The organism is Sediminicola luteus, assembly GCF_040566555.1.
Lineage (GTDB): Bacteria > Bacteroidota > Bacteroidia > Flavobacteriales > Flavobacteriaceae > Sediminicola.
The window spans coordinates 1-57,671 of the sequence record NZ_JBEWYP010000001.1; the positions used below are offsets into that span (position 1 = coordinate 1).

Annotated in this window: 57 protein-coding genes and 1 riboswitch (1 of these 58 running past the window's edge); of the genes, 24 read left to right on the plus strand and 33 right to left on the minus strand. The window is 38.7% G+C overall.

Translation table 11 applies throughout. From position 1 onward, the window contains the following. Positions 1-171 precede the first annotated feature (171 nt). Positions 172-846, minus strand: a complete 675-nt coding sequence (locus tag ABXZ32_RS00005; protein WP_354616645.1) for a DUF4294 domain-containing protein — start codon at positions 844-846, stop codon at positions 172-174. Positions 847-948: 102 nt separating this feature from the next. Between ABXZ32_RS00005 and ABXZ32_RS00010 the strand changes: the two genes are divergently transcribed. Together ABXZ32_RS00010 and ABXZ32_RS00015 are read left to right on the plus strand one after the other, a co-directional pair. After that, the gene (locus tag ABXZ32_RS00010; RefSeq protein ID WP_354616646.1) at positions 949-2,037 is read left to right on the plus strand and encodes a M42 family metallopeptidase; all 1,089 of its coding nucleotides are present in this window, start codon (positions 949-951) and stop codon (positions 2,035-2,037) included. 47 nt (positions 2,038-2,084) lie between these two features. After that, positions 2,085-2,633: an NUDIX hydrolase gene (locus ABXZ32_RS00015; protein WP_354616647.1), complete on the plus strand. Its 549-nt coding sequence runs from the start codon at positions 2,085-2,087 to the stop codon at positions 2,631-2,633. Here the strand turns inward: ABXZ32_RS00015 and hisS are convergent. The 6 genes from hisS to rpsF form a co-directional block, all read right to left on the minus strand. After that, positions 2,628-4,004: a histidine--tRNA ligase gene (hisS, locus tag ABXZ32_RS00020; protein WP_354616648.1), complete on the minus strand. Its 1,377-nt coding sequence runs from the start codon at positions 4,002-4,004 to the stop codon at positions 2,628-2,630. The genes ABXZ32_RS00015 and hisS overlap by 6 nt on opposite strands. 65 nt (positions 4,005-4,069) lie before the next feature. Beyond that, positions 4,070-4,540 carry a DUF6495 family protein gene (locus ABXZ32_RS00025; protein WP_354616649.1) on the minus strand — a complete coding sequence of 157 codons (471 nt, stop codon included), beginning with the start codon at positions 4,538-4,540 and terminating at the stop codon, positions 4,070-4,072. 131 nt (positions 4,541-4,671) lie between these two features. Further along, positions 4,672-7,782 carry a TonB-dependent receptor gene (locus ABXZ32_RS00030; RefSeq protein WP_354616650.1) on the minus strand — a complete coding sequence of 1,037 codons (3,111 nt, stop codon included), beginning with the start codon at positions 7,780-7,782 and terminating at the stop codon, positions 4,672-4,674. A gap of 99 nt (positions 7,783-7,881) precedes the next feature. Further along, positions 7,882-8,337 (minus strand): 50S ribosomal protein L9, encoded by a 456-nt coding sequence (rplI, locus tag ABXZ32_RS00035; RefSeq protein WP_062054633.1) that lies wholly within the window; start codon positions 8,335-8,337, stop codon positions 7,882-7,884. 13 nt (positions 8,338-8,350) lie between these two features. Further along, on the minus strand, positions 8,351-8,647 hold the full coding sequence (gene rpsR / locus ABXZ32_RS00040; RefSeq protein ID WP_062054635.1) for a 30S ribosomal protein S18: 297 nt from the start codon (positions 8,645-8,647) through the stop codon (positions 8,351-8,353). A 4-nt stretch (positions 8,648-8,651) separates the two neighbouring features. Beyond that, the gene (gene rpsF / locus ABXZ32_RS00045) at positions 8,652-8,990 is read right to left on the minus strand and encodes a 30S ribosomal protein S6 (RefSeq protein ID WP_062054637.1); all 339 of its coding nucleotides are present in this window, start codon (positions 8,988-8,990) and stop codon (positions 8,652-8,654) included. Positions 8,991-9,224: 234 nt separating this feature from the next. Here rpsF and ABXZ32_RS00050 point away from each other — a divergent pair, with 234 nt between their 5' ends. Further along, positions 9,225-9,917, plus strand: coding sequence for a LytR/AlgR family response regulator transcription factor (locus tag ABXZ32_RS00050; RefSeq protein WP_062054639.1), 693 nt, complete (start codon positions 9,225-9,227; stop codon positions 9,915-9,917). 139 nt (positions 9,918-10,056) lie between these two features. After that, a complete protein-coding gene (locus tag ABXZ32_RS00055; RefSeq protein WP_354616651.1) occupies positions 10,057-10,749 on the plus strand; it encodes a LytR/AlgR family response regulator transcription factor in 693 nt (230 codons plus the stop codon). Here the strand turns inward: ABXZ32_RS00055 and priA are convergent, their stop codons facing one another. From priA to nadC, 4 genes are read right to left on the minus strand one after another with little or no spacing between them, the layout of a single operon-like run. Further along, positions 10,750-13,206 carry a replication restart helicase PriA gene (gene priA, locus ABXZ32_RS00060; RefSeq protein ID WP_354616652.1) on the minus strand — a complete coding sequence of 819 codons (2,457 nt, stop codon included), beginning with the start codon at positions 13,204-13,206 and terminating at the stop codon, positions 10,750-10,752. It lies immediately after the preceding gene. A 14-nt stretch (positions 13,207-13,220) separates the two neighbouring features. Continuing rightward, positions 13,221-13,661, minus strand: a complete 441-nt coding sequence (locus tag ABXZ32_RS00065; protein WP_354616653.1) for a DUF2147 domain-containing protein — start codon at positions 13,659-13,661, stop codon at positions 13,221-13,223. Continuing rightward, positions 13,645-14,625, minus strand: coding sequence for a YihY/virulence factor BrkB family protein (locus tag ABXZ32_RS00070; RefSeq protein ID WP_354616654.1), 981 nt, complete (start codon positions 14,623-14,625; stop codon positions 13,645-13,647). The genes ABXZ32_RS00065 and ABXZ32_RS00070 overlap by 17 nt, the downstream gene beginning before the upstream one ends. Further along, positions 14,626-15,483, minus strand: a complete 858-nt coding sequence (nadC, locus tag ABXZ32_RS00075; RefSeq protein ID WP_354616655.1) for a carboxylating nicotinate-nucleotide diphosphorylase — start codon at positions 15,481-15,483, stop codon at positions 14,626-14,628. Between the two features lie 96 nt (positions 15,484-15,579). Between nadC and rlmH the strand changes: the two genes are divergently transcribed. Beyond that, positions 15,580-16,053 (plus strand): 23S rRNA (pseudouridine(1915)-N(3))-methyltransferase RlmH, encoded by a 474-nt coding sequence (gene rlmH / locus ABXZ32_RS00080; RefSeq protein ID WP_354616656.1) that lies wholly within the window; start codon positions 15,580-15,582, stop codon positions 16,051-16,053. Positions 16,054-16,110: 57 nt separating this feature from the next. Here rlmH and serA read toward each other — a convergent pair whose 3' ends face one another. The 4 genes from serA to ABXZ32_RS00100 form a co-directional block, all read right to left on the minus strand. Then, positions 16,111-18,003: a phosphoglycerate dehydrogenase gene (gene serA, locus ABXZ32_RS00085; RefSeq protein ID WP_354616657.1), complete on the minus strand. Its 1,893-nt coding sequence runs from the start codon at positions 18,001-18,003 to the stop codon at positions 16,111-16,113. A 222-nt stretch (positions 18,004-18,225) separates the two neighbouring features. Beyond that, positions 18,226-18,936, minus strand: a complete 711-nt coding sequence (locus ABXZ32_RS00090) for a DUF3307 domain-containing protein (protein WP_354616658.1) — start codon at positions 18,934-18,936, stop codon at positions 18,226-18,228. After that, positions 18,933-19,544 carry a SatD family protein gene (locus ABXZ32_RS00095; RefSeq protein WP_354616659.1) on the minus strand — a complete coding sequence of 204 codons (612 nt, stop codon included), beginning with the start codon at positions 19,542-19,544 and terminating at the stop codon, positions 18,933-18,935. The genes ABXZ32_RS00090 and ABXZ32_RS00095 overlap by 4 nt, the downstream gene beginning before the upstream one ends. 81 nt (positions 19,545-19,625) lie before the next feature. Further along, positions 19,626-20,078 carry a methyltransferase family protein gene (locus ABXZ32_RS00100; protein WP_354616660.1) on the minus strand — a complete coding sequence of 151 codons (453 nt, stop codon included), beginning with the start codon at positions 20,076-20,078 and terminating at the stop codon, positions 19,626-19,628. Positions 20,079-20,173: 95 nt separating this feature from the next. Here ABXZ32_RS00100 and ABXZ32_RS00105 point away from each other — a divergent pair, with 95 nt between their 5' ends. The 5 genes from ABXZ32_RS00105 (at position 20,174) to ABXZ32_RS00125 (ending at position 26,401) form a co-directional block, all read left to right on the plus strand. After that, on the plus strand, positions 20,174-20,752 hold the full coding sequence (locus ABXZ32_RS00105) for a non-canonical purine NTP diphosphatase (protein WP_354616661.1): 579 nt from the start codon (positions 20,174-20,176) through the stop codon (positions 20,750-20,752). 255 nt (positions 20,753-21,007) lie between these two features. Then, positions 21,008-22,831, plus strand: a complete 1,824-nt coding sequence (locus tag ABXZ32_RS00110; protein WP_354616662.1) for a DEAD/DEAH box helicase — start codon at positions 21,008-21,010, stop codon at positions 22,829-22,831. Positions 22,832-22,907: 76 nt separating this feature from the next. After that, complete coding sequence (locus tag ABXZ32_RS00115) at positions 22,908-23,687, plus strand: carboxypeptidase-like regulatory domain-containing protein (RefSeq protein WP_354616663.1); 780 nt, start codon at positions 22,908-22,910, stop codon at positions 23,685-23,687. A gap of 130 nt (positions 23,688-23,817) precedes the next feature. Further along, the gene (locus ABXZ32_RS00120) at positions 23,818-25,512 is read left to right on the plus strand and encodes an alpha-amylase family glycosyl hydrolase (RefSeq protein WP_354616664.1); all 1,695 of its coding nucleotides are present in this window, start codon (positions 23,818-23,820) and stop codon (positions 25,510-25,512) included. Between the two features lie 64 nt (positions 25,513-25,576). Continuing rightward, the gene (locus ABXZ32_RS00125) at positions 25,577-26,401 is read left to right on the plus strand and encodes a metallophosphoesterase (protein ID WP_354616665.1); all 825 of its coding nucleotides are present in this window, start codon (positions 25,577-25,579) and stop codon (positions 26,399-26,401) included. 1 nt (position 26,402) lies between these two features. On the opposite strand, the gene ABXZ32_RS00130 is transcribed toward ABXZ32_RS00125, so the two are convergent. The 3 genes from ABXZ32_RS00130 to ABXZ32_RS00140 are packed head-to-tail and all read right to left on the minus strand — an operon-like array spanning position 26,403 to position 28,010. Further along, positions 26,403-26,780 carry a VOC family protein gene (locus ABXZ32_RS00130; RefSeq protein ID WP_354616666.1) on the minus strand — a complete coding sequence of 126 codons (378 nt, stop codon included), beginning with the start codon at positions 26,778-26,780 and terminating at the stop codon, positions 26,403-26,405. A 2-nt stretch (positions 26,781-26,782) separates the two neighbouring features. Next, positions 26,783-27,310 carry an SRPBCC family protein gene (locus ABXZ32_RS00135; RefSeq protein ID WP_354616667.1) on the minus strand — a complete coding sequence of 176 codons (528 nt, stop codon included), beginning with the start codon at positions 27,308-27,310 and terminating at the stop codon, positions 26,783-26,785. 43 nt (positions 27,311-27,353) lie between these two features. Beyond that, positions 27,354-28,010: a TrmH family RNA methyltransferase gene (locus ABXZ32_RS00140; protein ID WP_354616668.1), complete on the minus strand. Its 657-nt coding sequence runs from the start codon at positions 28,008-28,010 to the stop codon at positions 27,354-27,356. A gap of 59 nt (positions 28,011-28,069) precedes the next feature. Between ABXZ32_RS00140 and ABXZ32_RS00145 the strand changes: the two genes are divergently transcribed. Continuing rightward, entirely contained in the window at positions 28,070-28,765 is a 696-nt protein-coding gene (locus ABXZ32_RS00145; protein WP_354616669.1) for an SIR2 family NAD-dependent protein deacylase, read from the plus strand. Here ABXZ32_RS00145 and ABXZ32_RS00150 read toward each other — a convergent pair. Continuing rightward, positions 28,728-29,201 (minus strand): heme-binding domain-containing protein, encoded by a 474-nt coding sequence (locus ABXZ32_RS00150; protein WP_354616670.1) that lies wholly within the window; start codon positions 29,199-29,201, stop codon positions 28,728-28,730. The genes ABXZ32_RS00145 and ABXZ32_RS00150 overlap by 38 nt on opposite strands. Positions 29,202-29,460: 259 nt before the next feature. On the opposite strand from ABXZ32_RS00150, the gene purB reads away from it, so the two are divergent. Together purB and ABXZ32_RS00160 are read left to right on the plus strand one after the other, a co-directional pair. Continuing rightward, entirely contained in the window at positions 29,461-30,804 is a 1,344-nt protein-coding gene (gene purB / locus ABXZ32_RS00155; protein WP_354616671.1) for an adenylosuccinate lyase, read from the plus strand. Positions 30,805-31,070: 266 nt separating this feature from the next. Continuing rightward, complete coding sequence (locus ABXZ32_RS00160; RefSeq protein ID WP_354616672.1) at positions 31,071-31,970, plus strand: mechanosensitive ion channel family protein; 900 nt, start codon at positions 31,071-31,073, stop codon at positions 31,968-31,970. Between the two features lie 100 nt (positions 31,971-32,070). Here the strand turns inward: ABXZ32_RS00160 and ABXZ32_RS00165 are convergent, their stop codons facing one another. Genes ABXZ32_RS00165 through ABXZ32_RS00180 form a run of 4 tightly spaced genes read right to left on the minus strand, consistent with a single transcriptional unit; the run spans position 32,071 to position 34,099 of the window. Next, positions 32,071-32,616, minus strand: coding sequence for a DUF4252 domain-containing protein (locus ABXZ32_RS00165; protein WP_354616673.1), 546 nt, complete (start codon positions 32,614-32,616; stop codon positions 32,071-32,073). A gap of 4 nt (positions 32,617-32,620) precedes the next feature. Beyond that, complete coding sequence (locus tag ABXZ32_RS00170) at positions 32,621-33,172, minus strand: DUF4252 domain-containing protein (RefSeq protein ID WP_354616674.1); 552 nt, start codon at positions 33,170-33,172, stop codon at positions 32,621-32,623. Between the two features lie 11 nt (positions 33,173-33,183). Then, a complete protein-coding gene (locus ABXZ32_RS00175; protein WP_354616675.1) occupies positions 33,184-33,603 on the minus strand; it encodes a hypothetical protein in 420 nt (139 codons plus the stop codon). Then, complete coding sequence (locus ABXZ32_RS00180) at positions 33,590-34,099, minus strand: RNA polymerase sigma factor (RefSeq protein ID WP_354616676.1); 510 nt, start codon at positions 34,097-34,099, stop codon at positions 33,590-33,592. The genes ABXZ32_RS00175 and ABXZ32_RS00180 overlap by 14 nt, the downstream gene beginning before the upstream one ends. Positions 34,100-34,321: 222 nt before the next feature. Here ABXZ32_RS00180 and ABXZ32_RS00185 point away from each other — a divergent pair, with 222 nt between their 5' ends. Then, positions 34,322-35,794, plus strand: coding sequence for a S41 family peptidase (locus ABXZ32_RS00185; RefSeq protein ID WP_354616677.1), 1,473 nt, complete (start codon positions 34,322-34,324; stop codon positions 35,792-35,794). A 73-nt stretch (positions 35,795-35,867) separates the two neighbouring features. On the opposite strand, the gene ABXZ32_RS00190 is transcribed toward ABXZ32_RS00185, so the two are convergent. Further along, positions 35,868-36,929, minus strand: coding sequence for a DUF5074 domain-containing protein (locus ABXZ32_RS00190; RefSeq protein ID WP_354616678.1), 1,062 nt, complete (start codon positions 36,927-36,929; stop codon positions 35,868-35,870). A gap of 13 nt (positions 36,930-36,942) precedes the next feature. Then, the gene (locus ABXZ32_RS00195) at positions 36,943-38,784 is read right to left on the minus strand and encodes a TonB-dependent receptor plug domain-containing protein (RefSeq protein ID WP_354616679.1); all 1,842 of its coding nucleotides are present in this window, start codon (positions 38,782-38,784) and stop codon (positions 36,943-36,945) included. A gap of 33 nt (positions 38,785-38,817) precedes the next feature. Further along, positions 38,818-39,057, minus strand: a riboswitch (cobalamin riboswitch). Between the two features lie 189 nt (positions 39,058-39,246). Here ABXZ32_RS00195 and ABXZ32_RS00200 point away from each other — a divergent pair. From ABXZ32_RS00200 to ABXZ32_RS00225, 6 genes are all read left to right on the plus strand, one after another. Next, a complete protein-coding gene (locus tag ABXZ32_RS00200) occupies positions 39,247-40,392 on the plus strand; it encodes an ABC transporter substrate-binding protein (protein WP_354616680.1) in 1,146 nt (381 codons plus the stop codon). Next, entirely contained in the window at positions 40,393-41,424 is a 1,032-nt protein-coding gene (locus ABXZ32_RS00205) for a FecCD family ABC transporter permease (RefSeq protein ID WP_354616681.1), read from the plus strand. A 33-nt stretch (positions 41,425-41,457) separates the two neighbouring features. Next, complete coding sequence (locus ABXZ32_RS00210; protein WP_354617296.1) at positions 41,458-42,252, plus strand: ABC transporter ATP-binding protein; 795 nt, start codon at positions 41,458-41,460, stop codon at positions 42,250-42,252. A gap of 63 nt (positions 42,253-42,315) precedes the next feature. Further along, positions 42,316-43,674, plus strand: coding sequence for a DNA recombination protein RmuC (rmuC, locus tag ABXZ32_RS00215; RefSeq protein ID WP_354616682.1), 1,359 nt, complete (start codon positions 42,316-42,318; stop codon positions 43,672-43,674). Continuing rightward, positions 43,671-44,036 (plus strand): hypothetical protein, encoded by a 366-nt coding sequence (locus ABXZ32_RS00220; RefSeq protein ID WP_062054703.1) that lies wholly within the window; start codon positions 43,671-43,673, stop codon positions 44,034-44,036. The genes rmuC and ABXZ32_RS00220 overlap by 4 nt, the downstream gene beginning before the upstream one ends. 6 nt (positions 44,037-44,042) lie before the next feature. Beyond that, a complete protein-coding gene (locus ABXZ32_RS00225) occupies positions 44,043-44,588 on the plus strand; it encodes an acyl-CoA thioesterase (protein ID WP_354616683.1) in 546 nt (181 codons plus the stop codon). Here the strand turns inward: ABXZ32_RS00225 and pgl are convergent. Continuing rightward, positions 44,569-45,294: a 6-phosphogluconolactonase gene (gene pgl, locus ABXZ32_RS00230; RefSeq protein WP_354616684.1), complete on the minus strand. Its 726-nt coding sequence runs from the start codon at positions 45,292-45,294 to the stop codon at positions 44,569-44,571. The genes ABXZ32_RS00225 and pgl overlap by 20 nt on opposite strands. A 9-nt stretch (positions 45,295-45,303) precedes the next feature. Further along, positions 45,304-46,836, minus strand: coding sequence for a glucose-6-phosphate dehydrogenase (gene zwf, locus ABXZ32_RS00235; protein ID WP_354616685.1), 1,533 nt, complete (start codon positions 46,834-46,836; stop codon positions 45,304-45,306). A gap of 231 nt (positions 46,837-47,067) precedes the next feature. Between zwf and gndA the strand changes: the two genes are divergently transcribed. Beyond that, positions 47,068-48,480 (plus strand): NADP-dependent phosphogluconate dehydrogenase, encoded by a 1,413-nt coding sequence (gndA, locus tag ABXZ32_RS00240; protein WP_354616686.1) that lies wholly within the window; start codon positions 47,068-47,070, stop codon positions 48,478-48,480. A gap of 98 nt (positions 48,481-48,578) precedes the next feature. Here gndA and carB read toward each other — a convergent pair whose 3' ends face one another. After that, positions 48,579-51,431, minus strand: a complete 2,853-nt coding sequence (carB, locus tag ABXZ32_RS00245) for a carbamoyl-phosphate synthase large subunit (RefSeq protein ID WP_354616687.1) — start codon at positions 51,429-51,431, stop codon at positions 48,579-48,581. Between the two features lie 93 nt (positions 51,432-51,524). Continuing rightward, on the minus strand, positions 51,525-51,692 hold the full coding sequence (rpmH, locus tag ABXZ32_RS00250) for a 50S ribosomal protein L34 (protein WP_062054716.1): 168 nt from the start codon (positions 51,690-51,692) through the stop codon (positions 51,525-51,527). Between the two features lie 157 nt (positions 51,693-51,849). Here rpmH and ABXZ32_RS00255 point away from each other — a divergent pair, with 157 nt between their 5' ends. After that, the gene (locus ABXZ32_RS00255; RefSeq protein WP_354616688.1) at positions 51,850-52,734 is read left to right on the plus strand and encodes a DUF6263 family protein; all 885 of its coding nucleotides are present in this window, start codon (positions 51,850-51,852) and stop codon (positions 52,732-52,734) included. A gap of 3 nt (positions 52,735-52,737) precedes the next feature. Then, on the plus strand, positions 52,738-53,253 hold the full coding sequence (locus ABXZ32_RS00260; RefSeq protein ID WP_354616689.1) for a DUF2892 domain-containing protein: 516 nt from the start codon (positions 52,738-52,740) through the stop codon (positions 53,251-53,253). On the opposite strand, the gene cls is transcribed toward ABXZ32_RS00260, so the two are convergent. The 3 genes from cls to ABXZ32_RS00275 are packed head-to-tail and all read right to left on the minus strand — an operon-like array spanning position 53,250 to position 56,373. Beyond that, entirely contained in the window at positions 53,250-54,710 is a 1,461-nt protein-coding gene (gene cls / locus ABXZ32_RS00265; protein ID WP_354616690.1) for a cardiolipin synthase, read from the minus strand. The two genes, ABXZ32_RS00260 and cls, sit on opposite strands and share 4 nt — an antisense overlap. Beyond that, entirely contained in the window at positions 54,710-55,669 is a 960-nt protein-coding gene (locus ABXZ32_RS00270) for a lytic transglycosylase domain-containing protein (RefSeq protein ID WP_354616691.1), read from the minus strand. Before ABXZ32_RS00270 ends, cls begins: the two co-directional genes overlap by 1 nt. Before the next feature lie 38 nt (positions 55,670-55,707). After that, positions 55,708-56,373 carry an alpha/beta fold hydrolase gene (locus ABXZ32_RS00275; protein WP_354616692.1) on the minus strand — a complete coding sequence of 222 codons (666 nt, stop codon included), beginning with the start codon at positions 56,371-56,373 and terminating at the stop codon, positions 55,708-55,710. Between the two features lie 175 nt (positions 56,374-56,548). Here ABXZ32_RS00275 and ABXZ32_RS00280 point away from each other — a divergent pair, with 175 nt between their 5' ends. After that, on the plus strand, positions 56,549-56,842 hold the full coding sequence (locus ABXZ32_RS00280; protein WP_354616693.1) for a GNAT family N-acetyltransferase: 294 nt from the start codon (positions 56,549-56,551) through the stop codon (positions 56,840-56,842). Positions 56,843-56,877: 35 nt separating this feature from the next. Here the strand turns inward: ABXZ32_RS00280 and mtaB are convergent, their stop codons facing one another. Then, positions 56,878-57,671, minus strand: partial view of a tRNA (N(6)-L-threonylcarbamoyladenosine(37)-C(2))-methylthiotransferase MtaB gene (gene mtaB, locus ABXZ32_RS00285; RefSeq protein WP_354616694.1) — the 3' portion only. It continues 535 nt past the right edge of the window; 794 of the gene's 1,329 nt are visible here — the last part of the coding sequence; its start codon lies beyond the right edge, outside the window; its stop codon occupies positions 56,878-56,880.

A 57,671-nucleotide genomic window follows, 5' to 3' on the forward strand; every position in this document is an offset into this window, starting at 1 on the left:
GCTGCAAACCTACAACCTTTCCACAATACCACAACACTTTTTTTTGCCTTTTTTTAAAGGAAATTTAAAGTTGTTTTTAAATCGCTTATAATTAGATTATTGCAGGAACAATTATTTTTAAAAAGGGTATTAAATTTAATAGATTAAATTGAATTACACAAGTATTTTTTTTCAATTCCCATTCTTCTTCCACTTGTTGGATAGGGATGCATAATCATAATCCAATACCGACTCCTGTCTTTCCAGCTTTCTCTCCGCGAAAGCCCTTTGTAAAATATCTTCTATGAGATAATCCTCCAGCACATTTTCTGGATGAAATTCCTCCTTTATACTTATATTAAAAAACTTGGCAGTAGTGTTGTACCAGAATGCGCGCCATCCACTACGTAATTCCTTTACCAGGTCAAAAGCCGTTGTGCCCGTTTGTCTGTGAATAAGCTTTACCAGAATCTGCCCCTCGGTTCGGGTCAACTTCTTTAATTCCTCCGAAAACTCATCCTCTATATATTTTTGAACCTTCTTGGTGTATTTTCTTTGTTTAGATTTTGATTTGATAATTTCCAAGCTATCCGTTAAACCCACCAGCCGTTCCGAAGCCAACTTTGCATACGGGTACACCTTCAATGTTTTTCTCTTTAATATATAGTACCGAAGCTTATCCTTATATGAAGGGAATTTCAACTGTCCAAAAACAAATACCTCCCTCAGCGGAATGGAGCTCACAAAAACAGAATCCCCATACATCTTTACATATTGTGTGGCCAGGGAATCTACCTCCTCTTCCCCTTGGGCAAAAGCAAAGAAGCCCATCAATCCTAAAACAAAAACCAACAATTCCTTTTTCATGCTTCTATCAAACTCAAAAATCGTGCTAAAATTAAGCATTATCCCACAATGTTATTATTAAATAAAAGTGAATATCGTTAAGTTTGTACAAAACAAAATTACATGAGTTCAAAAAAGATACTTACTAAAAAGTCGATTGATTTTTTTGAGAAATATTTAAATAACCCTTCCCCGACCGGATATGAGTGGGAAGGCCAAAAAATATGGATGGATTACCTGAAACCTTATGTGGATACCTTTATAACGGACACCTATGGATCGGCAGTTGGCGTAATCAATCCAGATGCCAAATTCAAGGTAGTAATAGAAGGACATTCTGACGAAATTTCATGGTATGTAAATTACATTACTGACGAAGGTCTTATCTATGTGATCCGAAATGGGGGGAGTGATCATCAAATAGCCCCATCCAAGTGGGTTAATATCCATACCAAAAAAGGTATTGTTAAAGGTATTTTTGGTTGGCCAGCTATACATACAAGGGAAAGTTCAAAAGAAGAACCACCGAAATTGGATAATATCTTTGTGGATATAGGAGCCAAAGACAAAAAAGAAGTTGAAAAAATGGGCGTTCATGTAGGTTGTGTGATCACCTATCCAGATACTTTCCAGATTTTGAACGGCAATAAATTTGTTTGTCGTGCTATTGACAATCGCGCAGGAGGTTTTATGATTGCAGAAGTGGCCCGTCTTTTACACGAGAACGAAGTGAAACTACCGTTTGGATTGTATATAACAAATTCCGTACAGGAGGAGATTGGTCTGCGTGGTGCCGAAATGATCACCCAAACTATTAAACCAAATATTGCCATTGTCACAGATGTGTGTCATGACACTACAACACCAATGATAGAAAAGAAAAAGCAAGGCCATACCGAGATAGGTGCCGGTCCTGTTATTTCTTATGCGCCTGCAGTACAGAACAAATTACGTGAACGTATCCTGGAAACTGCCGAAGCCCAAAAAATACCATTTCAGCGTATGGCTTCATCAAGATATACAGGTACTGATACAGACGCCTTTGCCTATAGCAACGGTGGTGTAGCCTCGGCCCTTATTTCCCTCCCCCTAAGATATATGCACACCACAGTAGAAACCGTGCATAGGGATGATGTGGAAAATGTGATCCGATTAATTTACGAAACCCTCCTTACCATTAAAGACGGGGAATCATTCAGTTATTTTGATTAAACCATTTAAACCCTCCCCAACAGGAGGGTTTTTTAATACTTGACCTCATGGATGAACTTATCGACATTTTGGATGACGAAGGCAATTACACCGGAAAGCGCCTGATGAAATCCGAAGCACATAAAAATGGGCTCTTCCACCCGACTGTCCATATCTGGTTTTACAACAAAAAAGGGGAAATCCTTATACAACAAAGAGCTGCTTCCAAAGAGACCTATCCCCTATTGTGGGATGTATCTGTTGCCGGGCATATTGGAGCAGGAGAAGAAATTATACCATCTGCCATTCGAGAAATATCAGAGGAGATAGGATTGGAGGTTTCTGAAACAGACTTGATCAAAGTAGGCATTTTTAAATCGATCAAAAAACATAGGGATGAATTGACCGATTGTGAGTTCCATCATACGTATATATGTGAACTTAAAATTTCAATAGACCACCTTAAAAAACAGGAAAGCGAGGTAAAGGCTTTGGCCCTACTCCCGCTTTCTCTATATATTACGGAACTACAGAAAAACGGTAGCTCCAAAAAGTATGTTCCACACGATCAATTATATCTCAAGACCATTGTCAGCGCCATAGAGAATCAATTATAGTTCTTTTACAAAATTTTCGGGAGCATCCAAGCTATAGGTCTGCTGTTCCCCTTTGGCCATATCTTTAACCACAAAGATATTGTCTGCCAGTTCTTGCTCTCCGATCAATACCACATAAGGTACATTTCTATTATTGGCGTATTTCATTTGCTTTTGCATTTTGGCCGTAGAAGGATAAAAATCGGCCTTTACGCCCATTTTACGCAATTTGCCTACTAATTTTAAGGCAGCCAAGGCTTCTTTATCCCCAAAATTAACACATAGCACATCCAAAGACTGATCTATGGCCTTTGGAAAAAGATTCAATTCTTCCAATACCAAGTAAATGCGGTCCAACCCAAAAGAGATACCTACGCCGCTAACATCCTTAAGTCCGAAAATACCTGTAAGGTCATCATATCTACCACCTCCGCCAATGGAACCAAGTTTAACTTTTTCCGGGGCAGCAACCTCAAAAATTGCTCCTGTATAATAGTTAAGACCCCTTGCCAGGGTAACGTCCAATTTCAAGCTCGCAGATTGAAGGCCCAAATCTTCCAGGGTTTCCACAATAAAGGATAACTCCTCCGCACCTTTTGACCCCTCTACGGAATCCTTTAATAATTCTTTCAATGCCAAAAGCTGATCTGCATTGGAGCCCGACATGGTAAAAAGTGGAGCGGCCTTAACAATGGCTTCTTCTGATATGCCTTTTTCCAACATTTCTTTCTTGACGCCTTCCTCCCCTATTTTATCCAACTTATCCAAGGCTACCGTAAAATCGATCAGGTGTTCTTTGGCTCCGATAACTTCTGCGATTCCTGCCAAGACCTTCCTATTGTTCAATTTAATGGAAACTCCAGTTAAACCAAGATCAGTAAAAACGGCGTCATACAATTGCACCAATTCCACCTCTTGAAGCAGGGAGTTGGCTCCTACAACATCGGCATCACACTGAAAAAATTCCCTAAACCTACCCTTTTGGGGCCTATCGGCCCGCCAAACAGGCTGAATTTGGTATCTTTTAAAAGGGAAGTCCAACTCATTCTGGTGCATCACCACATATCTTGCAAAGGGAACGGTAAGATCATAACGCAATGCTTTTTCTGAAATCTTAGGAGTCAGTTTATTGGAATCCCTATCTGCATAGGTGGGATCATCCACTTTACTCAGGTAATCCCCGGAGTTTAATATTTTAAAGATCAGCCTATCCCCTTCATCACCGTACTTTCCCATTAAGGTTTCTGAATTCTCAAAAGATGGGGTTTCTATGGGTTGAAAACCAAATGCCGTGAAATGCTTTTTAACAATATCAAATATATAATTACGCTTTACGACCTCTGAAGGAGTAAAATCCCTAGTTCCCTTTGGTAATGTTGGTTTTTGTGCCATTATTTTATCAGTAACTTAACTATAGTGATGTGTTTATGTGTTTTGAAATCCAATCCTAAGAAAAATTATTCAATCATTTTATCGAACCAGTTGTACAGGTCCCCTTTGGTAATTACGGCACCCTGTTTTATTAGGTCAAACTTATCCAAGTTCTTGTCGTCCGTATAAGCTTTGGAAGCGGTAAGATACTCCACAAAATCTGATTGCCAATTTTTCTTGAACCACTCAAAGCCCTCGGAGGTTGACAAATCTATATTTGGATTCATAACTTTCACTGAAATCAGTTTCATTTCCTTATCGGTCAAGTGAAACAGGTGCATATTTTGAGCGGAAATATTTTCCAAGTATTCAACTTTGGTCAAAACCCCTTCCCAAACCAAATCACTGAATACATCTATTTCTTCCTCCGCCACTTCAGGTTTATTGGTTTTAATGCCTTCCCATTCTTCTGCGGTAATAGATTGTGTGGCCAGGAAATTTATAAATTCCTGATGCAATTCCTCCAACTGTTGTTTGGTAAGTCTTGTATATTTCATTTTCAAATTTAAATTATATCCCTAATTCAGGATGATTCTTAGGTTTTCACCCAAGTTCTGTGTTTTCAGCTGCAAAAATAAAAAGGCTGTGCAAACTGCACAGCCTTTTAATCTTTAAATAACAAAATGTTTTAAAAAATATACCTTAAACCAAATTGTGCTTGCCATCTAGACAACAAACTTGTGTCGAATCCGTAAGTGTCACTTAAAGTTTCATCAAAACTATAAGTTGGTACATTTGTATCAGGATCAACAGATACCCCAATAGGACTTATGTTATTTGGTTGTTGAACAACTCCCCAGTTAGAATTGATCAGGTTTCCTACATTCAGGATATCAACACTGAACTGAATGGTATTGGTTTTATCACCGGCAACCTTAAAGTTGTAATCCTGCAAGAATTTCATATCCCATTTTCCTCTCCAAGGAGCCAAAGCAGCATAACGCTCCATATAATCTCCCCTGTTATCCTTTAAATAATCATCTTGTTGGATAAAAGCTTCTAAAGCTTGGGCATCTCCTGCACCACTAAAGTTCATTTGTCCAATTTCACTGGCAGTTGGAATATAAATAAGGTCGTTTATTTGTGACCCGTCTCCATTGATGTCACCACCATAAACATAATTATAGCGAGCGCCCTGTGCATATTCAAAGAAAGTTGACAAGGTAGTGGCCCATTTACCATTACCGTACGTCCAGTTTTTACTGGCCACCCCAATAAACCTATGAGTGTCTCCGTATTTGGAATATGAAAGTACATCTGTATTTACATTACTGACAATTGGGTTACCCGCAAATGCATCACTTGTAATCTCAGCTTCAATAGAGTTTACATCCTTTGCATTTAAATAGCTATAGGCAGCCATTGCATAGAGTCCATTAGTAAATGTTTTTTGCGCTTTAAAAGACGCATTCCAGATTCTACCCTTGTCAGAATTGGTAAATACAAAAGGTCCTGCACCAAGGCCAAATCCATTCAATTGGTTATCTGAAGTATAAATTGGCCTGTTATCAACACCAGCCAAAGTACCTGAAGGATCTGTTAAACCCCAATGTTGAACATGTGCTCCATTGATATCTTTGGTATAAGATAAATCTCCGGTCAAAATCAATCCACCTTCCAATCTCTTATCAACACCTAAGTTTGTTCTCCAAACCTGTGGGAATTTATAATCAGGGTCAACTGCTTGCAAGAAAAATACGTCAGGAGATCCAATTTGATTTCCTAACCATACAAAAGGAAAGCGACCAGTGAATAATCCGGAACCTCCTCTTACTTGTAGGGATCTATCACCCTCAACATCCCAGTTAAAGCCTACCCTAGGTGAAATCAACCAGTCATTATTAGGCATCTGTGTGTTGTCAATAAAAACTGTTTCACCGTTATTAGGGTTTACATAGGGCTGATCTGCAATTACGAAACCTCTATCAATAACGTCTTGTGCTTTTTCTGCTGAGTCAAAGAATAAGGGCTTATCAAAACGAACACCATAGGTAAGTTTAAAATCGTCCGACACATTCCATTCATCTTGAACATAGAACGCCAATTGTCCAACGTTGGTTTCTGCCAAATTCCATCCTTGTCCGTCTGGCACTTGATTGTTTGCCTCAAACGTAGCTCGCGGGCCGTCGAAATCATAGCTAGTTGCATCAAAGTCAGCAATATCAACACCTCCAAATAAATCGAACCCATAAGCTGTTAGGTTGAAAGAGTTGTCAAATTCAAATTTTTCGAAAGAAAAACCAACTGTATAAGTATGATTACCTTTAAAGATATTCAAGTTGTTAGTCAACTGATACACCTTTTGATCCAATCTATTATTTACAGAAAATGGTTCGTGACCTGCTATAATATAGTTTGTCCCCCCTTTGGTAATGTTTATTGAAGGAGCAGGTGTAGATAGCGGGTTTCTGAAGTCATCGAAGTGGGTATAACCAACTTGCAATTTATTGGTCACTTCATCAGACAAGGTTGAGTTAAGTTCCAACTGAATGGAATTTAATTTGTTATTGATTTCATAACCGCTATTTTCAAATTGCAAGGTTGTGAAATTCGGACCCCTTTTTTGAATTGCGGTTGGATGCGCTGGTTTTTCACTGGAAGCATCCAAGAAATTGTATATAAAGGCCAATCTGTTTTTGTCATTGATGTTCCAATCCAATTTGAAGATTCCTTTGGTTGAGCTGGAGCCATATGTAAATCCTTCATATCGTCCAGTGTCATAACCTACACCTGCCAAAGCAGACTGAACAGCAATTAAATCAGATTCCAAAACCCTTGATTCATTGATAGCACCAGATCCCGTATTTGGAACCCAGCCATTAGAACCCAAATCATCTCTTTCATCTTTTTCGAAGTTGGCGAAAAAGAATAATTTATTTTTCACAATAGGACCTCCTATACTGAATCCGTATTGGTTTTGGCTTAGTTTAGGTTTAACAACATCCTCGCCCTTGATCTTACCTCCGGTTAAATCTTCATTTCTGAAAAATCCATAAACCGTTCCGTGAACTTCATTGGTACCACTTTTAGTAACCGCATTAACGGAAGCACCGGTAAATCCAGATTGGGTAACATCGTAAGGAGCAGTAGACACTTGAATTTGATCAATAGCATCCAATGAAATGGGCTGGGCACCTGTTTGACCACCTGGAGTTGGCGAATCCAATCCAAATGGATTGTTGAAGATGGCCCCATCCAAAGAGAAGTTATTAAACTGGTCATTTCGGCCACCAAACGAGTTACCACTTGAAGTTGGCTCCAATCTAGTAAAATCTTGGGCCGAACGTGAAATAGTAGGCAACCTTGTCAGTTCCCTTTTGCCCACGCTTGTCTCAGCACCGGTACGGTCACTACCAAATGTTCCAGTTCCCCTATCGGATACCACAACAACTTCTTCCAGTGCTTGACTGTCAGATTCCAGCTTTAGATCCAAATTCAGGGTAGCACCCAAAGTTAGGTAAAGATCCGAGCTTGTTTCAGTTTTAAAACCAATATAAGAAATGGTCACCTCGTAAGGTCCCCCAACTCTAAGGTTCAAAAGGTTGAACCTTCCTTCCTCATTGGTGATCGCCCCATACTTTGTTCCGGTCGGGGTGTGCAATGCTACGATGTTGGCCCCCAATAAAGGCAAGTTTTCATCGTCCATTACCGTACCTCTAATATTAGAAGTAGTTACTTGGGCCATAACCATTCCACTAAAGAACAGAAAGGAAATCGCCAATAGAAATTTTGTTTTCATTTGAATGTAGTTGAATTAGTAAATTTAGTCAGCGCAAAAATAGCATAAAAAAAAGGCTACCGCAAGGTAGCCTTTCATATTACTTTTTAACTAAAATTGTTAACTATTTGCCTCAGCAACAACTTCGAAAGGGAAATCTATGATTACTTCCCTGTGTAAACGAATCTGTGCGTTGTATGGTCCAGTTCTTTTAATAGAACCTCCAAGTATGCTAATGTACTTCTTGTCGATAGAATGACCAGCCTTTTCCAAAGATTCAGCTAAATTCATATTGGTGATAGATCCAAATAACTTATCTCCAGCACCTGCTTTAGCTAAAATTTTAATTTCCAACTGTTTGATTGCCTCAGCCATCTTCGTAGCCTCATCAACAACTTTTTTCTCTTTATGAGCCTTCTGCTTCAAGTTTTCAGCCAATACTTTCTTAGCTGATGGTGTAGCCATTGCAGCCAACCCTTGAGGTATAAGGTAGTTTCTTCCGAAACCATTCTTCACATTTACTAAATCGTCTTTAAAACCTAAGTTCTGTACGTCTTCCTTTAATATAAGTTCCATGATCAGCTTCTTTTTATTTTAATAAATCACCTACATAAGGCATTAACGCTAAATGACGTGCTCTTTTCACAGCAGTAGCCACTTTTCTTTGGTACTTTAAAGAAGTTCCTGTAAGTCTTCTTGGAAGAAGTTTACCTTGCTCATTTACCAATTTGATCAAGAAATCTGGATCTTTGTAATCCACATATTTGATACCGGATTTTTTGAAACGGCAATATTTCTTTTGCTTATTGGTCTCAATATTCAATGGGGTTAAATACCTGATTTCCCCATCTTTCTTACCTTTTGCTTGTTGTTCTATAGATGACATAACGTTACGCTTTTGTTTTTAACTTTGTTCTTCTTCTTTCTGCCCAAGAGATTGCGTGCTTATCTAACTTAACAGTTAAAAAACGCATAATACGCTCGTCTCTTCTGAATTCCAATTCATAGCTGGCAATTGCCTCACCTGGAGCAGCGAATTCGAACAAATGGTAAAAACCACTCTTCTTGTGTTGTATTGGATAGGCCAATTTCTTAAGCCCCCAATTTTCTTTAGATACCATAGTGGCACCTTTGTTAATTAAGAAATCCTCGAATTTCTTAACTGTTTCCTCTATCTGAGTATCAGATAGAACGGGATTTAAAATGAAAACAGTTTCGTAATGATTCATATAATTAGATTTTTTTAAGTGCGCAAAAGTAAGAATAAATATTTCTATCCACAAGAAAATAGAAAAATCTTCGTTATAGATTAACCAAGTTATTAACAATTAAACTTAACTGAAACCTTAACCATGCATTATACTGATTACACAACAACTTACACCGTGTTCACATCTTTTGTTGTAGTTGACCGTGTTTTTTCGGTACTTTGCCGATGATTTAACCCCACAAATCAACCATTTATGAAATTAAGAAGCATAATCGTAGACGATTCGTCCATGCAGCGTATGGCAGTGGCCAAATTGGTCAACAACCATCCAAACCTAGCTTTAATTGCGGAATACAGCAATGCTATAGAAGCAAAGAACGGAATTAAGAACAATGAAGTAGATTTAATTTTCCTAGATGTGGAGATGCCAATAATCAACGGATTTGACCTTCTTGAATCCTTAGAAAACAGACCACAGGTTATTTTGATTACAGGAAAACCTGATTATGCCCTTAAGGCATTTGATTATGATGTAACGGATTACTTGCACAAACCTATTACAATGTCGCGTTTCGATGCTTCAGTAAAAAGGGCTGTAGCCAAGTATGAACAAATGAATAGAGTCAATGAGGACGAAGAGCACATCTTCGTAAAAAGCAACCTCAAAAAAAGGAAAGTTATCCTTAATGATATAAAATGGATAGAAGCCTTGGGAGATTATATCAAATTGGTGACCGATGAAGCCAATATAGTGATCCTATCTACCATGAAATCCTTTGAAAACGAATTGCCCCAAGATAAATTCTTGAGAATTCATAAGTCCTATATTGTCAATTTAGAGAAAGTTGAAAAATTCAACAGTAAAAATGTTGAAGTGGGGGGAAGACAAATACCTCTAAGTAGGAACAAAAAGGCAGAATTGGCGGAAGCATTAAGCAATGTTTAGCCCCAACTTATTACCTAAGTAGTACAATCGTCTACCTTATAAATTATTCAATTGCATTAAAAGATTATTCAATTCTTTTAATGCAATTTTTTTTTTTGCCATAATTTTGATCCTGATTTTGACCCCTAAATCGATCAATATGAAATTGACATGTATTATTGTGGACGATTCGCCCATGCAACGCTTAGCAGTAAGCAAATTAGTAGCCACCCATAAAAACCTTTCCCTTGTTGGGGAATACGGTAATGCCATTGAGGCCAAACAAGGAATAAAAAAAGAAGAAGTAGATCTGATTTTTCTTGATGTGGAAATGCCCATCATCAACGGTTTTGATTTTCTAGAATCTTTAACCAAAAGACCACAGATCATCCTCATCACGGGCAAACCAGATTATGCCTTAAAGGCTTTTGAGTATGATATTACGGACTATCTTCAAAAACCTATATCCCCTACCCGATTTGATTTCTCCATAAAAAGGGCAGTAGAGCGATATGAGCAAAAACATGGGATCCATAATGATGAGGAACATATTTTTGTGAAGAGCAATCTCAAGAAGCGAAAGGTTATTCTCAACAAAATTAAGTGGATAGAGGCTTTGGGAGATTACATTAAGTTGGTGTCCGACGAGGCCAATATTATAGTTTTATCTACATTGACTGCCTTTGAAAGCGAACTGCCCAAGGATAAATTCTTAAGAATCCATAAGTCCTATATCGTCAACTTGGATAAAATTGAAAAATTTAGTGGAAAAAGTGTGGAGGTGGAAGGCAAACAGCTCCCATTGAGCAGGCATAAAAGACAAAATTTGGAAAAAGCCCTAGAGGAACTTTAGCTATACGTAATCCACATTATAAATAATTCGAACTCCTTTATACTGCCCAATGGCATTAAAGGAGTTTTCTATTTTTTTAATGGCACTTTTTGTTTTTGCCAAGGATTGTTCCGTAGGTATCTTAATCATTATATTTTTCAGATACTGATTTCTAATCCTTGCCACAGGAGGATACTCTGGCCCTAAAATATTTTCCTTAAAAATATTTTGCAGGGATTTTGCAAACCAGGCTGCAGCATCATTAAGCTTGTTGTAGTCTTTATGCTTAAAGGTCACCTTGATCAATCTATTGATTGGGGGATATTTGTATTGTTCCCGTTCGTACAATTGCTCTTGGAACATGCCATGGTAATCCTGGGTTGAAACCTGCTTTAATATTTGATGGTAGGGGTTATAGGTCTGCACTATTACCTTCCCCCTTTTCTTGGTACGCCCTGCCCTACCTGCCACTTGGGTCAACAATTGATAACTACGTTCATGCGCCCTGAAATCAGGAAAATTCAGAAGGCTATCCGCATTCATGATTCCTACAAGGTTAACATTTCTAAAATCCAACCCCTTGGTCAACATCTGCGTTCCCACCAAAATATCCAATTCCTGTTCCTCAAAGGCAGTTATGATTTTTTCATAACCGTGTTTGCCCCTGGTTGTATCAAGATCCATTCTTCCTACCTTAGATTTAGGGAACAGCTCGTTCAATTCCTGTTCCACCTGTTCGGTACCAAATCCTTTGGTGTCCAGGGTAGCGCTGCCACATGCCAAACAACTTTGTTGCAAGGCCATATGGTATCCACAATAGTGACAACGCATTTGCTTTCTGTGTTGATGGTAGGTTAGACTCACATCACAATTGGGGCATTCCGGTGCATGGCCACAGGTGGTGCACTCAACAATTGGCGCATATCCCCTGCGGTTTTGAAATAAGATTACTTGTTCTCCTGCTTCAAGCGTCTCTGTGATTTCTTCCAATAAACGCTCGGAGAAGTGCCCTTTCATCCTTTTTTTTCGGGTCTGCTCTTTGATATCGACCAGTTCTATCTCTGGCATAAGTACATTCCCAAAACGCCTTGTTATACTAGCATATCCATATTTTCCTTTAGAAACATTATAAAAACTTTCTACACTGGGAGTTGCCGATCCCAGAAGGATATTGCCTTTATGAAGATTTCCAAGAACTATGGCACTATCCCTTGCGTGATACCTGGGAGCAGGGTCATATTGTTTAAAGGAAGCTTCATGCTCCTCATCTACGATAATAAGTCCTAATTTAGAAAAGGGCAAAAACAGAGCAGACCTTGCTCCAATTACGATTTGCGCTTTAGGCTGCTGTTGAAGAACGTTATTCCACACTTCAACTCTTTCCTGTACACTATACTTAGAATGATACACGGCAACCTTTTCCCCGAAATAGTTCTGCAAACGGGTTATCAACTGCGTGGTAAGGGCAATTTCAGGCAACAAATACAAGGCCTGCCGACCCGTTGAAATACATTCTTCAATTAATTTTACATAAACCTCAGTCTTACCCGAAGAGGTTACCCCATGGAGTAAAGTGACTTTATTTTCCTTGAAATTTTCCTTGATATCCTCAAAGGCCTGATTTTGGAATTCATTTAGCGACTTTAGATCGGCATTTTCTTCAGTTCCTTCATACACTACTCTATCGGTCTGTACAAAATACTCCTCCAGGATATTCTTATCGATCAATGCCTTTACAACTGCGGAAGAACTATTACTTGCCTTTTCAAGGTCCGCCACTTTAATGGGCTTCTTGCTCACCGCCTGCAATTGGAATAGGGAGAGCACAACTTGACTCTGTTTTGGGGCCCTAGTAAGGCCGTTCAATAACTCTTCTAGACTTTCTTCAGATTGATATTCCTTTCCAAGACGCACATACCGCACCATTTTAGGCTTATATTGTTCATAAACCTCTTCTTTTAAATCGATGATGTTCTTTTCCAGTAACCTCCCCAGAACAGGAAGTATATTTTTGCGCTCCAGAATAGCACTTATTTCATGCACCCTTAATATCGGTTGATGCTGTAATGCCTCATAGACCAGGAATTCATCATCCAATAAATCCCCCTCCTGCACCGATACCTTGTTATTTCTTGAAATTAAGGTTTCACTTTCCAATAAGAAAGCACTGGGAACGGCTGTCCTAAAGACCTCTCCAATGGTACACATATAATATTCTGCAATCCATGACCACAGCTTCAATTGAAAATTATTTACAATTGGGTAGTCATCCAATATCTGATGTATTTCCTTGGCCTCATAAATGGTAGGAGCAACTGTATGGACGTCATGGACCAAGCCCGTATAAATTTTTGTTTTGCCAAATGGCACAGCTACCCGCATTCCCGGTTGCAAGAAACCTGCCTCTGTTTCAGAAATGCTATACGTAAAGAGTTTTTCTAGCGGAATTGGAAGAATTACGTTAATGAAATACTGCATAATCAAAACTAAGCTTACTCCAGTACCCTTAACCAGGTTTGTGTTCTGTAAATAAAGGCTAAATATCCCCTTACCTTTAACTCGTTGGGATTATCTGGATTTAACCAGATTCTACATCTGAATGTCATGGCCTGTTCAGGATCGAAAAGTTTTTTTCCTTTCCAAACTCCATCCTCCTCTTCTACAACATCTTCAATAATTTTCATACCCAAGATATCCTTGTCTTTCAGATCCCCATCGCACTTCTCACATTTAGCATTTTCCTTGCCTTTCTCCAATATCTTTTGGACCACACCCTGCATTTTATTACCCTCCTTATAGACTTTGATAATAGCTTTTGGCTGACCATTTCTATCGTCTATCGTCTTCCATTTCCCAAAGACACTTTGAGCATTGCCAATCTGCAAAAAACATAAGGCAATACCTACCAATAACAATTTATACGCTCTCTCCATCTGTGCTCATTTTTTTTCGTAAGTAATTCAGGGTTGCATTCAGTTCAAATCCGAGTAGCAAGATATTGGAATTTAACCATATAAAAACCATTAAAATCAATAATCCTCCCAAAGCGCCATATAATTCATTATATCTGGAGATTTTCTCTACGTAAACACCAAAAAGATATGACGTCATCAAAAACAAAAGGGTGGTCATCAATGCCCCAGCTGAGAAAAATTTTGCTTCTTTACCTTCAGCCGTGCCAAAATAGTACAAGATGGCCGTAGTCAGGTACGTCAACAAAGTGAAAAATAAAATTTTACCCACTTCCACCAAAAAGATGTCACCCTGATCTATCTCGTACCCTCTCGATCTCGCAGCTATATTTCCGAAATAATCCAAAATATAAAATTCAAAATAGATAAACACCACGGCCCCAACTATAAGCATTACGGACAAGATGACTCCTACCATTAAAGCGTAGGCATAGGACCTAAAAAAACTTCTTGTGAGGTTAACGTGATATGAATTTTCAAAGCCGTCGAAAATGGCATTAACGCCATTGGCCATTAAAAAAATAGAGATCAAAAATGCAGATGACAACAATCCGCCTTGTTTTTGGTCCTTGATCTGTTGATAGATCTCACTGAAATAATCTCCTGTTGCCGTAGGAAGAAAAGATTCCAAAAACACCAATAATTGCATGTCAAAATCGTTTTCACCCACACTTACCAAGGGAATGATAAACGGCACCAAGGTTACCAAAAAAATAAGCAGCGGAAAAAGGGCCATAAACAAACTAAAAGAGATAGAACTGGCTCTTGTAGATACCGCGCCCCTGATGATTCCAAGAAAATACATCTCCACTAGGTCATAAAAGGAAAGGCCTTCGAATGCTGGAAGTTTAATTTGCTTGAAAAGATCAACCATCCTGTTGATCACAGGAATCTTACTGAGTTTTCTCTCTATTTCTTCTGACATTTACACGGCTTTAAGACTTAAGTCCATATTGTAAACAGAATGGGTCAGGGCACCTGAGGATATAAAATCTACCCCACATTCTGCATACCTTCTAATAGTCTTCTCGTTAATGCCGCCGGAAGACTCAGTTAAACAGCAATCCCCAATTAAATGTACCGCCTTCTTGGTATCCTCAAAATTGAAGTTATCCAATAATATTCTATAAACACCTCCCGCAGCAAGTATTTCGGAGACTTCGTTCAAATCCCTTGCCTCTACAATAATCCTCAAATCTCTATTCTTATCGGTCAAATATTGCTTTGTTTTATGTATGGCATGGGTAATCCCTCCTGCAAAATCGATATGGTTGTCCTTCAACATAATCATGTCATAAAGTGCAAACCTGTGGTTTTCGCCACCTCCTATTTTTACAGCCCATTTTTCTGCGGCACGCAAACCTGGGGTGGTCTTACGGGTATCCAAGATCTTGGTTTTTGTACCTTCCAATAATTTGACGAAAAAATTGGTCTTGGTCGCAATGGCACTCATACGTTGCATAGCATTGAGCACAAGGCGTTCTGCCTTTAGAATACTTTGCGAACTACCGCTGACATTAAAAACAATATCGCCGTATTGCACCCTCTCGCCATCTGAAATAAAGGTTTCTACCTTCAGTTCCTTGTCTACATATTGAAATACTTTTTTCGCAAATTCAACCCCGGCAATAATACCTTTATCCTTTACCAATAATTTTGCCTTTCCTTGGGCTGTACTTGGAATACAGGCCAAAGAACTATGATCGCCATCACCAACATCCTCCCGAATGGCATTACTTATTATCAAATCTATTTCGTGCTGAAATTGGGCTTCTGAAATCATAGTGTTTTTTTGATTCATGCTAATTTAGTAAAAACTAATTCCAAAATTGAAATGCGACATTGGTAAAGATATTTTTGGAAGTCTTAACTTTGGCGAATGATGATAAAACTTCTTGCCATAGGCAAAACGGATAGTACTCATTTACAGGAATTAATCTCTGAATACGAGCAAAGATTGAAGCACTATATTAAATTTGAGCTCGATATTATTCCCGATATCAAAAATGTAAAAAACTTATCCGAAGTACAACAAAAAGAGAAAGAAGGAGAAGCCATACTAAAACGGCTACAACCTACAGATGTTCTGGTCTTGTTGGATGAACACGGCAAACAGCACACCTCCATTGAGTTTTCTAACTACCTCCAAAAGAAAATGAACGCCGGAATCAAAAGAATGGTCATTGTAATCGGTGGTCCTTATGGATTTAGCGAAGAAATATACCAAAAGGCCCAGGGTAAACTAAGCTTGTCCAAAATGACGTTCTCCCATCAAATGGTTCGCTTGTTCATTGTAGAACAGATTTATAGGGCTTTTACTATTTTAAAGAATGAACCCTATCACCATCAATAAATTGTCGGGGATAGGGTTCTTAAAATTCAACCAATATTTTCCTCTCGAAAGAATAGCCTAATACAGGACTCTGAATTTAATGGTGTTCTCTATTTTCTTAAGAGCTTTGATTACTTCTTTGTTATACTCCTTATCCAAATCTGAGATCACGTAACCTACTTCATTATCAGTAGATAGGTACTGTCCAGTAATATTCATTTCATACCTGGCCAAGACTTCATTTATTTTAGCCATGATACCTGGAACGTTTTTATGGATATGCAAGAATCTATGGGCATTGTTTTGTTTTGGCAATCTAATATTGGGGAAATTCACAGCATCTACCGTATTCCCTGAATTGATATAGTCCATGATTTTATTGGGCACAAAATCTGCAATATCGCGCTGGGCTTCCTCTGTACTACCTCCCACATGTGGTGTTAGGATTACATTGGGGATACCTTGTAATTCTGTTATAAAATCTCCGTTGGATCTAGGCTCTTCAGGATAAACATCAATTGCGGCACCACCTAGTTTCCCGCTTTTGAGTCCATTGACCAACGCTGGGATATCTACAACAAAACCACGGGCAAGGTTAATGAGCATTGCTCCATCCTTCATCTGATTGATCTCCCTCTCCCCTATAAAATTATTATTGGCCTTATTATCATCAATATGTAGGGTCACCACATCTGAAACATTCAACAAATCCTCCAATGAATTGCATCTTATTGCATTCCCTAGGGCCAATTGATCTGCTACATCATAGTAATAGACCCGCATTCCAATAGCCTCGGCCAAGACGGATAATTGCTTACCAATGTTACCATATCCAACGATACCTAAATTCTTACCCCTTACTTCACGGGAATTGGCAGCCGTTTTGTTCCATTGTCCTTGATGAATTTCCATACTTCTTGGAAAAACACTTCTCATCAGCATGATGATTTGACCTATGGCCAGTTCCACAACCGAACGTGTATTGCTATAAGGGGCGTTGAATACCACAACTCCCTTGCGCCTACAGTTGTCTAGATCTATCTGGGTGGTTCCTATACAAAAGGCACCCACTACCAACAATTTATCGGCAGCATCCAATACTTTCTTGGTTACCTGGGTTTTGGATCTAATTCCCAAAACATGTACTCCCTTAATTTTTTCGATCAAGTCTTCTTCAGAAAGACTGCTCTTCACTAATTCGACAGTAAACCCTTCATTTGAAAGATTTTCAAATGCAGCTTGATGGACATTTTCCAATAATAGAATCTTGATTCTATTTTTAGGGTAGGATATTTTTCTTGGTAAATCGTTCACAAATAAAAATTCATCTAGGTTAGGTGTAACGTGATCGGCCTTTCTTGTCGCCTTTTCACGGGATACGTTTTCTGTATATGCGAAGAACTTATCGGCTATACCTGCCTCACGCATAACGTAATCGCTGTATCCATCTCCGATTACTTGTACTTCTCCTTCTAACTTTAAGCTTCTTAGGCATTCTATTTTACCGTTGTGGGATGCGAGCACGTTAGCTTCATCAAAACCGATAATAAACCCTTCGGCATCAAATTTAAAGGTATTTGCATATACCCTACTAGAAGGAATATCATATTCTTCCACAATGGGATCTATAAATTCTTTGAACCCACATGAAATTACATAAATATCGTCAGAATAATTCTGAAAGAAGTCTTTATTGGATTCTATGGATTTGGAAATTTTTTGACGGAGTTCAGAAACCAAAGGCTCCAAGTCGTCTTTATGGGCGTTCAATAATTTAATACGTCGCTCTAAAGACTCTGTAAAGGAGATATCGCCGTCGATGCCCAGATTGGTGATTTTCTGGATTTCACTAATGATCTCATTTTTATTTGATTTGTCTTTCAGCGTAATTTCAGCCAAGACATCCAAAGCCTCTACCCGAGTAAGTGTACTATCAAAATCGAATACGTATTTCCTGCCCACTTCTACCATTGTTGTCTAAAATTTGAATGGTAAAAGTAAAAATTAAATTTCTTCAATTTATCTATTTTCGGTTAAAAAGGGTTTCACGTCAGCATTCTCACAAAATTGCTGCTAATATCATTTTATATCACATTAAAAATTATGAAATCCCTATTTTCAAAATATTGAATAGCTCGGTATTACCTAAAATTACAGGTCCAATAAACACAGAATCTTGTTCTGTAAATTGGATTAAAGTCCACCTCGCATAGTTATAAATACAAAACCGGTAAGAATAGCGATCCCAAAACTCAATAAGGTACCTATCAAAATATACTCCGTAAGCTTCCTGTTGTTGCTTTCCTTTAGGTCATTAAATCTAAAAACCGACTTGGCAGTGATCAACAATCCAATGACTTCCCATCTTCCAATAATGATAAAGAGCAAAACAAATAATCGTTCTATGATACCAATATATTTTCCTGCGTTGGGAAGTGACTTGTGATCTATTTGTATTTGATCTGAAAATCCTTCCAGCAGCTTACCCATGACAACGGCTGCAGGATAGGTTACAAATACCACGGCGGTTACCAATGCCCAATTCACATGCTGAAACAGGGCAACTGTATGCTCCACTAGGTTGCTGTTATATGCACATATGTAGAGTACTATTATATGAAATGCCTGATCTATAAAAAATAGAACGCTGTTTTTCTTTATCCAATTACTGGCATACAGTTTTAACAGGTCTATTGTAAAATGCGAAACACTGATGACCAGTGCCAATTTCCAATAGCCTATATCCCACAACAAAAGGATTACAAGAAGAAAATGTACAAGAGTATGGAAATAAAGGTATTTGGATTTTACCTTATTCGCTTCCTTATGTATAACCCACCTGGTGGGTTGCAACATGAAATCCCCAATTAAATGAGCTAATAGCAGCTTAATAAATAATATCATATTTTATGTTCATTTATAGTAGTATCATAAAAATTGAGCACCTCAAAAACCAGATCTGCTTTTGCCCTCTTCAATCGCTGACTAATTGCAGATTGTTTGATCTTTAGCACATCGGCCAATTCCTGTTGGGAGCTCTCCGGATTTTGAAGGGACAGGGCCACAATTTCTGCAGAAACGACGGACCAATTGTCCATAAATTCCAAAGCTAGTTTAAAAACTAGGTTAAGCGTGTTGTCTTTATTTTTATCGGTGGTAGCTATGGCCAAATTTAACTTTTGCTCTTTAAGGGTTTCGAAGGTTCTGCCAGATAATTGGTAGGCCGGTCCATTGGATTCACTGATCCCTTCCCCACTATAACTCTCTTCTCCTATGCCTATGGCCATCCGGACGTCCAACCCCTTAAACTGCTTTATCTGCGATTTTATTTCTATCGCTACTTTTAACGCATCACTTGGATCTACCTTTAACTGAAATTCGTCGCCCCTGTAAATATCCCAATCCTTTGGGGTCTTTCCCAGAGTGGACATATAGGTTTTTAGTCCCACTAACCAATCTGAAACCTTATATCTTTCAGAATTTATAATATCACCTGTTATAATTGCAACCATGTTTTATAAGCTATTGAGCTAATATATAACAATATAAGTAAATATGCTAATATTTTTAAATATAAGGCGATAAACTGCTAATCAGAACCACCTCCTTACCTGAATGCAGTACTGCTGATACTCCTTTCCAAAAAGTTTAACCAATGCTTTTTCTTCAGGAATGATCTGAAAAGCATTCATATAGGAAACAAATCCTGCAGCCAATAGCGTATTAAAGACATTCCCCAACCATAGGCCAAAAGCCAACAAGAGTAACAAAAGAGCCAAATACATTGGATTCCTAGATATCTTATAAACCCCATTGGTTACCAGGCGTGAACTTTTTTCGGGTGCAAGTGGATCAATAGTAGTTTTAGCCCTCATAAACTGGAATAAAGAGATACCACCTATCAAAATTCCCAAAACCAACAACAATCTTATCAACCAAATGCGTCCAAAAAAATCGAACTCTCCTACTGGCAATAGTAAATCCAAAGCGTACATTAAACCACCAAAAATGACAAAAATAAGTGCAGGGGGCAATTTTAATTTCATAGCAAAAAATCTGTTAGGATTTAAATTTAGTAATTTTGAACGAGCAATAATAAAGTAATATAAAACACTTCATCCCCTCACATTAGTACACAACCATGGAACTAGTATTTGCCACTCATAACAAAAATAAATTCAAGGAAGTCCAATTGCTTCTGCCCAAGCATATTACCTTACGGTCTTTGGATGACATCGGCTGTATAGATGAAATTCCTGAAACCGCAGACACCATAGAGGGCAATGCCATTATCAAGGCGAATTATGTCACCGAAAATTATGGGTACGCCTGTTTTGCAGATGATACCGGACTTATGGTAGATGCACTCGATGGCGCCCCTGGGGTCTATTCTGCCAGATATGCCGGCACAAATAAGAATTCGGAGGATAACATGGACAAGCTATTGGCGGAATTGGAAGGACAGACCAACAGGGATGCCCGATTTAAAACCACAATCGCCCTGCACCTGGAAAGGCAAAAGGTATTGTTCAATGGAATCGTATTGGGCGAAATAACCACGGAAAAAAGTGGTGAAGGGGGATTCGGTTATGACCCCATCTTTAAACCAAAAGGATATGACAAGACATTTGCCGAACTTCCACTTTCTGTGAAAAACGAAATAAGCCATAGAGGCAAAGCCATGAAACAATTAATAGATTATTTAAAAAATCTAAAATAAGAATCACACTACAAGCCTTTTTGGACCTCTTTAAAAGTCAAACCCTTTTAATTTCTTTTCAGAACCCCTTTAAAAGACGCGTGTCCACTGGCTTTCAAAGTATTACACAATTATTGTCGATATGTCAAATATTAACAGTACTTTTGCGCCTTGAAATAACGCCGCTGGTATAGCATGTGTTGCGCTGAGTATAATAGGTTATAAAGAATAATCGCTCTATGCAACATTCATATTTGCGATTAAGATTAACATATTATGACAAAGTTTGAAGCACTGGGACTAGACAAGTCCCTACTTGATGCTATTTCTGATTTAGGTTTTGAAAATCCATCAGAAGTACAAGAAATGGCAATTCCAATCTTATTGGAAGATGACACGGATTTGGTAGCTTTGGCCCAAACCGGAACAGGTAAAACCGCAGCTTTTGGTTTTCCACTTATCCAAAAAATAGATAAAGACAGTAGAACTACCCAAGGATTGATCCTCTCTCCTACAAGGGAATTATGTTTGCAGATCACCAATGAACTTCAATTGTATTCCAAATACGAAAGAAGTATTAATGTTGTTGCCATTTATGGTGGTGCCAGTATTACCGATCAGGCAAGACAAATTAAAAGAGGGGCCCAAATTATCGTTGCTACACCAGGTCGTATGAAAGATATGATCGGTCGTGGAATGGTAGACATTTCAAAAATCGACTATTGTATTTTAGATGAGGCCGATGAAATGTTGAACATGGGCTTTATGGAAGATATTAAGGATATCCTTTCAAATACCCCAAAGGAAAAAAACACATGGTTGTTCTCCGCAACAATGCCCAAAGAAGTGGCAACTATTGCGAAGAAATTTATGAATAACCCACAGGAAATTACAGTGGGAACCAAAAATTCCGGCGCAACAACCGTACAGCACGAATATTATGTAGCTGGCGGAAGGGATCGTTACCCTGTTCTAAAAAGATTGGCTGATACCAATCCTGATATCTTCTCTGTAATCTTTTGTAGAACCAAAAGGGATACACAAAGGGTCGCAGAAAAATTAATTGAAGACGGGTACAACGCAGGAGCCCTACACGGAGATTTGAGCCAGAACCAAAGAGATTTGGTAATGAATTCATTCCGTAAAAAACAAATTCAAATGTTAGTGGCCACGGATGTTGCTGCTAGAGGTATTGATGTTGATGACATTACGCATGTTATCAATTACCAATTGCCTGATGAAATTGAAACCTACACACACCGTAGTGGTCGTACAGGTAGAGCAGGAAAGTCTGGTATTTCTATGGTTATTATTACCCGTAGCGAATTGCGCAAGATCAAGGCTATTGAAAATAAGCTTAATCAGAAGTTCATCTCCAAAAAAATCCCAACAGGAATGGAGATCTGCGAAATTCAGTTGTACCATTTGGCCAATAAAATAAAGGATACTTCTATCAATGAAGAAGTTGAAAGCTATTTACCTGCCATCAATGACGTGTTCAGGGGAATTGACCGTGAAGAATTGATCAAAAAAATAATCTCTGTTGAATTTACTAGATTCTTCAACTACTATAACAAGACAAAAGACCTTAACACCTCGGATGGTGGAGATCGCAGAAATGATTCTGACGGTCCCGCACAAATACCTAGTGACGGTTCTGTACGTTATTTCATCAATGTTGGTGAAAAGGACGATTACGATTGGATGTCCTTAAAGGATTTCTTAAGGGACACTCTTAACGTAGGTCAGGATGATATTTACAAGGTAGATGTTAAAGAAAGTTTCTCTTTCTTTAATACCGATGCCTCGGTAACTGAACTAATTTTGAAAACCTTTACCGACTTCAAATTGGACGGAAGGTTCATTAACGTTGAAATTTCCAAGAACCCAGGTGGTGGTGGCGGAGGTGGAAGCCGAAGCGGCGGAAGACGCAGTGGTGGAAGACGCAGTGAATCATTCGGTGGAAGACGCAGCGGTGGCGGAGATAGTGATCGTGGCGGAAGACGTAGCGGTGGAAAAGGCCGAGAACGAAGCGCCTCCGATAGTCGCAAAAAAGACTCCGGAAGAAAATCGTCCAAAAAGAAAAATGGCTTCTTTTAGTTAATTGTATATTAAAAAAATACGCTTCGGCGTATTTTTTTATTTAGTTTACTGACTTAAATTAGGATTTAGATTAATGAAGTACTTTTTATTTGTTTGCCTTACTATGTTTAGTGTTCTTGGAATTGCCCAGGAAAATCAAAATACCAATGATTTAGAAAAACTTTCTGCGATCGTGGTAAACGCCCAAACAGAGGAACTTTTGGAGAGCGTTCATATAATCAATCTCAATCAAGTAAAGGGCACCATCACCAATCAAAAGGGAGAATTCTCCATTACAGCGGCCGTAAACGATACCCTATATCTTTCCTATCTTGGTTTTAAGACCCAGAAGATTAGGGTAACCAATGATATGTTCAAGTTCAAGAACACTAAAATAGCCTTAACGGAATTGGCCTATGCCTTGGAAGAGGTTATTGTTAAACCTTACCAACTTACTGGATATTTGGAGATAGATGTAAAAAATCTACCTATCAATGAGGGCTTTCAATATAGTATTTCAGGTCTCTCTAAAAGTTATGAGGCAGGGAGCAAAAACCCTAGCGCCGTTACAAAGGTTTTGGGAGCTATCCTAAATCCGGCTGACCTCTTACGGAATCTCTTTGGCAAAAAACCAAGAGAGATGCGGAAGTTGAGAATGGTAAAGGACGAGGATGAAATAAGGGATCTATTAGCTTCCAAATTTGATCGTGAACTCCTCACAGAATTACTACAGATTGAAAAAGTGGACATTGAGGACATCCTCAACAACTGCAATTATTCCAGCTCCTTTATAAAAACAGCAAATGATCTTCAAATCCTAGATGCTATTAGTAGCTGTTATGAAGATTTTAAGGTGCTCAACAGAAAAAGATAGAATATCCTTCATCCTGTCCTCTAGGACGACCTAGATTCAAGAATCACGCTGCGTAATGCATGAATTTCCATTCTGAAATAAATTTTCATTTTCAGTTTTCATTTTATAGCTTTAGACAAAATTGTAGGAAATGAAAAAACTGCTGATTGCCACTGCAATTATTGCACTTACTATAGCGTGTAAAGAGGAAAAAAAACAAGAAGTTGCTAATGTCAATACCGCAACAGATTCAATTCCAACTACAAAAGTCACCAAACCCTTTGTTTGGGAAGGAGCCAACATCTACTTTCTACTGACCGACCGTTTTAATAATGGCAATCCTGATAATGATGTAAGTTTCGAAAGAAATGAGGAAACTGGTGAATTAAGAGGATTTATGGGTGGAGACATTCAGGGAATCACAAAAAAAATAGAAGATGGGTATTTCACGGAACTAGGGGTCAATGCCATCTGGTTTACCCCTGTTGTTGAACAAATCCATGGCGGCACAGATGAGGGCACTGGAATGACCTATGGCTATCATGGCTATTGGACTAAGGACTGGACATCCTTGGATCCAAATTTTGGAACCAAAAAAGACTTGGAGAAACTTGTCAAGACCGCCCACAAGAATGGCATACGTGTTTTATTGGATGTTGTATTAAACCATACTGGTCCGGTTACTGAAAAAGATCCATTATGGCCAACGGAATGGGTACGTACAGAACCTGTGTGCAAATTTACGACCTATGAGAATACAACGAGTTGTGTCCTTGTTGATAACCTACCAGATATCCGCACAGAGACTGACGAAGGTGTCGCGATTCCTGACGCTCTCTTGGCCAAATGGAAGAATGAAGGACGCTTGAGTACCGAATTGGATGAACTACAATTATTTTTTGAGCGTACCGGTTACTCTAGGGCCCCTAGGTTCTACATCATCAAATGGCTGACTGATTATGTGAATGATTACGGGATTGACGGATTTAGGGTAGATACCGTAAAACATTCTACAGAACAAGCGTGGGCCGAACTATATAAGGAAGCTTCCTTCGCTTTTGACACCTGGAAAAAGAAACATCCAGATCTTATTCTAGATGAAAATCCATTCTATATGGTAGGTGAGGTATACAATTATGGCATTTCTGGCGGTAGGGAATATGATTTTGGAGATAAAAAGGTAGACTATTTTAATTATGGCTTTAAAAGTCTCATCAATTTTGAATTAAAGTACGATGCTCAAAGCAAGGATTATGAAAAGGTTTTCAAAAAATATCATGAACTTTTAAATTCTAAGTTAAAAGGTAAAAGCGTTTTAAATTACCTCACTTCCCATGATGACGGCAGCCCGTTTGACAAAGAACGAAAAACACCGTACTACGATGCCAATATTTTGTTATTGACCCCTGGAGCTTCACAAATATACTATGGAGATGAAACTTCTAGAAACTTAACGATTGCGGGCACAGAGGGAGATGCTACACTGCGTTCCTTTATGAACTGGGAAGAATTGGATAGCATTCCAGAAAAACAACTAATTCTTAAACATTGGCAAAAATTGGGTCAGTTTAGGAACAACCATCCTGCGGTAGGGGCTGGTGATCATAAAATGCTCTCATCAAAACCTTATGTATTTAGCAGAAGCTATGTCAATATGGATTTTAAAGATAAGGTCGTGGTAGGGCTAGACCTGCCAAAAGGCAAAAAAGAAATTACCGTAAAAGGATTCTTTGGAGATGGAACCAAGTTAATGGACACGTTCTCAAATACAGAAGTTGAAGTTAAGAAGGGTAAAGTCACTTTGGACAATGAGTTCGATATGGTGCTGTTGGAACTCATAAAATAAGCAGCCTGTACCAAATACTTTAGTCATATCTCAAAAAACTGCTTAAAACACCTTTTTTGTACAAATGAAGATAAACAGGAGGAATTTTGTCATAAGACTGCTCACTGGGGTTACCGGTATTTTTGGCCTCTTGGTATTGGACGGATTCTGGTTTGAAAAGTATATCATCAGTTGGACCGAATACGATATTTCTGGGCGGGAAGATCAAAAGATAAAGACTATTCAAATTACGGACATGCATTTGGATGAAATTAAAACCTTTCATCATGCTATTGCATTACGTATCAACAAAGAGCAACCAGACGTCCTATTTATAACGGGAGACGCCATCAACTACAATAGCAGGCTGCCACTCCTCAGCAATTTTCTAGGGTTAATTGATCATTCCATATACAAAGTGGCCATTTTAGGTAATGTTGAATACTCCGGAAACGTAGATATACAGGCCTTAAAAAAGGTATATCATGATAATAATGGGGAGCTTTTGGTGAATGAAAACTGTAGTCTAAAAAAAGGGGAAAGAACGCTTAATATTATTGGTTTGGATGATTACATCGGGGGAAATGCAGACTTCTATAAAGCCGCTAAAAACGTGGATAAATCTTTGGAGACCATCGTCCTAAATCATTGTCCAGGTTACCGAGACGACATTGAACGAATCAACCGAAGATTGGGAACCAAGATTAAACTCATATTATCCGGGCATACCCATGGCGGGCAAATAACTTTTTTTGGAAAAATATTGTATACTCCTGGTGGGAGCGGCAGGTATGTTAAAGGCTGGTATGAAAGTAAGGAAACCAAGATGTATGTCTCCAAAGGAATAGGCACAAGTGTAATACCTGTAAGGTTTGGTGCAAGGGCCGAGGCTTCAATATTTTATATCTAACTTACTGCTGGGAATGTAGGGCCAACCTATTGCCTTCCGTATCAATGAACAATGCCATAAAACCATGTCCCCCTCCTATTTCTTTTTTGGCTTGAATTATTTTTCCACCCGCTTTTTCAATCTTACCAAGTGGCACGGAAACATCTTTGCATGAAAAATAAAGTAGAGATCCAGCTTTTTCACTGGGTTCATACATTTCGTGCTGTACCAAAGATCCTGAAGCACCTGATTTTCCGGAGGCAAAGGGGAACCATCCCATTTTTATAACTCCCACGTCGTGCACCTCTATGGTAATGTCAAATACGGCTTCGTAAAACTTTTTGGCACGCTCCATGTTTGTTACGGGAATCTCAAACCAACCAATCATATTGTGTTCCATAACTAGCTTTTTTCAAGTAATAGCTTTAGATCTCCCAAACCTTCTTCAAAATCCTTGCCCACCATTTTGTCCATATTCATAAAAAGCGCCATAATGGTCATGGGAAAAGCATTTCTACCCTTAAATCCCCAAATTACCTTGGTTTTATTTGGAGAAACCTCCTCTGCGATTAAATAACAATCCGAGGTTGATTTAAACGGCTTCATAAAGCGCAGTTCTCCTTCCATACGTTCCCCTTCAACAATGTTGGTAATCTCCTGCTCTCCTTCCCCTACTTTCTTCCCTTTCCAGTAACTTATCGCTCCAACTTCCCCATCCGTTCCGGTAAACCTTTTTTCCATATCCGGCTCCTTTTTATCCCATGGAGACCATTTTTGTTGGTTTTTTAAATATTTCAAATACTCAAAAACCTCCGCTTTTGGCTTGGAAATTTCGATTGACCTGGAAACATCGTAATGCTTTGGTCCTAAAATAGATAGGATAACAATTAAAAGTACAATTGCTAGAATAATGTAAAGTATAGTGGTCATAGATTCTAATGGTTTAGTTGTATTTAAATATAGTGAATATTTGTTATTTTTCGTTGTAGTAACGCTCTAGGATATCATCTATACTTTTGATGGATTTTTTTGTCCAGTCCAGCATCTTCTCCTTCTTTTCCTCCTCGGTTAGTTGCCATGGGAGCTCCCCATTTCTCAAATTAGAGGTCAGCTGCTGTAGGATGATTGCTGCAGATACAGAAATATTGAGGCTTTCGGTAAAGCCCACCATCGGAATCTTTAGATAGCCATCTGCATTTTTCATCACCTCCTCGCTCAAACCATCTCTTTCGGTACCAAAAAAAAGGGCAGTCTTTCTTGTCATTGTAAACTCATCCAGGAAACAGGAATCATTATGTGGCGTAGTCGCAATAATTTTATACCCCTTATTTTTAAGAATCGAGAGACAATCTTTTGTATTGTTGTACCGATGTACATCTACCCATTTCTGGGCTCCCATAGCTATTTCGGAATCAAGACTTTGTCCATACCTACTTTCTATGAGGTGCACCCCTTGCACTCCAAAAATATCACAACTTCTTACTACGGCGCTAGTATTATGCATTTGGTACACATCCTCAACCGCAACAGTAAGGTAATTTGTGCGTTGTTCCAATACCTTTATGAACTTCGCCTTGCGTTCAGGAGTTATAAATTCCTCCAAATAACTTAAAAGTTGCTCATCCATCATACATCGAATATACTAAAATCTCTATTTTTATAGGGTCAATAAGTTTAAAGTAAGGTACAATGAGAAAAAAAATAGTAGTACTTACAGGTGCTGGGGTCAGCGCAGAAAGTGGCCTTAAAACCTTTAGGGACTCCAATGGGCTATGGGAGGGACATGATGTCATGGAAGTTGCCACCCCACAAGGATACGCCAACAATCCAACTTTGGTACTCAATTTTTACAACCAGAGACGAAAACAACTTTTTGATGTACTCCCCAACGAGGCCCACATGGCTTTGGTACTATTGGAGGCATCATATGATGTGACCATTATTACTCAAAACGTTGATGACCTTCATGAGAGGGCAGGTAGTACTGATGTGATTCATTTACATGGAGAATTATTGAAGGTCCGAAGTAGCATTGATCCAGATGTCGTCATAGACTGGAAAACCGATCTTAAATTAGGGGACACATGTGAGAAAGGGAGTCAGTTGCGACCACATATTGTGTGGTTTGGGGAAGAGGTCCCCATGTTGGATAGGGCCATTGAAATTACTCAAGAAGCAGATTTCCTCATGATCATAGGAACCTCCATGCAGGTATATCCTGCGGCCAGCCTCGTACATTTTGCCCCGACCCATTCTCCCATTTATTTTATTGATCCAAAACCTAATATATCTCCGTCGGCATTTGAAAATCTTGTCATCATTCCAGAAACGGCCGTAAAAGGTGTACCTACTGTGGTTGGGGACCTAATTGATAGAGGACTCTAGATTTTTTTGCCCATGCTATGACCATTTCCTTTTGTTCCGAGGTCAACCGAGCCTCCTTATGGGTCCAGGTATATTCCTTCAAGGGCATTTCCCCACCTTCTACCTCTTCTACCAATTCCTCCAATTTATGGTCCTTCTTTTTGGAAGTATAACTTTCCCATTCCGAAAAATTTAAGTGGCCTTTACCCACTCTAATATGGTCTGCCATCCAATAGGACACCGGAGCAATATTATTATACCAGGGATAAATGGTATTATTACTATGACAATCGTAACAGGTAGTCTCTAAAATTAATTTCACTTCTTGGGGCGGATTGGTTTCTGATAGAAAAACGGCAGAATGGTCCCCAATTTCCACATTCTTGGCAGGTCTATAAAACTGTATGGCTATAAGGGCGATCAATAAAATCCACCCTATCCTTTTTGCTAATTTCATATTGAAAGAATTGAACAGGAAAAATACTAATTTTAGGACCAATAATTAATTTTCCAATCGGTAAAATCTAAACACATTTATATTTAGAATAAGTCCAAAAGCATATCAATCTTTAATAAAAATCGATGGACAATCGCATTTTGAATAAATAATACACTATAAACACAGAATGTTAATCCATTGCCCCTATTAAACTTTTAAACTCATTAAGTAATAACTATCTTTGACCCTTTCAAAAAAATAACCAATTCCCTATAAGATGTCATTAAACGAATTAAATGCCATATCCCCTATTGATGGGCGCTACAGAAGCAAAACTGTTACTTTGGCCCCGTATTTCTCTGAGGAGGCACTGATCAAATATAGAGTTCGCGTTGAAATTGAATATTTTATCGCCCTTTGTGAAATACCACTTCCACAATTACAATCTTTTGATCATTCAAAATTTGACGCCCTTAGGGATATCTACAAAAACTTTGACACGGCAGATGCACTGGCCATCAAGGAAATAGAAAAGGTGACCAACCACGATGTTAAAGCCGTAGAGTATTTTATTAAAAAGGCATTTGATGCTCTAGGTTTACAACCTTTTAAAGAGTTTATCCATTTTGGACTTACCTCTCAGGATATAAACAACACTTCAATACCCCTTTCTATTAAAGAGGCAATGAATGAGGTTTATGTTCCCCAATATATGGAATTGCTTACCAAATTACAGGAATTGGCCAATGAATGGGCAGCAATACCAATGTTGGCAAGGACTCATGGACAGCCTGCCTCCCCTACTAGATTGGGAAAGGAAATAGAAGTTTTTACTACCCGCTTAAAAGAGCAGTTCAATTTATTGAATGATATCCCCAGTGCCGCAAAATTTGGTGGTGCCACAGGAAATTATAACGCCCATAAGGTTGCGTACCCAAAGGTAGATTGGAAAAATTTTGGTGAAACCTTCGTGCAGGGAAAATTAGGATTGCACCATTCCTTCCCGACCACCCAAATTGAGCATTACGACCATATGGCCGCCCTTTTTGATACGTTAAAGCGAATCAACAATATTATCCTAGATCTGGATAGGGACTTTTGGACCTATGTTTCCATGGATTATTTTAAACAAAAAATTAAAGCAGGTGAAGTTGGATCTTCGGCTATGCCCCATAAGGTAAACCCTATAGATTTTGAAAATTCAGAAGGAAACCTAGGAATTGCCAATGCCATATTTGAGCATTTATCCGCAAAACTTCCAGTGTCCAGATTGCAGCGTGATTTAACGGATAGTACCGTTCTAAGGAACGTTGGCGTTCCTTTTGGACATACCTTGATCGCTTTTCAATCTACCTTAAAGGGCTTGAACAAATTATTATTGAACAAGGAAAAGTTTGAACAGGATCTGGAGAATAATTGGGCGGTAGTGGCAGAAGCCATTCAGACCATATTGAGACGGGAAACCTATCCAAATCCATATGAGGCACTAAAGGGACTTACTCGTACCAATGATAGAATAAACCAACAATCCATTGCTAGTTTTATTGACACTTTGGAAGTCTCAGAATCGATAAAAACAGAACTAAAAGCGATTACACCTAGTAACTATACAGGGATATAGTGCCTTTATAGCGGTCCATCAATTTATTTGGATTAAAAATAATTTTCAAAAAAGACCACCCTCAGGTGGTCTTTTTTATATCTTGTCCCTACATTCTTTCACCTACAGCACCTTTGTTGTATTTTCAACAAAGAATCAATACCGTTGGTCATGTACACCAATATTCCGGTTTAGCTCCTATATCGCTTTTCTTAAAAGAGAGGGAATTAAACCAACTAGTTAAATGCTTTGAATAACAAATGTAATCCTATAAAAACTTTAAAATAATGGAAAATAATTTCTCAATAGAAGATGCGATCTCCAAACTTTATAACAAACTGGACGGATGGCTGGATGCAATCATTTTAAAACTTCCAAATATATTTATGGCCATATTGGTCATGGTAATGTTTTATTTCTTAGCTAGGATAATCAGAAACCTTCTGAAGAAATTATTGGCAAAAAGTGACAGTCAACAATCCGTTCAGGATATTATTGGCAAGGTCGTATTTGTGACCATCATGCTACTCGGTTTTTTTGTTGCTTTGGGAGTATTGGAATTGAACACAGTGCTAACAAGTATCTTGGCCGGGGCCGGTGTTATAGGTCTGGCAGTTGGTTTGGCCTTACAAGGCACATTGAATAACACTTTTGGTGGTATGATCCTTTCCTTTATGCCAAATTTAAAAATTAATGATTTTATAGAATCTGATGGATATTCGGGTTTTGTTTCGGAAATCAATCTAAGAAATATCGTACTACGCCAGCCTGATAATAATTATGTCATCATACCTAATTCAAATTTCATTGATGGCACCTTTACCAACTATTCTCTTTCCGAAAGAAGTAGAATATCCGTTGCCTGTGGAGTTGGTTATGAAAGTAGCCTCCAAGATGTGGAAGATTTGGTGGTTAAACTCATCGCAGAAAATTTTGAACAAAAAGAGAGTGAATCGGTAGAGTTCTTTTTCACCGAATTTGGTGATAGTTCTATTAATTTTATAACTCGTTTCTGGATTGACATGGTTGACAACAAACAGAAACTGGCAGCAACACATAAGGCTGTTAAGATCATTAAAGAACATTTCGACAAGCAGAATATCAATATCCCATTCCCTATCAGGACATTGGATTTTGGCAAGAACAACTTACAGGTATTGGTAGACAATAATGCGGATGACGCCTAAGCATCAACCGATTTTTAGAACGACACAATATCTACATATTATCAAAAAACCTGCATCAATTAGCTCGATGCAGGTTTTTTTATGTTTATATATTGATTGCTTAACCTTTCATAAACTCTTGAAGACTTCCAAGTCCTTCTCCTTTGTAGTCAGATTTTTGCAAGGCTTTCATGAGGGTCATTAAATGGGCCGGGTTCATGTCATTACCTAATACCCTGATCAATGCAAAACCTTGATCTTTACTGGACCCATAGATAATTACCTCATCGATCGCATCTTCATCGCCCAAGTATTTAACTACCCCATTGCCATAAGATGATTTCAATTTCATCAATTCCACAAACTTATCAGATTTCAAGATGGCATTCACCTTTGCACTTTCCATTTTAAATTCAGAAGCGTTCTCAGACGTTTTTTTAAACGCCAATACGTTCAGTTTTTTCAATGATTGGATTGCCTTCTTTTCTTCTGATGATAGTTCCGCCTTGTCCAAATTTAGAATACTGGCAGGTATATCAATTGAGATGAAATTTGGATTGTCCGAATTGTCCACGTAATATTCCTGTAAACTCTGATTGGAAGAACAGGCGGCCAATAGCCCAATGGCGACTAAAGCCAATAGGGATTTTTTGATTGATGTTTTCATAGGTTTACTTTTTATTGTTTTTTCCTGCCTTGTTCAATTCTTGGGGCAGATTCATCTTCTTGGTCAAGGAATTGATTTTGTTTAAGTCAATATCCCCTGTCAATGAAAGCAACACGGTCTCTACCTTACGGCCATTAACATCCATGTTTGCATTGTTAATGCCGGTCACGAACATGAGCAATTCACTAACATGATCATCGTCCTTACCACTTTTAATATAAAATTTAACGTTGGCATCCTTATCCTTTACCCGCATAAGTTCTACCAAAGACGTTGTTTTCAAGTACTTGTCTACCGATAATTTCATGTCGGCAGATATGCCCTTGTCTTCTGTAATAAACACCTTTAAGTTTTTGATACTCTTGGCAATTTCCATAAAATCTTTTGCCTCTGGCTCGTCAACATTTACTTCTATTTTGCTCAATAATTTGAACATACTCTCATTGACCACCACGGCGCTCACTTTGTCCAAATCCTCATATTTATCGAACATGGACTGTGAAAACCCTGCAAAGGGTAATAAGGCTACTACTAGTATTGCGAAAATCTTTTTCATTTCTTTTACTTTTAATTGTTGTTGTAAATTTTTTGTTTTGTTACTTCAAATTCATTTAAATAGGCCACTTTTTCTGTTCCTCGACTGAAATTTGCAGCCAAAAGGGTCAAAGCCTTCTTTGTTTGTTGATAAGCGTACTCTGCCTCTCTTTTTTCTTGGTATCTATTACCAAAATATATGCCACATGCAAGGACTGCTACTGCTGCAACGGATAACCATCTAAAGTGCTTTTTTCTAGGTTTTAATGGTACCTGCTTTGTAAACTGTTCTTCTTTGGCTTTGGAAAAGAATTGAAACAAAGGAATGTACTGCTCTAAATGGGGTGCTACTTTTTCATTTAGGAAATACTCCCTCAAAACTTCCTCCTCGGCAACCGTTGTGGTAGCCTCAAAGTACTTTTCCATTAAAATATCTATTCTATCCAATTCCATAGTTGTGTTTTTCTTTTAATTTTTCTCTTACCTCTTTTCTGGCCCTCGACAAGGCTACCCGTACCGCCGTTGGTTTCATATCCAACAACTCTCCTATTTCATTCAGTTCATATTGCTCAACATCCCGCAATTGTAATACCAGTTTTTGTTGCGCGGGTAGGTCCTCCATTATTTTCTGAACCCAGTCAACGCTGTCAATGGCTTCCAATTGACTTTGTAATGATGTATTTTCATCTTTATAATTACTGTGTACCAATTTTAAGTTTCCCGCCTCTTTCGACTTTAGGCGATCGAGACAAAAATTCTTGGTCATCGTCATCGCAAAGGCCTCTACATTATTATAATTGGACATATTGGTTTTTTTCGCCCAAAGCTTTAGCAAAATTTCCTGAGTGGCATCCTCCGCTTCCTCCTTTGAAATCAGCAAGCGTTTAGCCAATCGATATAGCTTATCCTTAAAGGGCATCACCACATTTAAAAATTCTGCTTGTTTCATTGTTGGTTTGGTTGTTAGGAACCTTTAATTGGTTCTTATTAGGAAGACGAAGTATAACGAAATATGTTACAAATAATTTTTTATTATTGATAATCTCAGTAATTTACACCGTTATTATTCGACCATTATAAAAAAAGTTGCCCACTACCTCCCTCAATTAGTGCTATTTGCATCCATAAAAGTTGGAACGGTATTTGAGCATGTTGATTTAAAAGAAAATTTATGAAAAAGATGTATTTACTGTTCCTAGGAATAGGTATGTTCATTGCTAGTTGTAGTAAGGATGATAATTTAATTAATAATCCGGACACTCCAGATCCAATAGGAACGACAGATGTAACAGTGCAAAATTTTATGTGGAAGTCCATGAACCTATGGTATTTTTGGCAAGGGAACGTTCCCAATCTATCAGATACCAAATTTTCTACCGATGCAGAATATACTGCTTTCCTCGAATCCGAATCAGACCCAGAACTTTTCTTTGATGATAAATTGCGATTTTCTGAAGACAGGTTTAGTTTCTTTACAGATGATTATAAGGAATTAGTGCAATCTTTTGCGGGAGTTTCCAAAAGTAATGGTTTGGAATTTGGGCTTACCTTTTATGGAGAAGGTAATGACATTTTTGGCTATGTAAGATATATCATTCCCAATTCGGATGCTTCTACTAAAGCGATAAAAAGGGGGGATATTTTTACTGGAGTCAATGGGGTTTCATTAACTGCCGATAATTATGTTGACCTCTTATTTGGGGATGCAGATAGCTATACCTTGAATATGGCGGACATAAACAATAACACCATCACGCCTAATAATAGAGAGGTGGCCTTAACGAAGTTTGAAGGTTTGGTGGAAAATCCCGTTTTTATTACCAATACAATTGAGGTAAGTGGCAAAAAAATCGGGTACCTCATGTACAATCGCTTTACCAGCAATTTTGATGAAGAGCTGAACAATGCCTTTGGGACTTTAAAAGCAAATGGGGTTACCGATCTGGTTTTGGATTTTAGATATAATCCAGGAGGCTCTGTAAACTCCTCTCGTTTATTATCCAGTATGGTCTACGGCACCAATACCAACCAATTGTATATCCGTCAACGTTGGAACAGTAAAATTCAACCCCAGTTGAGTTCTGCCCAGCTTGAGGACTATTTTGCCAATAAAACAGGCGAAGGGAGCACTATAAATACGTTGAACTTAAGTAAAGTTTATGTTTTGGCTACCGGTAGTTCAGCTTCAGCCAGCGAATTGGTAATGAACGGTTTGGACCCTTATGTGGAAGTAGTTCATATAGGGACCAAAACTAGGGGGAAAAATGAATTCTCTATCACTTTAGTGGATAACTCTTCTAATAGTTATGTATATAGTGGTTCTACAGAAAAAAACATCAATTCCAAAAATACATGGGGAATTCAGCCACTAGTGGGCAGAAACGAAAACTCCGTTGGATTCTTTGATTATACAGCAGGTTTTACACCAGATATCGAACTTCGGGAAGACCTTAGCAATCTTGGACAACTTGGTAACGTGAACGAGCCGTTGTTGGCTAGAGCCATACAAGAAATCACTGGAGTTTCAAGTAAAGTTGACTTTACGGTAAAAATGCCGGTTGACCTATTGAGCAGTTCTAAAATGTTTGCGCCTATGCGCGATAACATGTATTTGGACAAACCGCTTCCTATTTTTGAGAAATAAGGAATGTATTAAAAAAATAAAAAAAGGGCTTGGTTCAATAACCAAGCCCTTTTTTTGTGTGCCGATAGTACGTTTAATTAAAGTAAATTCCTCCTGGAATGATCCCTGTATTTAGTGTTTTAATGGCACTGTTACTAGATAAGTCATATACAGTCAAAGTTCCCTGACTAGCAAAATCCTTGGCATCTGTCCCATAAAGCTTCCCATCGCCAACAGCCATAGTGTAGAAAGAAACTCCTCCAAATTTTGGACCAGAAGGTAAAGTAGTATCAGAAGAGTTCATTTTGTAGATAGCTCCATTTAATTGAAAGTACAAATCAACACCATCCGTGCATAAAAGTCCAGGATGATCTGTGGATTGGAATTCCCATGTGTTTACGATTGAATTAGAAGCGGAATTTATCTTTGTGAGTATCCCTGCCGTTTCATTATTGGTATAACTGGGATTTCCTCCAGAGAGCACCCATAAGTTGCCCTGGGTATCCAAGACAAGGGAATTTGGCACATCCCCGACAGTTAAGGTTTCCAAAATGGCATTGCTATTGGCATCTATTACAGTGATCTTATTGTTTTGGCCATAGGCGCCCTGATGCGCTACATAAATGGTGTTGTCCTGTACTACAATATCCTCTGGCCCCAAGACAACGGGAATGGTCCCCTCAACGGTGAAGTTTTGCAAATTGATAATCGCAACATAATCGTCTGTCTCATCAAACGGATCGCCCCAATTGGTTACATATCCAGTATTGTTTGCTGAGGCAAAATACCTGGGATTATCCAATCCTTCAGTAATACTACCCAATTTTTCGAAGGTGTACCTATTAACAACAGTTATCTTATTGGAATTATTGGCAACGATATAAGCTTGGTCCCTATCAAATCCGATAGACTGGACAATGTTACCCAAATCCTCTCCGTTCACCTTATTATACAAGGAGCTTTCTGTAATGGTTAGGTCATTGGAAATAAAAGTTACCGTTCCTGTTCCATTTCCAAATGGACCCTCATTGGACACCAAAATTCCACTTTCATAGGCCCCTAAAGGTTCTTGTGGTGTTTCAGAATCATCATTACTGCAGGACCCCATTAAAAGGCCAAGCATTAAAATAGCTGTTAAAATTGATGTGCTTTTCATTGTTCTTGATTGTTTAAAATTTAGTTATGAATTGAAGGTTGAAATTTCTATTGGGCATAGGTCTATAAGCCACATTTTGATAATTTTCATTAAAAATGTTGTTGACCTTTAGTCCTATGGTGCATTTTATCTTATTTGAAAGTGGAAAATTACGCTCCAAACCAATATTGGATACGTGATATCCAGGGAGCTTTTCACTGTTATCCGTTGTGATAAATACAGGTCCGTTGTACAACCACTGATAGTAAAAATCCCAGCTCTTAAACTGATATGCGAAGTTGGAAGTGAATTGGTGTTCTGGCACATAGATCAATTGGTTCTTGGTTTCTTTATCCACGGATTTGGTATAGGCATACATATTTTTCAAACGAAATTGGTGCTTGCCCAAAGTCTTTTGTAATTCCAGTTCCAACTCTGCCCCGTATTGCTCCGCTTCCTTTACATTTCTTGGACTAAAAACCCCAGAATTATCTGGCCTCCATTGTATCAGGTTTTCAGAAGCGATATAAAATGCAGTCAGATTGAACCTAAATCCTTTCCCATTAATGTTCTGCCCTAGTTCTGCCTGCTTTGAAGTTTCTGGAATTAGGTCTTTGTTCCCTATGGCGCCTGCACCAGACCAATACAGATCGTTGAAGGTGGGAATCCTATAATTTTTGGAAGCATTAAAGTTGATAACATACCCATCGGATACTTGATACTTGCTATCAAAGGACACTAACAAGGGGCTCTGATAATCTGTCACCAGTTCTTGTCTAATGTTGAGTCCGTAATTGAATGTGTTCGATACGTCATGGGTAAACATAAAAGTACCCGTGGCTTGGTTTCTTGTTGCATTTTCTATACTGCTGCCTTCCGCAACTATGGTACTTAACTCCCCGATACCATTCAAAGTAATGCTGCCCAATTTGTATTTGGCATCATAGTTCAGAATATAGGAGTTGGTGCGACCAAAAGTAAATTCTGGCCTTTCCTTATTGAAGTAATACCGATATCTTTCGTACAGGTGTGCGAACTTAAGACGTTGTACCTTGGTTTCATTAAACTGGCTCCATTCCACCAAGGAACGTGCGGTAACATCCCTATAATTATCATTGGATGGAGCAGTCAACGTCCCTGAGAAGTTCCGGTTACCATAAAATGCTGTGTGATAAAACTTTAATAATTGGGAGGTGGAAATTAAATACCCAAGCGATGCATTTATATTTAGAGTATTAAAAGCTCCATTTTCATTTTTTCTATCCGTACCCAAATACTTATAGTCATTATCGGATTGGTTGTAATTAACACCAAAATTCAAAGAAACCTTGGAGGAACCATATGCAGTTCTGTAATCCATCCTTTTGGTATTAAAACTCCCATACCCCAATTGCAGGGTATTGTAATAATGTTCTTCGAACAAAAAGGAGTCATTCAGCAAAATACTGCCCCCAATAGCTCCACTTCCATATTGAACACTTCCCCCTCCACTTCTAATGGACACTGAATTATAATTTTGTGGAATTATGGTATTGAAATCGGTCTGCCCCGTCAATTGGGAATTGATATTAATGCCGTTCCAGATAACCGCCGTTTGAGAGGCGTTGGTGCCCCTAAAGGAAGCCGAGGAGACCATACCAAAGCCATTTTCCTTGAAGTATATATTGGAATTGAATTGTAGAAGATTGGTCAGGGTAGAACCGCTTCTATTTATGGTGGAATCGGTAAGGACTTCGACCTTTAGCCCTTTTGAAAAATGTTTTAATTTGGCATCGCTCAAAATCACCTCGTCCAGCGTGATAATACTGTCCTGTTGGGCCGTACCTATCGAAAAGCACAGGAGTGATAAAATTAATAGTAGCTGCTTTGTTTTCATATCAATGAAGACCCTTTGCCCGAAAGTCTTTTCATTTTAGTTATGAATCTGGCAGGTCTCCTGACTTGCGTCTTACTACATACCTTCCCATTTATGAAACTTATCTTTTAGACAAGTGCTGAAAATGTATCAGCATAAACAGTGGTTTTTGAAGATGTAGTAAGCACCCAATTACTAGGGCAAAGCTTACAGTTGCGGGAACAGCTTCGGAATTTCACCGAATTCCCTTTTAATCCTATTGAAACAATAGAAACCAAAATTCGGTTCGAAATTAAGTCTTTTTTATAAAAATCACCCCTTTTATGTTTAGGATTCTTAATTACCGATTTTCCATTGGTTACAAAAATCAGAATGTTTTGATCAGGTTGCTATGACGGTTCCCTGTATTTTATAGTCTGTGGTTTGAAATTTCATTCAAGAATTAAATGCTACTTTTGCCCATAGACCAAAATCATTATTTTTTTGAAAACTCTTCGCTGTCTACTATTACTATTGGTTTTTTGGTCCTGTAAACAGGAACCCAAAGAAAAACTCCCATTATCCATACCTTCTGAAGTCGTTGCTATTGCCCACGCAAAAGGCTTCGCCATCAACAAATCCTCTGAAGGAATAACCACCATTAAAATAACGTCCCCTTGGCCTAATGCCGAAGCTGCGTTTACCTATGCTTTGATTCCAAGAGAAAAACTAGCTTATATTACCCTGAACAAGGATGAATATGACGCCATAATTGCAACCCCCATTGAAAAAATTGTGGTGACATCCACCACCCATATTCCAGCCTTGGAGGCACTGGGAGTGGAAAACACCCTAATTGGTTTTCCCAATACAGAATATATTTCATCGGAAAAGACAAGAAACCGAATTGCAAAAAATCAAGTGCAGGAATTGGGCAACAATGAAGTTATCAATACAGAAATGGTAATAGCCCTGCAACCAGATGTGGTGGTAGGCTTCAGTATAGACAACCGCAACAAAGCATACAGCACCATACAAAATTCCAACATCCCTGTAGTTTACAATGGGGACTGGACAGAAGAAACCCCTTTGGGAAAAGCGGAGTGGATCAAATTTTTCGCACCTTTCTACCATCTTGAAAAAAAGGCGGATTCGATCTTTGCTGCCATTAAGACAAATTACGACCAAGCCAAAATATTGGCGCTGAAGGCCAAAGTTAAACCCAGCGTATTAAGTGGGGCACTTTACAAAGATGTTTGGTATTTGCCAGGAGGAAAAAGTTGGGCTTCCAATTTTATTTCTGATGCCAATGCCGATTATTTATGGAAAGGTTCAGCCGAAACTGGTAGTTTATCCCTAAGTCTGGAAAGTGTTCTGGATACAGCAAAAGAGGCTGATTTTTGGATTTCCCCTTCCCAATACACTTCCTATAACCAATTGGAGGACGGAAACAGACATTACACCCAATTTAAGGCATTCAAAGATCGTAAGATCTACACATTTGCCAACACTACTGGAGCAACAGGGGGTCTCCTATATTACGAGTTGGCACCAAACAGGCCAGATTTGGTCTTAAAAGATCTCATCCATATCTTCCATCCAGAATTATTACCGGGTTATAAACCTTTCTTTTTTAAACCCCTGGAATAAATGCAGTCACCAAAAACATATAAAGTACCATTTACCTTATTGCTCACGGTGTTGATCCTAAGCTTTTTTGTAAATATCAGTTTGGGATCTGTGGCCATTCCTTTAATGGATACCCTAAAATCCATTTTTAATGAGCCAGTTACCAATGAGGCATGGAGTTACATTATTTGGAACTATAGAATTCCAAAAGCATTGACTGCAGTGTTGGTGGGAAGTGGACTTGCCCTAAGTGGCTTGCTTATGCAGACCCTCTTCCGCAATCCTTTGGCCGGACCTTTTGTATTGGGCATTAGCTCCGGTGCAAGTTTGGGCGCTGCCTTGCTCATCATGGGTTCTTCCCTATTCACTGGCTTATTTTCCTTTGGTCTGGTCAATGATGTTTCTTTGGCCATCGTGTCGAGCATTGGTAGTTTTTTAGTGCTTTTGGCTGTAATGGCTGTTGCTTCTAAAGTAAAGGATACCATGGCTCTATTAATTATTGGACTAATGTTCGGCAGCATCACCGCAGCAGTAGTTAGCGTTTTGTCCTATTTTACCAATGCTGAAAAACTACAGCAGTATATTTATTGGTCTTTTGGTAGCCTAGGGAACCTCTCTTGGTCACAAGTAGGGCTTCTGTTCGTAATACTTGCTGTTGGTGTCCTTCTGAGTATTGTGGCAATTAAATCTTTAAATGCCATGCTTTTGGGAGAAAACTATGCCCGTAGCCTAGGGGTGGACATAATAAAGAAGAGGTTTTTAATTATCCTTGCAACGGGATTGCTAGCTGGAGGAATTACCGCATTTGCCGGTCCCATTGCATTTGTGGGGCTTGCAGTACCTCATTTGACAAGGCAAATATTTAATACCACTGACCATAAAATATTGGTTCCTGCCGTAGTTTTATATGGCGCTATCTTAATGCTGGTCTGTGATACCATTGCACAATTACCAACCTCAGCCAATGTACTACCAATTAACGCGATAACTTCCATTATTGGTGCCCCCGTGATCATCTGGTTATTGGTAAGAAAAAGAAATATGGTATTTTAAGTAGAAAACTATAAACAATAAAAATCTCATAATATCAACACTATAGATCCACATATCGCCATTAGCACCAAAGACCTTACGATTGGTTATCAAAATAAAAAGGAAAGGATTAGTATCGCCAAGGATGTTATCTTTTCTCTACAACAAGGAGAATTGACTGCTATAGTAGGTATCAATGGCATTGGAAAATCAACCCTTCTTCGCACCATAGGAAGAGTGCAACCCAAATTGGCAGGGGAAATCCTCTTGGATGGTAATGAATTGGAATCCTATGACCCTTTGGCATTGGCCTCAAAGATTAGTGTGGTCCTAACAGAGCCCATAGCCTCCAAAAACCTCACCGTTTTGGAACTTATTAGTCTGGGAAGACAGCCATATACCAATTGGATAGGTACTTTGACCAATCTGGATAAAGAAAAAATAGTAAAGGCCATAAATATGGTCCAAATAGAAGATCTACAGCATAAAAAATGTTACGAGCTGAGTGATGGGCAACTCCAAAAAGTCATGATTGCTAGGGCCTTGGCCCAGGACACAAACATCATGTTATTAGACGAGCCCACCTCCCATTTAGATCTTTACCACAAGGTTCATATCTTGAAATTATTACGAGAGATAGCACATGAGACCAAAAAGACTATCCTCTTCACTACCCATGAAATTGAAATTGCCATTCAATTGTGCGACAAAATGTTGATCATGGAAAAAGAACGGAGCAGTTTTGGGGAACCTTGCGAACTCATTGCCAACAAAAGTTTTGAAAATTTATTCCCTTCGGACACCATCACTTTTGATAGTCAATCTGGATCGTTCAAAGTTAAAAAGTAAGAACCTCCTTGAGTGGTAATTTGAGATCAATCCTTTATCTTTACCTCTGAGAACTTATTATCAATGGACGGATCGATTACCTACATCATTATAGGAATATTATTTTTGGGCCTTGGCTTTTTTCTAGGCCATTACATTCAAAATTTAAAAACCAAATCAGGCCAAAGTGCCCTAGTGGAGCGGGAGCAACAATTGCGCTTAAACCTCTCCTCTTTGGAAGAAAAACTACAGCTTACTTATGAGGAAAAGAACCAACTGCGTTCAGAAAAGGAGCAATTGGGCAACCAAATAACACGATACCAGGCAGATCTGGAGAATTTGGAACTAAAAAATAGGGAGCAAAAACAAGAAGTGGAAAAGCTCCAGGAAAAATTTACCAAGGAGTTCGAAAATTTGGCCAATAAAATTTTGGATGAAAAGAGTACCAAGTTTACTGAACAGAACAGGGAGAATATTAAAAATATCCTCATCCCACTACAGGAAAAGATCTTGCTTTTTGAAAAAAAGGTAGATGACAGCCAAAAAGAAAGCGTGGGGATGCACTCAGCTTTAAAGGAACAACTGGCCAATCTACAAACGCAGAACCTTAAAATTACCCAGGAAGCGGAAAACCTCACCAAAGCCTTAAAAGGTGACAGCAAAATGCAGGGAAATTGGGGCGAATTGGTATTGGAACGTGTATTGGAAAAATCGGGCTTGGAAAAGGATCGTGAATATACGGTACAACAAAGTTTCACCAGAGAGGATGGGAGTCGAGTCCTTCCTGATGTTATTATCAATCTCCCCGATGGTAAAAAAATGATCGTGGATTCCAAAGTATCCCTAACGGATTATGAGCGATATGTGAATGCGGAAGACGATTTGCGTGATAAGTTCCTCAAAGACCATGTTAATTCCCTGCGCAGGCATGTTGATCAATTATCCGCTAAAAAATATGAGGATCTTTACGAAATGGAGAGTCCAGATTTTGTGTTGATGTTTGTGCCTATAGAACCCGCATTTGCCATAGCCATCAATAACGACAATTCTTTATACAATAAGGCCTTTGAACAAAATATTATCATTGTGACCCCTTCTACCCTATTGGCCACTTTAAGGACCATAGACAGTATGTGGAACAATGAAAAACAACAGCGTAATGCCATTGAAATTGCCCGCCAGGCCGGGGCGCTTTATGATAAGTTTGAGGGCTTTGTTACCGATCTTACCAAGGTTGGTAAAAAAATGGATGAAGCCAAACAGGAATACAAAGGAGCCATGAACAAATTGATAGATGGCAGGGGAAATATCATTACCAGTATTGAAAAATTAAAAAAGATGGGGGCAAAAGCTAAAAAATCAATCCCCGCATCATTATTGAAACGTGCAAAAGAAGACGATCTTGAGGACGATTTTGAGGAAGAACCTAAACTTGAACTATGAAAAAATTTCTGATTATCAGTGTTGTGGCCATAATAGCCCTTTTTTCCATGTATTATGCCTTTGTCTATTATGTCCCCTATAGTGATGGCGTACGTTCCGGAGAACTCATAAAAATTAGCCACAAAGGGGTTTTGATCAAAACTTGGGAAGGCGAAATTAGTCAGGGTATCTCAGGGGCACAGATCTTTACCTTTTCGGTACTGGACAAAGATCAGGAGGTAATAGATAAGCTTCAGGAATATCAGGGCCAGTATGTTAAGGTGAATTATGTTGAACGGTACAAAACCTTTGCATGGTTGGGCGACACCAGATATTTTATCACGGATGTAAAACCAGAACGTTCACCACACTTTAGAAACTAACCACCCATGGAAAAATTTAAGACATCTAAAGAGACCCGCATATCTTTAACAGAGTTAATGCTTCCGGCTCATTCTAATTTTGGAGGAAAAATACACGGGGGATATATCCTAAATCTAATGGATCAGATTGCATTTGCCTGTGCTTCCAAACATTCACGGAGCTATTGCGTAACAGCATCGGTCAATAAGGTAGATTTTTTGAACCCAATAGAAGTGGGCGAATTGGTAACCTTAAAAGCCTCCATTAACTATACGGGGCGCACTTCTATGGTGGTGGGTGTCCGGGTTGAATCTGAAAATATAACCACAGGGGAGCTCAAGCATTGTAATTCTTCCTATTTTACAATGGTTGCCAAAGATGCCAACGGGAAGAACATTCCAATCCCTGGCCTTCTATTAACGGACAAACAAGGGGTAAGACGCTTTGCGCGAAGTATCCAACGAAAAAATGAATCTACCTTAAGAAGTTCCAGGTTTACCTCCTCTAAATTTCAAGTAGAGGAATATCTTGAAGCTTTAAAGACCGAAAATGTTAGTCTCCAACTGACATAAGTCCCTTGGCAGCATCTGAATCTAAAAACCAGATCAACTGTCCTGATGTTGGGGCAACCAAAGTAGCTGGGTAGTTAGCATAATCCCCTTCTTTCTTCATAATTTCTTCCACCTTTTCGGCTTTTCCAGCTCCGGTCACCAGAAAGGCAACCTCTTTGGCATTGTTGATGATTTTCCCGGTAATGGTGATTCTTCTTTGTCCGGAATCTGGGTGAATAGCAACGGCACAATTGGCTTTGGCGTCCCACAGCTCAATTTCATGGGGAAAGATAGATGCGGTATGTCCGTCATCACCCATGCCCAATATCACTAAATCAAATTGAGGTGTTTTCTTGCGTTTTGGCAATTTATCATCCAACAGCTGGGCATATCTTTTTGCTTCCTGCGCTGGATCATCCTCTCCTTGAATGCGGTGGATATTGGCTGCAGGGATACTGATTTTTTCAAACAAATGATTTAAGGTCATTTTATAATTGCTCTCCTCGTGTGTTGGTGGTACGCAACGTTCATCCCCCCAATAAAAATGCACATTATCCCAATTTATGTCTGTTCCATATTCTGAGGCAAGCATGTCAAAGACAATTTTTGGAGTGCTCCCGCCAGATAAGGCAATATGTACCTCTTCTTTAGAATCTGTAATTTTGACCAAGTATTCCGAAAAACGCTTGGCTACTTCTTCTTTGCTTGTATATATCTTAAGTTCCATTGTATTTTTTTAACTGATTACACAAAAGCCCGGATCGTCTGCCATATGTTCCCCTGGATTCCTCCATCCCATGCTGCCTTCAATTAGGTCATCCCCATTTTTGGGACCCCAAACTCCAGCTGAATACCCATAGGTCCGCACATCAGTGCCCTTCTCCCAATAATTGAGAATGGGATCCACAAAACTCCATGCCGCTTCCACTTCGTCCGCTCTTGCATATAAGGTGGCATCACCTTGCATGGCGTCCAATAATAAGCGCTCATAGGCTTCCATTACATTGATTTCAGATAGACTGGAATAGTAAAAATCCAAATTTGCACGCTCTACCTTAAAGCCTTGACCTGGTACTTTTACTCCAAATTTGATCATTATTCCCTCATCGGGCTGAATACGGATAATTAATTTATTATCCTTGTTGTTCATATCGGAGTTCTTGAATATTTGATGATGGGGAGATTCGAAGTGAATCACAACTTCTGTAACCTTAGTGGGCATTCTTTTGGCAGTACGCACGTAAAAAGGAACATCTTTCCAACGCCAGTTATCCACATAAAATTTAATGGCCGCATAAGTTTCCGTCATGGACTGTGGATGAACATCGTCCTCTTCCCTATATCCCTTTACATGCTTACCATCAATTTCAGAGGCAAGGTATTGGCCCCTGATGGTATTCTTTTCCAAAGTCTTTTTATTCTTCATGATCCGCAAGGACTTCAAGGCCTTTACTTTTTCATTTCTTATTTCCTCTGCACTGGCATCTATGGGCGGCTCCATGACAATAAAGGAGATGATTTGTAACAAATGGTTCTGGAACATATCCCGTAAGGCTCCTGACTTGTCATAATAGCCGCCTCGTTTTTCTACCCCCACGCTTTCTGCATTGGTAATTTCTACGTGGTGTATATAGTTCCTATTCCAAAGTGGTTCAAAAATACTATTGGAAAAACGGGTCACCAATAAATTTTGCACCGTTTCCTTTCCTAAATAATGGTCTATCCTATAGATCTGGGATTCATTAAAGTACTTTTGCAGTCCTTTATTCAATTCTTTGGCCGTATCCAGGCTATATCCAAAAGGCTTTTCTACTATGAGTCTTTTCCAACCTTTGGTCTCATCATTTAATCCTTGATCCGACAGGTTTTTTGCAATAACCTCGTATAAATTGGGAGGTGTGGAAAAGTAAAATATGAAATTGTCTTCTGTATTATACTTTTCATTTAAAGCCTTGATACGTTTGGAAATACTAGAATAATCCGTGTCGTATTCCTGTCCCAAATCTTCGTAGAACAATTTATCGGAAAAGGCTTTTATGAAATCTTCATGTCCTGCTTTAACCCTATCTTTTAAATAACTGCTTTCATGGACTACTTTTTGCCGGAACTCTTCGTCGGACATATTGCTTCTACTTGCACCTAGAACTATAAAATTTTCTGGAAGATGTTTTCCTTTGTATAAGTTAAAAATTGCCGGGACCAACTTTCGGGCAGTTAGATCTCCTGAGGCGCCAAAAATCACCAACATTTGATTTGCAGTCTTATTCATATTCTATAGCAATTGCATTGGAATTTATCCATTTATATAACAAAATCAGCCTAAATAGATACATTGGGAGTTTCAAAAAAAACTATAGGCCCAAAAGTCGATATTTTAAATTAATTTTGAAATCGTTCTAGTTGGGCGCTAAGATAAAACTTATTTAAGTTATACAATTTACATCGTAAATTACTTAACATATCAATAGTGAATTCAATTAATTCACAACAATAACAAATTATGGAGAAAACTACATACGATTTTGGGCTTATAGGTCTAGGGGTCATGGGACGTAACTTTATACTGAATGTGGCCGATAATGATTTTTCTGCTTTTGGATATGATTTAGATCAAGAGAAAGTAGATGCCCTTATTGAAGAAGGTGGCAATCCCAAGAGGGTCAATGCTTCAACGGATCTAAAAACCTTTGTTCAGTCTTTGGCCAAACCTAGAAAAATAATGCTCTTGGTCCCTGCAGGCAAGATTGTGGATGCGGTTATAGAAAATCTGTTGCCAGAAATAGACAAGGACGATCTTATTATTGATGGTGGAAACTCATTCTTTACCGATACGGACCGAAGAGAGGCCTATTTAAAGGAAAAAGGAATCCATTTTTTTGGTTCTGGTGTATCAGGTGGCGCAAAAGGTGCCAGAAAAGGCCCAAGCATCATGCCAGGAGGTAATAAAGAGGCATATAAGGAAGTACAACCCATATTTGAAGCTGTATCCGCAAAATTCAACGGGGAGCCCTGTGTTGCCTATTTAGGACCAAAATCTGCTGGTAACTATGTAAAGATGGTCCACAATGGTATTGAATACGGATTAATGCAACTGACCTCGGAAATCTATGATTTACTAAAAAAGGCAGGCGGATTTAACAATGATGAACTACATACCATTTTCAATGAATGGAACCAGGGAAGGTTACAATCTTTCCTAATTGAAATAACAGCTGAGATCTTTGCCCAAAAAGACGATAAGGGCACGGGAGCCTTGGTGGACAAAATTCTGGACAAGGCAAAGCAAAAGGGAACCGGAAAATGGACCTCGCAAAATGCCATGGATCTTGGTATTCCAGTTCCATCCATTGATATTGCCGTTAGTATGCGAGAGATTTCTGCCTTGAAAGAGGAACGCGTATTGGCAGATTCGCTTTATGGACGACCAGAGCCCAAGACCATTGATAAAAAAGAACTGGTTAAAATGGCGGAAGCTGCATTGTATTTTGCTTTTATCAATACCTACGCCCAAGGATTGCACCAATTGAAAGATGCCTCCAAGGAATACGGGTATGAGCTGGACCTGTCTGTAATAGCTAAAATATGGAGAGCGGGCTGCATTATTAGGGCCGCGATGTTAGAAGATATTTCATCTGCCTATTCATCAGACAAAGAACTACCTAATTTATTGCTGGCACCGGCCTTTGTTGAAAAGGTTAAGGGTACCGTTGCTTCAGCCAGACAAGTTGTGGCCTATGCGGCAACAAGTGGAATACCATTACCGGGATTGTCCAACTCATTGACCTATTTTGACGCCTATACCTCAAGCAGGTTGCCGTTGAACCTAATACAGGCACAACGGGATCATTTTGGTTCCCACACCTACGAAAGGAATGATATGGAAGGGATTTTCCATACCGAATGGGGCTCTTAATATAGCACCTAACAAATAGAAAGCCCTGTAAGATATCTTACAGGGCTTTTTTTATGCTTCAAACAAATCCCCTTGTCTAGGTAGATTTGATCGGAATATTACTTGCTCAAGTACATTTTACGTCTGTGGTAAAGGTTGTAGAACTCATCATCCTTTAGGTTATCTATGAATAAAATGCTCTCTCCTGTACTTTTCATTTCTGGACCCAAATTTTTATTTACGTTCGGGAACTTATCAAAAGAGAATACCGGTTGTTTGATCGCGAAACCTTCCAATTGCGGATTGAATTTGAAATCTTTAACCTTTTTCTCCCCTAGCATCACCTTGGTGGCGTAGTTCACATAAGGTTCCTTATAGGCCTTCGCAATGAACGGAACGGTTCGGGAAGCCCTTGGATTTGCCTCGATAATGTATACTACATCATCCTTGATGGCAAATTGAATATTGATAAGACCTACCGTATTTAAGGCTAGGGCAATCTTCTTTGTGTGATCCTTGATCTGCTGCATTACAAACTCCCCTAAGTTAAAAGGAGGCAAGGTTGCATTAGAATCACCTGAATGGATACCACATGGCTCTATATGCTCCATGATCCCTATAATATACACATCCTCCCCATCACAAATGGCATCTGCTTCAGCTTCTATAGCTCCGTCTAAATAATGGTCCAATAAAAGCTTATTATTTGGGATAGATCTTAAAAGACCTACCACATGGGATTCTAATTCTTCTTTGTTGATGACAATTTTCATGCCTTGTCCACCCAGTACATAAGATGGTCTTACCAAAAGTGGAAAGTTTAACTTATCTGATAATTCCAGTGCTTCTTGAGCTGTTTCTGCTACACCAAATTCTGGAAATGGAATATTGTTTTCCTGTAACAACCTGGAGAAACTTCCTCTATCTTCAGCTAAATCCAAAGATTTAAAGCTAGTACCTATAATCTTTATACCGTATTTATCCAGTTTTTCGGCCAATTTTAATGCGGTCTGCCCTCCTAACTGAACAATAACACCTTCTGGTTTTTCGTGTCGGATAATGTCATAGATATGCTCCCAAAATACAGGCTCGAAGTATAGTTTATCGGCCGTATCGAAATCCGTGGATACCGTTTCTGGGTTACAGTTGATCATAATGGTCTCGTAGCCACATTCAGCCGCTGCTAAAACCCCATGGACACAACAGTAATCAAATTCTATTCCCTGGCCAATTCTATTTGGTCCGGAGCCCAGAACAACAATTTTTTTCTTATCGGTAACAATACTGTCGTTCTCCACATACCTTTTCCCGTCTGCGGTTTCTATTTCTTCCTCAAAGGTAGAATAGTAGTATGGTGTCATGGCCTTAAACTCTGCAGCACACGTATCCACCAATTTATATACCCTGTTGATCCCTAAGGAAGATCTTTTGTTATAGACCTCGCTCTCATAACAATCTACCATATGTGCAATTTGTCTATCTGCAAAACCTTTTTGTTTCGCTTCCAACAACAACTCTCTTGGCAAAGATTCTATGGTATACTTCTCGATTTCTTTTTCCAAGAAATTCAATTCTTCATATTGTCGCAAGAACCACATGTCTATCTTGGTAATCTCATGAATTCTGCTCAAGGGAATCCCCAATTGTATGGCATCATAAATAACGAAGACACGGTCCCAACTAGGAATTGTCAACTTACTGATGATCTGGTCGTAATCTTTATATCCTTTCCCATCGGCCCCCAGTCCATTTCTTTTGATCTCTAGGGATTGTGTGGCCTTGTGTAATGCTTCCTGGAACGATCTTCCAATCCCCATTACTTCACCTACCGATTTCATTTGAAGTCCCAATGTTCTATCTGACCCTTCAAACTTATCAAAGTTCCATCTAGGAATTTTTACGATCACATAATCCAAGGTAGGCTCAAATAAAGCAGATGTGGATTTAGTGATTTGGTTATCCAATTCATCCAAGTTGTAGCCCATTGCCAATTTAGTAGCTATTTTGGCAATTGGATATCCTGTGGCTTTAGATGCCAAGGCTGAGGAACGGGAAACCCTTGGATTTATCTCTATAGCAATTATGTCTTCTTTTTCATCCGGACTAACAGCAAACTGCACGTTACAACCTCCTGCGAAGTCACCTATACTACGCATCATCAAGATAGCCATATCACGCATTCTCTGATATGTTTTGTCAGAAAGAGTCATAGCCGGAGCTACGGTAATGGAGTCTCCTGTATGAATCCCCATAGGATCCATGTTTTCAATGGCACAGATAATAACAACATTATCATTCTTATCCCTAAGCAATTCCAATTCGTACTCTTTCCAACCCAAAAGAGCCTTATCTATCATTACCTCGTGGATAGGGGAAATTTCCAAACCACGACTCAACATCTCATCAAAATCCTCTTGTTTGTACACGATGGAAGCTCCTGCGCCTCCTAGGGTATAGGAAGCCCTGATTACCAGAGGAAAACCAAACTCCTGCGCAATTTCCTTCCCTTTAAGAAAAGAAGTGGCAGTGGCCTGAGGTGCCATACCTACCCCAATTTTCAACATCAGCTCACGGAACTTTTCGCGATCCTCTGTAATATTGATAGCATCGATGTCTACCCCTATAAGTTCAACTCCAAAATCTTCCCAGATACCTTTTTCATCTGCCTCGATACAAAGGTTCAAGGCCGTTTGTCCACCCATGGTTGGCAAGACAGCATCTATATTGGGATGCTTCTTCAGGATCTCAATTATTGACTTTGTATTTAAAGGCTTTAAATATATATGATCCGCCATGGATGGATCTGTCATGATAGTAGCTGGATTACTATTGATCAAAACAGTTTCTATTCCATCCTCACGTAGAGATCGTAAGGACTGTGATCCTGCATAATCAAATTCACACGCTTGTCCGATCACTATGGGACCAGAACCTATAATTAAAACTGATTTTAAATCTTTTCTTTTTGGCATTGGATATGGCGTTTAATCTAAATTTTAATAAACAAAAAAAAGGTGTTACTTATAAAAAGTAACACCTTGATATTTTTAATAACAATACAGTCATTATTTTTTATGTCTTGGCTCTGAAGAAACGCTTAGTTTTTTTCTACCCTTAGCTCTTCTTCTGGCAAGAACTTTTCTACCATTGGCTGATGCCATGCGTTCTCTAAAACCATGTTTGTTTCTTCTCTTACGCTTTGACGGCTGATATGTTCTTTTTTGTCCTGGCATTTTTAATACTTTTTGATGTTTTCAAAACCGCGGTTCTGTCCGCAAAATCTGGGCGCAAATATACGAAGAGTTTTCACTTTCACAAATCTAATTAAAAAAATATTTACGATTGTTTTTATTACTTTTGCGATCGATTATTCAGGAACCAATTTTTTACATGAGACATTTTCTCTCTTTTTTACTTTTCACCTTCTCTATCACTACTATTATCGGGCAAACCTCCCTTCAATATACGCTAAAAATTGGAGACGTTTTTCGGGTGAAACAGAATGCACACCAGACCATTATCCAAGAATTGGATGGTTCCTCCCATGAGATAATCAACCAAATGAACGGGCTATTGGAGTTTAAGGTTGTTGGAATAAAGGAAGAAAACTACATTATTAGCCTTACTTTTAAAGATTTGAATCTAAGGATGACTTCTAGCATTCAGGGCGAATTAATGAACGTAAAGGCAAAACAAGTGGTTCCAGGCGACATGCAATCCAGTATTTTCAATAGTATTCTTAATAGCCCCGTTAAAATGACCCTTGCAAAGAATGGGGACATCCTTGAGGTTAAAGGGGGTGATGCCTTGGTCACTAAAATGACTGCGGCGTCTGGATTAAAAGATGATTTTTCATTAAAATTGATGAAAAAATCATTACAACAAGAATTTGGATCAGAGGCCCTTTCCAATAGTTATAAGCAAATGACCTATATCTATCCTACCAAAAAAATAAAAGTGGGAGATACATGGCAGAATGAATATAGCGGCAAGTTGGCTGCGTCTACCGTCTGGACCTTAAAAGGGCTAACATCTAAAACGGCCACCATTGCCGGAAAGGCAGTAGTTACGATGAATGTTGTGGAACCTTCAAGCACCATGAACCTTACAGGGACACAGAATACAACGATTACTACCAACAGGACTACTGGATTTATTTCTAAAATGAATGTAGAGGGAGTATCCAAAGGGGCTTCCGTAATGGTCCAAATGAGCGATCAAAAGATACCAACAACAATAAAATCAAAAATTACCTACGAATTAATTAACGAATAAATCATGTTCAACAAAATTTTCAAACTTATCATCGCCGGATTAATCATTGCTTATGCCATCTTTCAATTTATAGAAGGAAATATTGGCAATGGAATCTTTTTAATATTACTATCCACTATTTTCATATTTCTTTATTTCAGAAATGAAATGATACTACTTGCTTTTCTAAGAATGCGTAAGCAAGATATGGCAGGTACCCAAAAATGGCTGGACAAGATAAAAGACCCTGAAGCGGCCCTTACCACTAAACAACAAGGATACTACAACTACTTACACGGCATCCTTTTTTCACAGACCAACTTGACCCAAGCTGAGAAGTATTTCAAAAAGGCTTTAAAATTGGGATTAACCATGGATTATGATGTTGCCATGGCAAAACTAAGCCTTGCGGGTATAGCTATGCAAAAACGTCGTAAAAGGGAGGCTACCATGCTATTGAACGAAGCAAAAAAATTGGACAAACAGAATATGTTGACAGATCAGATAAAAATGATGCAACAGCAAATGAAGAAGATTTAGAGCAATGGGGCCCACAGCCTATTAAAAGACTCCTTGAGTTTCTTGCTAAGGGGTCTGTTTTTCCATCGTTCCACATCTATAATTTCGCAGTCCTTTAAATCCTCTATGAATATCTTTTTCATTTTAGATGATATTTTGGCGTCGTAAAGCATTGCATTTATCTCAAAATTGATGGAAAAGCTTCTATAATCAAGATTGGCGGTACCTATGCTGCTAATGTTGTCGTCAATAACAATTGTTTTGGCATGAACAAAACCCTTGGTATAGCGGTATACCTCAATCCCTGAGTCCAAAAATTGCTCTATGTATGAATCGGTGGCATATTTTGCCGCCCATGAATCAGAATCTTTGGGAATGATAAATTTCACCTCCACTCCACTTCTGGAAGCCGTGGTCAGTGCAGCCAATATTTCGGCATTTGGGATCAAATAAGGGGAGGTGACATAAATATAGTCATTGGCAGAATTGATGGCCGAAAACAATGCTTCCATGATACTGGCCCAATCCGTGTCCGGACCACTGGATACGATCTGTACAGCGGTAGTGCTCTTTGCTTCTTTTAGTGGTTTTGGGATCAATTTTTTAATATCAAGCTTCGAATCGGAGACAAAATCCCAATTTAAAAGAAATGTGGATTGTAGTGAGCCAACAGCGTCTCCCTCTAGCCTTAGATGAGTATCTCGCCAAAAAAACTTGTTTTTGAAGCTGTTGTCATATTTTTTCTCGAGGTTAATTCCGCCTACATAACCCACCTTACCGTCTACAACCACTATTTTTCTATGATCGCGATAATTAAATTTACTGGTGAACCTAGTGAATATTACGGGCATAAAAGCATGGTGTTCCACCCCACTCTCTGTTAATCTACGCTTAATTTTGGATGATATACTACTGCCCACATCATCATAGATAAGTCGGATCTCCACCCCTTCTTTAGCCTTTTCACAAAGAACATCTAAGATTTGCTTTCCGAGTTCATCGTCCACTATGATGAAATATTCCATATGGATATGGGATTCGGCAGCCTTTAGGTCTTTTAAAAGAATTTTAAATTTTTGTTCACCATTGATCAATATGTCGGCCTTGTTGTTAAAGGTGACCACTGCTTTCTCATTATTTTGGAGAAGCTTATAAATTTTAAAAACCCCTTCTCCGAACTCCTCCTCGAATTCCTTATTTTCTTTATGGGTGAATTCAAAAGACTCCCTCCATTCCTTAAGTTTAGCGCTGTCGATTACCGATTTCTTTTCGAAAATCTTATGTTTCCTATAATCTTGTCCAAAAAAATAATAGACCAATAACCCAAGAAAAGGCAAGGCCGCCAAGGCAAACAAATAAGAAAGGGTTCTTATAGGATGGCTATTCTTTAAAACAATAAATATTGAAAAAAAAATGACCAATATATAATTGATTCCCAATAAAATTTGCCAGAGATTTTCTTTTATATAAGCATACATTATTTAGAAACCTTATAATAACCTTTGTTAGGAATTTCTATTACGTATTTCTTTTTGGTACCATTGTTTAAATGGGCCTCTCTCAACCATGGGTTGTGTCTCTTAAGAATTTTATAATTGATTTCGTAGTCTTGTGCAAAATCAGCGAAATTGGCAATAGGAGTGTCAACTTCAACATTAAAGGTCGGCACCGAAGTATACAAATCTTCCTTCCCTATTTCGAAGCCATATTTTTCAGGATTGGACAATATCTCCTTAATTGCCAAAATTCTAAATACATATCGGCCAGTTTCTTCCCCTAATAAAAGATCATAGTAGGCATCTACTTTTTGTACCCCTTGATATTTTTTAATACCGTAAGGTCCCGCATTATAAGAAGCGGCAGCAAGAGTCCAACTTCCAAATTTCGCTTTCGAACTTTTCAAATATCTACAAGCCACTTCGGTTGATTTTTCTAAATGATAACGCTCATCCACATTTTCATTGATCTCCAATCCAAAATCCTTTCCCGTACCCTTCATTATTTGCCAAAATCCAGTTGCCCCTGCAGGCGAGATCAAATTTTGCAATCCGCTTTCTGCGACTGCCAAATATTTAAAATCATCAGGAATCCCGTTTTTCTTTAAAATTGGTTCAATAATGGGGAAGTATTTATTAGCCCTTTTCATGAGCAATAGGGCATTGGATTGCCAATATGTGTTTACCAAGAATTCCCTATCTATACGCTCCATTACCTCCGGATCATCCACAGGAACGCTTTCACCGGCAAAATTTAAGTCCGCTGGAATATCAATGGCCCTAACTTTATATTTATAAGAATTGGTCACTTCGCCCTCGTTGGACGCCTGGTCATTTGAATCATTTGAGGAACTGCCCATTGTGTTCTGGACCGCAAATATCAAGCTGCTTATAACACAAAGCATTCCAACCAACATCAATCCATTTTTAAGTATTTTCATAATCCTTCTCTTAGTGTTTGTATAATATATTAAAGGTATTAAATAGAACGTGGATTTTCTAAAATAATTTTAGGCAAGTGCTCATTAAACCACCTAAATCTATGAATGATCATGGTATGCGTTCCATTTTTTATTGGAATGCAGTCATTTATGTGAGAAATAGGGAATACATTGTCCTTTTCTCCGTGAATATGCACCACATTTGGGGGACATTCATTTTGCTTCCAATTTACGATTTGATCAATGGACCAATCTATGTAGTACTTGTCCCTAACGGAGAGATACTGCTCATATAATTCCAATCTTTTGGTCACGGTTTCCCCAAAGGCATATTTCGCCAATAATTCAACATTGTTCACCAATCCTGTAGGCAACAACTTATGTATTCCGGTGTATTTGGCAAATACCATCCGTTTTGGAAGTTCCGAGGTGAGTTTAACACTGGATATCACAATCACTTTTCTAACCGAAATATGTTTCGCCATCTCCTGCACCAACATACCTCCAAATGAAACGCCAACCAAAACAACATCATTATGCTCTACCTTAGAACACATTGCCAAGGCGTATTCCGATAGACTCATGCCCTTATCCGGAACAAACCAGTCCAATACATGTTGTTCAAAAGTATCGGAAGGCAAATTGATCTGATTGAAAATGGAAGAATTAGCTGCCATCCCTGGCATAAAATATACATGGATCATAGGTCGTGGCTTATCCTTGCTTGTGAATAATAAGCTAGGAATTTAGCTAAAATTTTCGTAATTTTGTTGCCGCAATAATAATTTTTCATTCCGAATATTGATTTTAACACAATTAATTTGAAGCGATTTTGAGAACTTCGCAATTACATTCTTACGCAATTAAATATCACACTATATGAATGAAGTATTAATTAAGGACAATAGCTTCTTGCGCCAATTTGAAACTACAGTTGACGGTAAATTAGCTAAAATTGAGTATTCTTCACAAGAGCGTAAAGTTTTTTTGACAAAATTAGTAATCCCAGAGGAGATTACGAAAGAGGGTTTTAAGGAAGATTTTATTAAAGCTGTTTTGAACAACATCCAAGAGAATAACTTAAGGGTGGTCCCCACAAGTCCGGAAATCGCAGGATTTTTAAGAAAAAACAGGCAGTATAAAGAAATGCTACCCGTTGGAATTCGGATTTAAAAAATTCAAAAGCCTCTCAGATGAGAGGCTTTTTTTTATATACTTACTTCCGATGCTACAAACTCAAAACGAACCATCCCCTCTTCATCAATTTCAGTAAGGCGTATATCGCACAGGGTATTCACCAATGCTGGATCCCAAGGTGTTCTTACTTTTACATAGTTCTCTGTGAACCCATGTATATATCCTTCCTTGTTCTCCCCTTCGAACAATACAGTTCTATGGGTCCCAATCTGACTCTCATAAAAAGCGCGTCTCTTTTTAACGGATAGGCCCCTTAGCATTTTACTGCGTTTGTTGCGAACATTTTTAGGAACCACTCCCTCCATTTCCGCAGCAACGGTATTATCCCTTTCAGAATATGTGAACACGTGCAGGTAAGAAATGTCCAATTCATTTAAAAAATGATAGGTTTCCAAAAAGTGCTCATTTGTCTCTCCAGGAAACCCTACAATAACGTCAACCCCAATACATGCATCGGGCATTGTTCTTCTTATTTGGGCGACACGATCTATGTAAAGATTGGTGAGATATCTTCTTCTCATCAATTTCAAGATGGCATCACTTCCACTTTGCAATGGAATATGAAAATGGGGAACAAAAGTGTTGCTCTTGGAAACGAAATCTATAGTTTCATTTTTGAGCAAATTTGGCTCAATGGATGAAATCCGTAGCCTATGGATCCCCTCTACGGTATCCAGGGCTTTTACGAGATCCAAAAATGTATGCTCATGTTTTTTGTTTCCAAATTCACCCTTTCCATAATCCCCTATATTAACTCCTGTTAGGACAATTTCCTTAATACCTTGGGCGGAAATTTCTGCTGCAT

Bases quoted from the DNA above. Each gene is read 5' to 3' on its own strand.
- ABXZ32_RS00005 (WP_354616645.1), bottom strand. From the start codon at position 846: ATGAAAAAGGAATTGTTGGTTTTTGTTTTAGGATTGATGGGCTTCTTT.
- ABXZ32_RS00010 (WP_354616646.1), top strand. From the start codon at position 949: ATGAGTTCAAAAAAGATACTTACTAAAAAGTCGATTGATTTTTTTGAG.
- ABXZ32_RS00015 (WP_354616647.1), top strand. From the start codon at position 2,085: ATGGATGAACTTATCGACATTTTGGATGACGAAGGCAATTACACCGGA.
- hisS (WP_354616648.1), bottom strand. From the start codon at position 4,004: ATGGCACAAAAACCAACATTACCAAAGGGAACTAGGGATTTTACTCCT.
- ABXZ32_RS00025 (WP_354616649.1), bottom strand. From the start codon at position 4,540: ATGAAATATACAAGACTTACCAAACAACAGTTGGAGGAATTGCATCAG.
- ABXZ32_RS00030 (WP_354616650.1), bottom strand. From the start codon at position 7,782: ATGAAAACAAAATTTCTATTGGCGATTTCCTTTCTGTTCTTTAGTGGA.
- rplI (WP_062054633.1), bottom strand. From the start codon at position 8,337: ATGGAACTTATATTAAAGGAAGACGTACAGAACTTAGGTTTTAAAGAC.
- rpsR (WP_062054635.1), bottom strand. From the start codon at position 8,647: ATGTCATCTATAGAACAACAAGCAAAAGGTAAGAAAGATGGGGAAATC.
- rpsF (WP_062054637.1), bottom strand. From the start codon at position 8,990: ATGAATCATTACGAAACTGTTTTCATTTTAAATCCCGTTCTATCTGAT.
- ABXZ32_RS00050 (WP_062054639.1), top strand. From the start codon at position 9,225: ATGAAATTAAGAAGCATAATCGTAGACGATTCGTCCATGCAGCGTATG.
- ABXZ32_RS00055 (WP_354616651.1), top strand. From the start codon at position 10,057: ATGAAATTGACATGTATTATTGTGGACGATTCGCCCATGCAACGCTTA.
- priA (WP_354616652.1), bottom strand. From the start codon at position 13,206: ATGCAGTATTTCATTAACGTAATTCTTCCAATTCCGCTAGAAAAACTC.
- ABXZ32_RS00065 (WP_354616653.1), bottom strand. From the start codon at position 13,661: ATGGAGAGAGCGTATAAATTGTTATTGGTAGGTATTGCCTTATGTTTT.
- ABXZ32_RS00070 (WP_354616654.1), bottom strand. From the start codon at position 14,625: ATGTCAGAAGAAATAGAGAGAAAACTCAGTAAGATTCCTGTGATCAAC.
- nadC (WP_354616655.1), bottom strand. From the start codon at position 15,483: ATGATTTCAGAAGCCCAATTTCAGCACGAAATAGATTTGATAATAAGT.
- rlmH (WP_354616656.1), top strand. From the start codon at position 15,580: ATGATGATAAAACTTCTTGCCATAGGCAAAACGGATAGTACTCATTTA.
- serA (WP_354616657.1), bottom strand. From the start codon at position 18,003: ATGGTAGAAGTGGGCAGGAAATACGTATTCGATTTTGATAGTACACTT.
- ABXZ32_RS00090 (WP_354616658.1), bottom strand. From the start codon at position 18,936: ATGATATTATTTATTAAGCTGCTATTAGCTCATTTAATTGGGGATTTC.
- ABXZ32_RS00095 (WP_354616659.1), bottom strand. From the start codon at position 19,544: ATGGTTGCAATTATAACAGGTGATATTATAAATTCTGAAAGATATAAG.
- ABXZ32_RS00100 (WP_354616660.1), bottom strand. From the start codon at position 20,078: ATGAAATTAAAATTGCCCCCTGCACTTATTTTTGTCATTTTTGGTGGT.
- ABXZ32_RS00105 (WP_354616661.1), top strand. From the start codon at position 20,174: ATGGAACTAGTATTTGCCACTCATAACAAAAATAAATTCAAGGAAGTC.
- ABXZ32_RS00110 (WP_354616662.1), top strand. From the start codon at position 21,008: ATGACAAAGTTTGAAGCACTGGGACTAGACAAGTCCCTACTTGATGCT.
- ABXZ32_RS00115 (WP_354616663.1), top strand. From the start codon at position 22,908: ATGAAGTACTTTTTATTTGTTTGCCTTACTATGTTTAGTGTTCTTGGA.
- ABXZ32_RS00120 (WP_354616664.1), top strand. From the start codon at position 23,818: ATGAAAAAACTGCTGATTGCCACTGCAATTATTGCACTTACTATAGCG.
- ABXZ32_RS00125 (WP_354616665.1), top strand. From the start codon at position 25,577: ATGAAGATAAACAGGAGGAATTTTGTCATAAGACTGCTCACTGGGGTT.
- ABXZ32_RS00130 (WP_354616666.1), bottom strand. From the start codon at position 26,780: ATGGAACACAATATGATTGGTTGGTTTGAGATTCCCGTAACAAACATG.
- ABXZ32_RS00135 (WP_354616667.1), bottom strand. From the start codon at position 27,310: ATGACCACTATACTTTACATTATTCTAGCAATTGTACTTTTAATTGTT.
- ABXZ32_RS00140 (WP_354616668.1), bottom strand. From the start codon at position 28,010: ATGATGGATGAGCAACTTTTAAGTTATTTGGAGGAATTTATAACTCCT.
- ABXZ32_RS00145 (WP_354616669.1), top strand. From the start codon at position 28,070: ATGAGAAAAAAAATAGTAGTACTTACAGGTGCTGGGGTCAGCGCAGAA.
- ABXZ32_RS00150 (WP_354616670.1), bottom strand. From the start codon at position 29,201: ATGAAATTAGCAAAAAGGATAGGGTGGATTTTATTGATCGCCCTTATA.
- purB (WP_354616671.1), top strand. From the start codon at position 29,461: ATGTCATTAAACGAATTAAATGCCATATCCCCTATTGATGGGCGCTAC.
- ABXZ32_RS00160 (WP_354616672.1), top strand. From the start codon at position 31,071: ATGGAAAATAATTTCTCAATAGAAGATGCGATCTCCAAACTTTATAAC.
- ABXZ32_RS00165 (WP_354616673.1), bottom strand. From the start codon at position 32,616: ATGAAAACATCAATCAAAAAATCCCTATTGGCTTTAGTCGCCATTGGG.
- ABXZ32_RS00170 (WP_354616674.1), bottom strand. From the start codon at position 33,172: ATGAAAAAGATTTTCGCAATACTAGTAGTAGCCTTATTACCCTTTGCA.
- ABXZ32_RS00175 (WP_354616675.1), bottom strand. From the start codon at position 33,603: ATGGAATTGGATAGAATAGATATTTTAATGGAAAAGTACTTTGAGGCT.
- ABXZ32_RS00180 (WP_354616676.1), bottom strand. From the start codon at position 34,099: ATGAAACAAGCAGAATTTTTAAATGTGGTGATGCCCTTTAAGGATAAG.
- ABXZ32_RS00185 (WP_354616677.1), top strand. From the start codon at position 34,322: ATGAAAAAGATGTATTTACTGTTCCTAGGAATAGGTATGTTCATTGCT.
- ABXZ32_RS00190 (WP_354616678.1), bottom strand. From the start codon at position 36,929: ATGAAAAGCACATCAATTTTAACAGCTATTTTAATGCTTGGCCTTTTA.
- ABXZ32_RS00195 (WP_354616679.1), bottom strand. From the start codon at position 38,784: ATGAAAACAAAGCAGCTACTATTAATTTTATCACTCCTGTGCTTTTCG.
- ABXZ32_RS00205 (WP_354616681.1), top strand. From the start codon at position 40,393: ATGCAGTCACCAAAAACATATAAAGTACCATTTACCTTATTGCTCACG.
- rmuC (WP_354616682.1), top strand. From the start codon at position 42,316: ATGGACGGATCGATTACCTACATCATTATAGGAATATTATTTTTGGGC.
- ABXZ32_RS00220 (WP_062054703.1), top strand. From the start codon at position 43,671: ATGAAAAAATTTCTGATTATCAGTGTTGTGGCCATAATAGCCCTTTTT.
- ABXZ32_RS00225 (WP_354616683.1), top strand. From the start codon at position 44,043: ATGGAAAAATTTAAGACATCTAAAGAGACCCGCATATCTTTAACAGAG.
- pgl (WP_354616684.1), bottom strand. From the start codon at position 45,294: ATGGAACTTAAGATATATACAAGCAAAGAAGAAGTAGCCAAGCGTTTT.
- zwf (WP_354616685.1), bottom strand. From the start codon at position 46,836: ATGAATAAGACTGCAAATCAAATGTTGGTGATTTTTGGCGCCTCAGGA.
- gndA (WP_354616686.1), top strand. From the start codon at position 47,068: ATGGAGAAAACTACATACGATTTTGGGCTTATAGGTCTAGGGGTCATG.
- carB (WP_354616687.1), bottom strand. From the start codon at position 51,431: ATGCCAAAAAGAAAAGATTTAAAATCAGTTTTAATTATAGGTTCTGGT.
- rpmH (WP_062054716.1), bottom strand. From the start codon at position 51,692: ATGCCAGGACAAAAAAGAACATATCAGCCGTCAAAGCGTAAGAGAAGA.
- ABXZ32_RS00255 (WP_354616688.1), top strand. From the start codon at position 51,850: ATGAGACATTTTCTCTCTTTTTTACTTTTCACCTTCTCTATCACTACT.
- ABXZ32_RS00260 (WP_354616689.1), top strand. From the start codon at position 52,738: ATGTTCAACAAAATTTTCAAACTTATCATCGCCGGATTAATCATTGCT.
- cls (WP_354616690.1), bottom strand. From the start codon at position 54,710: ATGTATGCTTATATAAAAGAAAATCTCTGGCAAATTTTATTGGGAATC.
- ABXZ32_RS00270 (WP_354616691.1), bottom strand. From the start codon at position 55,669: ATGAAAATACTTAAAAATGGATTGATGTTGGTTGGAATGCTTTGTGTT.
- ABXZ32_RS00275 (WP_354616692.1), bottom strand. From the start codon at position 56,373: ATGATCCATGTATATTTTATGCCAGGGATGGCAGCTAATTCTTCCATT.
- ABXZ32_RS00280 (WP_354616693.1), top strand. From the start codon at position 56,549: ATGAATGAAGTATTAATTAAGGACAATAGCTTCTTGCGCCAATTTGAA.